General features: G+C 65.3%; 53 protein-coding genes (1 of these 53 only partly in view). 20 read left to right on the plus strand and 33 right to left on the minus strand.

Features of this window, described 5'->3' with window-relative positions; translation table 11 throughout:
- The 9 genes from L6Q96_09400 to L6Q96_09440 form a co-directional block, all read right to left on the minus strand.
- On the minus strand, nt 1–90 hold the start of the coding sequence (locus tag L6Q96_09400; protein ID MCK6554779.1) for a GNAT family N-acetyltransferase. Its footprint begins 888 nt before the window's first position; the window shows 90 of its 978 coding nt (coding positions 1–90); it begins with the start codon at nt 88–90; its stop codon lies off the left edge, out of view.
- 145 nt (nt 91–235) lie between these two features.
- Entirely contained in the window at nt 236–1,378 is a 1,143-nt protein-coding gene (gene wecB, locus L6Q96_09405; GenBank protein ID MCK6554780.1) for a UDP-N-acetylglucosamine 2-epimerase (non-hydrolyzing), read from the minus strand.
- 64 nt (nt 1,379–1,442) lie between these two features.
- Nucleotides 1,443–2,687 (minus strand): hypothetical protein, encoded by a 1,245-nt coding sequence (locus L6Q96_09410; GenBank protein MCK6554781.1) that lies wholly within the window; start codon nt 2,685–2,687, stop codon nt 1,443–1,445.
- Nucleotides 2,687–3,589, minus strand: a complete 903-nt coding sequence (locus tag L6Q96_09415) for a DUF3473 domain-containing protein (GenBank protein ID MCK6554782.1) — start codon at nt 3,587–3,589, stop codon at nt 2,687–2,689. Before L6Q96_09415 ends, L6Q96_09410 begins: the two co-directional genes overlap by 1 nt.
- 162 nt (nt 3,590–3,751) lie before the next feature.
- Nucleotides 3,752–4,435 (minus strand): polysaccharide biosynthesis tyrosine autokinase, encoded by a 684-nt coding sequence (locus L6Q96_09420; GenBank protein ID MCK6554783.1) that lies wholly within the window; start codon nt 4,433–4,435, stop codon nt 3,752–3,754.
- A gap of 402 nt (nt 4,436–4,837) precedes the next feature.
- Nucleotides 4,838–6,349, minus strand: a complete 1,512-nt coding sequence (locus tag L6Q96_09425; GenBank protein ID MCK6554784.1) for a hypothetical protein — start codon at nt 6,347–6,349, stop codon at nt 4,838–4,840.
- 12 nt (nt 6,350–6,361) lie between these two features.
- Nucleotides 6,362–6,916, minus strand: coding sequence for a polysaccharide biosynthesis/export family protein (locus L6Q96_09430; GenBank protein ID MCK6554785.1), 555 nt, complete (start codon nt 6,914–6,916; stop codon nt 6,362–6,364).
- Nucleotides 6,917–7,133: 217 nt separating this feature from the next.
- Nucleotides 7,134–8,531 carry a TIGR03013 family PEP-CTERM/XrtA system glycosyltransferase gene (locus L6Q96_09435; GenBank protein MCK6554786.1) on the minus strand — a complete coding sequence of 466 codons (1,398 nt, stop codon included), beginning with the start codon at nt 8,529–8,531 and terminating at the stop codon, nt 7,134–7,136.
- The gene (locus L6Q96_09440; GenBank protein ID MCK6554787.1) at nt 8,528–9,442 is read right to left on the minus strand and encodes an AAA family ATPase; all 915 of its coding nucleotides are present in this window, start codon (nt 9,440–9,442) and stop codon (nt 8,528–8,530) included. The genes L6Q96_09435 and L6Q96_09440 overlap by 4 nt, the downstream gene beginning before the upstream one ends.
- A gap of 299 nt (nt 9,443–9,741) precedes the next feature.
- Here L6Q96_09440 and L6Q96_09445 point away from each other — a divergent pair, with 299 nt between their 5' ends.
- Together L6Q96_09445 and L6Q96_09450 are read left to right on the plus strand one after the other, a co-directional pair.
- Nucleotides 9,742–11,832 carry an ATP-binding protein gene (locus L6Q96_09445; GenBank protein ID MCK6554788.1) on the plus strand — a complete coding sequence of 697 codons (2,091 nt, stop codon included), beginning with the start codon at nt 9,742–9,744 and terminating at the stop codon, nt 11,830–11,832.
- Complete coding sequence (locus L6Q96_09450) at nt 11,801–13,171, plus strand: sigma-54 dependent transcriptional regulator (protein ID MCK6554789.1); 1,371 nt, start codon at nt 11,801–11,803, stop codon at nt 13,169–13,171. The genes L6Q96_09445 and L6Q96_09450 overlap by 32 nt, the downstream gene beginning before the upstream one ends.
- A 124-nt stretch (nt 13,172–13,295) precedes the next feature.
- Here L6Q96_09450 and L6Q96_09455 read toward each other — a convergent pair whose 3' ends face one another.
- Nucleotides 13,296–13,961 (minus strand): PEP-CTERM sorting domain-containing protein, encoded by a 666-nt coding sequence (locus L6Q96_09455; protein MCK6554790.1) that lies wholly within the window; start codon nt 13,959–13,961, stop codon nt 13,296–13,298.
- A 488-nt stretch (nt 13,962–14,449) separates the two neighbouring features.
- On the opposite strand from L6Q96_09455, the gene L6Q96_09460 reads away from it, so the two are divergent.
- Nucleotides 14,450–15,085 carry a hypothetical protein gene (locus L6Q96_09460; protein ID MCK6554791.1) on the plus strand — a complete coding sequence of 212 codons (636 nt, stop codon included), beginning with the start codon at nt 14,450–14,452 and terminating at the stop codon, nt 15,083–15,085.
- A 591-nt stretch (nt 15,086–15,676) separates the two neighbouring features.
- On the opposite strand, the gene L6Q96_09465 is transcribed toward L6Q96_09460, so the two are convergent.
- Genes L6Q96_09465 through nuoB form a run of 6 tightly spaced genes read right to left on the minus strand, consistent with a single transcriptional unit; the run spans nt 15,677 to nt 22,309 of the window.
- Complete coding sequence (locus tag L6Q96_09465; protein MCK6554792.1) at nt 15,677–15,955, minus strand: hypothetical protein; 279 nt, start codon at nt 15,953–15,955, stop codon at nt 15,677–15,679.
- A 25-nt stretch (nt 15,956–15,980) separates the two neighbouring features.
- The gene (nuoF, locus tag L6Q96_09470) at nt 15,981–17,831 is read right to left on the minus strand and encodes an NADH-quinone oxidoreductase subunit NuoF (GenBank protein ID MCK6554793.1); all 1,851 of its coding nucleotides are present in this window, start codon (nt 17,829–17,831) and stop codon (nt 15,981–15,983) included.
- On the minus strand, nt 17,821–19,533 hold the full coding sequence (locus tag L6Q96_09475) for an NADH-quinone oxidoreductase subunit D (protein ID MCK6554794.1): 1,713 nt from the start codon (nt 19,531–19,533) through the stop codon (nt 17,821–17,823). The genes nuoF and L6Q96_09475 overlap by 11 nt, the downstream gene beginning before the upstream one ends.
- A gap of 30 nt (nt 19,534–19,563) precedes the next feature.
- Nucleotides 19,564–20,109: an NADH-quinone oxidoreductase subunit I gene (locus tag L6Q96_09480; GenBank protein MCK6554795.1), complete on the minus strand. Its 546-nt coding sequence runs from the start codon at nt 20,107–20,109 to the stop codon at nt 19,564–19,566.
- Nucleotides 20,109–21,716 carry a molybdopterin-dependent oxidoreductase gene (locus L6Q96_09485; protein MCK6554796.1) on the minus strand — a complete coding sequence of 536 codons (1,608 nt, stop codon included), beginning with the start codon at nt 21,714–21,716 and terminating at the stop codon, nt 20,109–20,111. The genes L6Q96_09480 and L6Q96_09485 overlap by 1 nt, the downstream gene beginning before the upstream one ends.
- Nucleotides 21,716–22,309 carry an NADH-quinone oxidoreductase subunit NuoB gene (gene nuoB, locus L6Q96_09490; protein MCK6554797.1) on the minus strand — a complete coding sequence of 198 codons (594 nt, stop codon included), beginning with the start codon at nt 22,307–22,309 and terminating at the stop codon, nt 21,716–21,718. The genes L6Q96_09485 and nuoB overlap by 1 nt, the downstream gene beginning before the upstream one ends.
- A 241-nt stretch (nt 22,310–22,550) precedes the next feature.
- Between nuoB and L6Q96_09495 the strand changes: the two genes are divergently transcribed.
- From L6Q96_09495 to L6Q96_09520, 6 genes are all read left to right on the plus strand, one after another.
- Nucleotides 22,551–22,955, plus strand: a complete 405-nt coding sequence (locus tag L6Q96_09495) for an Hsp20/alpha crystallin family protein (protein ID MCK6554798.1) — start codon at nt 22,551–22,553, stop codon at nt 22,953–22,955.
- Nucleotides 22,922–25,366, plus strand: coding sequence for an AAA family ATPase (locus L6Q96_09500; protein MCK6554799.1), 2,445 nt, complete (start codon nt 22,922–22,924; stop codon nt 25,364–25,366). The genes L6Q96_09495 and L6Q96_09500 overlap by 34 nt, the downstream gene beginning before the upstream one ends.
- A gap of 289 nt (nt 25,367–25,655) precedes the next feature.
- A complete protein-coding gene (gene rpoD / locus L6Q96_09505) occupies nt 25,656–27,434 on the plus strand; it encodes an RNA polymerase sigma factor RpoD (GenBank protein MCK6554800.1) in 1,779 nt (592 codons plus the stop codon).
- Between the two features lie 28 nt (nt 27,435–27,462).
- On the plus strand, nt 27,463–27,621 hold the full coding sequence (locus L6Q96_09510; GenBank protein MCK6554801.1) for a hypothetical protein: 159 nt from the start codon (nt 27,463–27,465) through the stop codon (nt 27,619–27,621).
- A 315-nt stretch (nt 27,622–27,936) separates the two neighbouring features.
- Complete coding sequence (locus L6Q96_09515) at nt 27,937–29,298, plus strand: GTPase (GenBank protein ID MCK6554802.1); 1,362 nt, start codon at nt 27,937–27,939, stop codon at nt 29,296–29,298.
- Nucleotides 29,291–30,205, plus strand: a complete 915-nt coding sequence (locus L6Q96_09520) for a carbamate kinase (protein MCK6554803.1) — start codon at nt 29,291–29,293, stop codon at nt 30,203–30,205. The genes L6Q96_09515 and L6Q96_09520 overlap by 8 nt, the downstream gene beginning before the upstream one ends.
- Nucleotides 30,206–30,252: 47 nt before the next feature.
- Here the strand turns inward: L6Q96_09520 and L6Q96_09525 are convergent, their stop codons facing one another.
- Nucleotides 30,253–31,194: a hypothetical protein gene (locus L6Q96_09525; GenBank protein MCK6554804.1), complete on the minus strand. Its 942-nt coding sequence runs from the start codon at nt 31,192–31,194 to the stop codon at nt 30,253–30,255.
- A 96-nt stretch (nt 31,195–31,290) separates the two neighbouring features.
- On the opposite strand from L6Q96_09525, the gene L6Q96_09530 reads away from it, so the two are divergent.
- Complete coding sequence (locus L6Q96_09530) at nt 31,291–31,860, plus strand: VTT domain-containing protein (GenBank protein ID MCK6554805.1); 570 nt, start codon at nt 31,291–31,293, stop codon at nt 31,858–31,860.
- A gap of 163 nt (nt 31,861–32,023) precedes the next feature.
- On the opposite strand, the gene L6Q96_09535 is transcribed toward L6Q96_09530, so the two are convergent.
- The gene (locus L6Q96_09535) at nt 32,024–32,596 is read right to left on the minus strand and encodes a hypothetical protein (GenBank protein ID MCK6554806.1); all 573 of its coding nucleotides are present in this window, start codon (nt 32,594–32,596) and stop codon (nt 32,024–32,026) included.
- Between the two features lie 241 nt (nt 32,597–32,837).
- Here L6Q96_09535 and L6Q96_09540 point away from each other — a divergent pair, with 241 nt between their 5' ends.
- On the plus strand, nt 32,838–33,620 hold the full coding sequence (locus L6Q96_09540) for a nucleotidyltransferase domain-containing protein (GenBank protein MCK6554807.1): 783 nt from the start codon (nt 32,838–32,840) through the stop codon (nt 33,618–33,620).
- A gap of 192 nt (nt 33,621–33,812) precedes the next feature.
- Here the strand turns inward: L6Q96_09540 and L6Q96_09545 are convergent, their stop codons facing one another.
- The 12 genes from L6Q96_09545 to L6Q96_09600 form a co-directional block, all read right to left on the minus strand.
- Nucleotides 33,813–34,010: a hypothetical protein gene (locus tag L6Q96_09545; GenBank protein ID MCK6554808.1), complete on the minus strand. Its 198-nt coding sequence runs from the start codon at nt 34,008–34,010 to the stop codon at nt 33,813–33,815.
- 75 nt (nt 34,011–34,085) lie between these two features.
- On the minus strand, nt 34,086–34,754 hold the full coding sequence (locus tag L6Q96_09550; GenBank protein ID MCK6554809.1) for a nucleotidyl transferase AbiEii/AbiGii toxin family protein: 669 nt from the start codon (nt 34,752–34,754) through the stop codon (nt 34,086–34,088).
- Complete coding sequence (locus tag L6Q96_09555) at nt 34,744–35,040, minus strand: hypothetical protein (protein ID MCK6554810.1); 297 nt, start codon at nt 35,038–35,040, stop codon at nt 34,744–34,746. Before L6Q96_09555 ends, L6Q96_09550 begins: the two co-directional genes overlap by 11 nt.
- A gap of 529 nt (nt 35,041–35,569) precedes the next feature.
- On the minus strand, nt 35,570–37,018 hold the full coding sequence (locus L6Q96_09560; GenBank protein ID MCK6554811.1) for a trypsin-like serine protease: 1,449 nt from the start codon (nt 37,016–37,018) through the stop codon (nt 35,570–35,572).
- 56 nt (nt 37,019–37,074) lie between these two features.
- Nucleotides 37,075–37,551 carry a periplasmic heavy metal sensor gene (locus L6Q96_09565; protein MCK6554812.1) on the minus strand — a complete coding sequence of 159 codons (477 nt, stop codon included), beginning with the start codon at nt 37,549–37,551 and terminating at the stop codon, nt 37,075–37,077.
- A complete protein-coding gene (locus L6Q96_09570) occupies nt 37,548–38,165 on the minus strand; it encodes a hypothetical protein (protein MCK6554813.1) in 618 nt (205 codons plus the stop codon). Before L6Q96_09570 ends, L6Q96_09565 begins: the two co-directional genes overlap by 4 nt.
- 14 nt (nt 38,166–38,179) lie before the next feature.
- Nucleotides 38,180–38,707 (minus strand): RNA polymerase sigma factor, encoded by a 528-nt coding sequence (locus L6Q96_09575; GenBank protein MCK6554814.1) that lies wholly within the window; start codon nt 38,705–38,707, stop codon nt 38,180–38,182.
- 151 nt (nt 38,708–38,858) lie between these two features.
- Nucleotides 38,859–39,182, minus strand: coding sequence for a hypothetical protein (locus L6Q96_09580; GenBank protein MCK6554815.1), 324 nt, complete (start codon nt 39,180–39,182; stop codon nt 38,859–38,861).
- A 190-nt stretch (nt 39,183–39,372) separates the two neighbouring features.
- Nucleotides 39,373–40,431, minus strand: a complete 1,059-nt coding sequence (locus L6Q96_09585) for an aminopeptidase (protein MCK6554816.1) — start codon at nt 40,429–40,431, stop codon at nt 39,373–39,375.
- Between the two features lie 244 nt (nt 40,432–40,675).
- Nucleotides 40,676–42,532, minus strand: a complete 1,857-nt coding sequence (locus L6Q96_09590) for an ABC transporter ATP-binding protein/permease (GenBank protein ID MCK6554817.1) — start codon at nt 42,530–42,532, stop codon at nt 40,676–40,678.
- Nucleotides 42,529–44,268 (minus strand): ABC transporter ATP-binding protein/permease, encoded by a 1,740-nt coding sequence (locus tag L6Q96_09595; GenBank protein ID MCK6554818.1) that lies wholly within the window; start codon nt 44,266–44,268, stop codon nt 42,529–42,531. Before L6Q96_09595 ends, L6Q96_09590 begins: the two co-directional genes overlap by 4 nt.
- Before the next feature lie 112 nt (nt 44,269–44,380).
- The gene (locus L6Q96_09600; GenBank protein ID MCK6554819.1) at nt 44,381–45,676 is read right to left on the minus strand and encodes a VCBS repeat-containing protein; all 1,296 of its coding nucleotides are present in this window, start codon (nt 45,674–45,676) and stop codon (nt 44,381–44,383) included.
- A gap of 341 nt (nt 45,677–46,017) precedes the next feature.
- Here L6Q96_09600 and L6Q96_09605 point away from each other — a divergent pair, with 341 nt between their 5' ends.
- The 3 genes from L6Q96_09605 to L6Q96_09615 all read left to right on the plus strand — a co-directional run bounded on the left by L6Q96_09605 (nt 46,018) and on the right by L6Q96_09615 (nt 49,670).
- A complete protein-coding gene (locus L6Q96_09605) occupies nt 46,018–47,238 on the plus strand; it encodes a hypothetical protein (protein MCK6554820.1) in 1,221 nt (406 codons plus the stop codon).
- A gap of 45 nt (nt 47,239–47,283) precedes the next feature.
- A complete protein-coding gene (locus L6Q96_09610) occupies nt 47,284–48,552 on the plus strand; it encodes a hypothetical protein (GenBank protein ID MCK6554821.1) in 1,269 nt (422 codons plus the stop codon).
- A gap of 356 nt (nt 48,553–48,908) precedes the next feature.
- Nucleotides 48,909–49,670, plus strand: a complete 762-nt coding sequence (locus L6Q96_09615; GenBank protein MCK6554822.1) for a hypothetical protein — start codon at nt 48,909–48,911, stop codon at nt 49,668–49,670.
- A 45-nt stretch (nt 49,671–49,715) separates the two neighbouring features.
- On the opposite strand, the gene L6Q96_09620 is transcribed toward L6Q96_09615, so the two are convergent.
- Nucleotides 49,716–49,997, minus strand: coding sequence for a YciI family protein (locus L6Q96_09620; protein ID MCK6554823.1), 282 nt, complete (start codon nt 49,995–49,997; stop codon nt 49,716–49,718).
- Nucleotides 49,998–50,050: 53 nt separating this feature from the next.
- On the opposite strand from L6Q96_09620, the gene L6Q96_09625 reads away from it, so the two are divergent.
- Entirely contained in the window at nt 50,051–50,419 is a 369-nt protein-coding gene (locus L6Q96_09625; protein MCK6554824.1) for a hypothetical protein, read from the plus strand.
- Between the two features lie 18 nt (nt 50,420–50,437).
- Nucleotides 50,438–51,454, plus strand: a complete 1,017-nt coding sequence (locus L6Q96_09630; protein ID MCK6554825.1) for a DUF3187 family protein — start codon at nt 50,438–50,440, stop codon at nt 51,452–51,454.
- A gap of 240 nt (nt 51,455–51,694) precedes the next feature.
- On the opposite strand, the gene L6Q96_09635 is transcribed toward L6Q96_09630, so the two are convergent.
- Nucleotides 51,695–52,552 carry a class I SAM-dependent methyltransferase family protein gene (locus L6Q96_09635; GenBank protein MCK6554826.1) on the minus strand — a complete coding sequence of 286 codons (858 nt, stop codon included), beginning with the start codon at nt 52,550–52,552 and terminating at the stop codon, nt 51,695–51,697.
- 236 nt (nt 52,553–52,788) lie between these two features.
- Here L6Q96_09635 and L6Q96_09640 point away from each other — a divergent pair, with 236 nt between their 5' ends.
- Entirely contained in the window at nt 52,789–53,751 is a 963-nt protein-coding gene (locus tag L6Q96_09640) for a creatininase family protein (GenBank protein ID MCK6554827.1), read from the plus strand.
- Between the two features lie 87 nt (nt 53,752–53,838).
- Here L6Q96_09640 and L6Q96_09645 read toward each other — a convergent pair whose 3' ends face one another.
- Nucleotides 53,839–54,678: a universal stress protein gene (locus tag L6Q96_09645; GenBank protein MCK6554828.1), complete on the minus strand. Its 840-nt coding sequence runs from the start codon at nt 54,676–54,678 to the stop codon at nt 53,839–53,841.
- Nucleotides 54,679–54,774: 96 nt separating this feature from the next.
- On the opposite strand from L6Q96_09645, the gene L6Q96_09650 reads away from it, so the two are divergent.
- From L6Q96_09650 to L6Q96_09660, 3 genes are all read left to right on the plus strand, one after another.
- On the plus strand, nt 54,775–55,131 hold the full coding sequence (locus L6Q96_09650) for a hypothetical protein (GenBank protein MCK6554829.1): 357 nt from the start codon (nt 54,775–54,777) through the stop codon (nt 55,129–55,131).
- A gap of 37 nt (nt 55,132–55,168) precedes the next feature.
- Complete coding sequence (locus L6Q96_09655; protein ID MCK6554830.1) at nt 55,169–55,648, plus strand: transcriptional repressor; 480 nt, start codon at nt 55,169–55,171, stop codon at nt 55,646–55,648.
- A 178-nt stretch (nt 55,649–55,826) separates the two neighbouring features.
- Nucleotides 55,827–56,252: hypothetical protein (locus L6Q96_09660; protein ID MCK6554831.1), on the plus strand; the 426-nt coding region annotated here is incomplete at its 3' end.

Genomic DNA, 56,252 nt, shown 5'->3' on the forward strand with positions numbered 1-56,252 from the left:
ATGAAAGAACGTGCCGCCGGGCGTGCCGCGGACGAACGCATCCCACTCGCCGGCGGGGATGCGTTCGTATGGGACGATGGTGGTTTGCATGGAGGGGGCTGAAGACTGAAAAGACTGAAGACTACTGAAGGCCGGGGAGGAGTTGAGAGTGGCGCGTAAGCAGCGGACAGTAGCTCCCAACGAGCGGCGAACGACGAAGGCCGGGCGTTCCAAGCTCTGCGGCAGCCCCCAGCCCTTAGCCTCTTTCCACCAGTACGGCTGCGATCCGTTCGGCGGCGTGGCCGTCCCAGAGCGGCGGGGCGTGTGCGGGCGGCATCGGCGCGGCCAGCGCGGCGCGGGCGCTGGACAGAATTCGTTCCGCATCGTTACCGACCAGGGTGCTGGTGCCGGCGGTCAGGGTCACGGGCCGTTCGGTATTGTCGCGCATCGTCAGGCACGGAATCCCGAGACATGTCGTCTCTTCCTGGATCCCTCCGGAATCGGTAAGGACGAGGCGCGCCGCCTCCATGAGGCGGAAGAAGTCCACGTAACCGACCGGCGACAGCAGCGTGAGACGGCCGTTGGCTTGCGGGCCCGCGGCCGGATCGAATTCCGCAACGTAACGGTTCAGGCCGAACTCGGCGATACGCGCCCGCGTCCGCGGATGGGCCGGGAACACGACGGGCACCTCGCGGGCCACTTGGCCGAGTGCATCGAGTACGCGCGCAAGCGTCTGCGGGGTATCCACGTTGCTCGGCCGGTGCAGGGTGACCAGGGCGTATCCTCCGGCCTCGCGTGACGGTAGACGCAGCCGCTCGAGGATCGTGGAGCGCGCCGCCAGGTCACGGCACCAGTGCAGAGAATCGACCATGACGTTGCCGACGAAGTGGATGTGCTCGGGCGGATGCCCCTCGCGGCGCAAATTGACGTTACCGCTTTCCTCGGTCGTAAACAGCAGTTCGGAGAGCGCATCGGTCACGATCCGGTTGATCTCTTCCGGCATCGTCCTATCGAAGCTGCGCAGACCCGCCTCGACGTGCGCTACGGGGATGCAGAGTTTCGCCGCCGTCAGCGCGCAGGCGGCTGTCGAGTTGACGTCGCCGACGACCAGGATGAGGTCGGGACGTTCTTCGAAGAGCACAGGCTCGAAGCGGCGCATGATCTCGCCGGTCTGGGTTGCGTGCGTTCCCGATCCGACGCCGAGAGTATGGTTTGGCGTGGGGATGCGCAGATCCTGGAAGAACGCCGCCGACATCTCGTCGTCGTAGTGCTGCTCGGTATGGACGAGGAGTGACATCAGAGGCTTCGAGAGATTTGGACGGATCCTGTCGAGCGCACGCAAGATCGGTGCGATCTTCACGAAATTGGGGCGGGCCCCGACAACCGAGAGGATCTTCATAATCCACGGCGCAGTGGAGTCTGGACCCCGGCGTTCGCCGGGACGACGGTGCTTGCCGCGTCCTTCATATGTCGAAGCGGAACGGCCACGTTGTACTGACCTGGAGGCGGACGCTGTTGCCGTTAATAGTCTCCCCCGACGTCTGATCGATGCCGGGTTCGGAGTCGCGCTGGCGGAAGCCGTATATGAATCCGGCGAACACGTCGCGCCACAGGGGATAGAAGAGTCCGATCTGGGTGTTCAACAGGTAGAAATCGGCACCGGTCGCGTCGAAGTTGGAATACGACAGATAAAACGTTCCGGTTAAACGATCGCCCAATTCGGCCCACGACGCGAGGTAGGTGTTCAGGGTGACCGAAGCGCCGGCGACGCCGACGCTCGGCGTAACGTTCTGCGACACGCCGGCGGTGACTTGCCAGCCCTCTTGCAGCAATCGGGTAATCGCCAGGTTGTAGACTGCATTGATGCGTTGGGGAGCGCCGCCTGTCTCGATCGAGTTGTTCAACGAGGCTCCGGCGGAGGCGACGCCGCTCCACATCTCGGAGTATTGGTAAGATGCTCCAATGTAGATCGCGTTGCTCTGGCTGTCGGGTGCGTTGGTGTTGTTGAAGCGGGAGTAAGCGTAGGAACCGTTGAAGGTTAACGACGGGCTCCACTGCCGGCCGAGGGTGACCAAGCCCCTTTGCACCAGGTTCTCGGCGTCCGGATCGGAGAACCAGCCGTAGCCGTTAGTGTACGCCAGGGTGGTTGTCCACAGGGGTGCAAACGCGTACGCGCCGCTGATCCCGAAGGAGTTGTTGATTGCGCTACCGCGCGGCAGGAAGACGGAGGCATTACCGGGATTGTTGTCCGAGGGATCGGAAACCGGAGGTGGAGTGGAGATCCCGCCGGGGCTGAGGATGAAGTTGAGGTCGCGAGTGTCCTTAGTGCGAACGAATCCGTCGTTGATCCCGAGCGAGAAACGTGGCGTCACCTGGTACGTCGTCGTCAGGAAGAACTGCTGGGCGTCGGCAATGTTGATCTGGCTCTGATCGGTCTGCCTCGCCAGATATACGCCGCTCGTGCCGGTGGCCAGCGTTGTGCGCGAGCGCGGGGTTTCGTAAGTCAATCCGAGCCCCAGTCTCACGCGGGTGAGGAAATCCCACTGCGGGTCCTCCCGGAAGAAGACGTTGTCGGTATACTCCTCGCTAAGGGTGACGCTGGGTATCAGGGTTAGCGGGTCGGCACGCGCCCCACCGAGTGGCCAGAGGCTGGCCCCAACGAGCAGCCAGAGCCAGGTCGCGGCCTGAAAGCTCGCCGCCACCCTCATCACGGCCGTCCCACCACGCCGACCACCGTACCCGCGAGGGCGGGCGTTCGCATATCCAGTTCGGTGGCGCAGCCTTTGCGAAAAACGTCTCGCAACGGGGCAAAACGGTGATCGCGCAGCAGCCGCCGCAAGCGGCGCTCTGTTTGTGCGAGATTGGCATACTGACGCAATCGCGCGGAGGCGCGAGCCGCAAGCCGGGGTTGGTCGACGTCGAACTCCCAGGGGTGCACGTAAACCATCGCCGCTGCCCCGTCGACCCGATTGATGCGGCGGATTGCCCAGCGTGTGACGGCATAGGGAAGCAAGCGAAAGTACCCTCCTCCCGCGACCGGCAGGGTCATGCCAGCGAAGCGCACCGTCGATGGCGGGATCTCGAGCAACGTTCCCGCCGTGCAGCGGATGCGCACTGGGAATCGGCTGAATCCCGGGATCCCGTAAATGTCGTGCCGCACCGGGAAGACGCTGGAGTCCCACTCGAACCCTTCCTCGACCAGAATGTCGAAGGCCCACGGCGTTCCGGCGACAATCGACCAGCTCGCGGCCCGAAAGCCGGTAACGCGATCCCCGAGGGCCTCCTCGAGGATGCGCTTGCCGCGAACCACATCGGCGCGAAAACCGTCCGCCCCGAGTTTGTAGACCAGGCGGTGCGCGTAGCCATGCGATGCCACCTCGTGCCCGCGTCGCGCGATGTCGCGCACCAACCCCGGCCAGCGCTCCGCCACCCAGCCGAGGACGAAGAAGGTCGCGCGCGTATCGAGTTCGTCCAGAAGGTCCAGCACTTTGAACGTGTTGCCCTCGACCCGGTGCGGCAACCCGTCCCACTGCCCCGGATCGACCGCGTCGTCCATCGCATTGGGATGGAAGTACTCCTCGACGTCGACGGTGAGAGCGTTGACGGTCATGGCGCGGCAACCTCGGTCGCCGTTCCGGTGCGATCGGGCGGCGGGACCCGATGTCGCATGCCGCGGACACCCGATCCCAACCCCCGGCTTTCGCCGGGTTCGGTCTCGCCGCCCTGAGGGCAGGGGGATCCCGGCCAGCGTCGGAACGGCGCAGGTCGTCCGTCAATCGGGTGCGGTTGGACGATCATACCCGTAGCGGCCGTATCGATACTGGTAGTAATCGGACAGGTTACCCTCGGTGCCGTTGAGGACGATGCCGAGAAAACGCTCCGACCCGAGCATCTCGATCGCTTTTTGCACGGCGGCGCGAGGCGTTATGCCGGCGCGGACGACAAGGAGGACATGGTCTACGTGACGGGCAAGGACGAGTGGGTCGGCGGTAAGGAGCAGCGGCGGCGCATCCACGATGACGTAGTGTCGCGGGTTGGCCGCCTTGATCTCGGTCAGCAACGTTGCCATGCGATCGGAGGCGAGCAATTCGGTCGACAGGCCAGACTCGCGCCCTGCCGGCAGCAGTCGTAGATGTTGGTGTTCGGTTGCTCGCAAGCATTCGCTCCAGCGTGCATCGCCAAGCAGGCAGTCGGCAAGTCCGTTGCCGCCGCGGATACCAAACCACGAGCCGACGTTAGGACGCCGCAGGTCGGCGTCTACCAGGATAACTCCCGCTCCGAGACTGGTCGACAGCGCGAAGGCGAGATTGGTCGCGCACAGGGTCTTGCCCTCCTGGTCGAGGGCGCTGGTGACCATGAACGTACCGAACCCAACTGTTTCGATACGGCTGCGCAGGACACGGAACCGCTCGCCAACAGCGGTGCCCCGACCGGCCTTGAACAACGGGGTCGGCACGCTTTCCCGTGCCCCCGGGACACCCCTGAGGAGCCACTGGCGGAGACCGGAGCGAAGGCGTTTCCAACGGCCCGAAGCCGGTGGTCGCGTTGGCGGTACGGGGGCGGGCGACGTCGGGACAGGAAACGGCGAAACCGGGGTCGGTGCCCCCTGGGGCGCCGTGAGGTCGCCGAGATGGCGGGCATCGGCTTCACGCTGGGCCTTGCGGAGCGCTTCGAAGATTTCACTCATGAGTCACTAGAGACGGAATCCGTCACCCCGGTGAAAGCCGGGATCCAGACTCCACAGTGCCACGTTCCATCCGACTCTGGGTGGCGGCTTTCGCCGGGATGACGGGCGAAAGCCGCATGGCCTGACCAGCCGGCCCGGCGGGAGCCTCGCCCTCCCCATCTTGACGACGGCTCAGTACAAGAACTTCGCATATAGGATCTGGGTCGCCAGGCCGATCACCAGCGCAGCGACGCTTGCCGCGACGACGGTCAGCCGGTATACGCGTCGGCGTTGCCTGACTTCGGGAGTCTCCACCTGCGGGATCGCCGCGAGAACCGTAATGCCGGTGCCGACGAGCTCCTCGGCCGATCGGTATGACGAGTCAAGTTGCCAGAGCAGGATCGGGATAGCGATTGCCAGGGCAAGGCTCAGGGCGGAGCCGGCCGCCAACAGCACCGGGCGATTCGGCTTCAGCGGCGCCTGCGGGCGACTGGCCGGGTCGAGCACCCGAAATCGTTCTGCCTTCTGCCGGCGTTCGAGGCTTTGCGAGAGTTGCGCCTCCAGTTTCTTGTCGAGTAGTCGCTGGTACTTGTCGCGGGTCACGTCGTAATCGCGGGTGATTTCTTTGAGCTCCTGCTCGCGTACGAAGGCGTTCTCGACCCGCTGTTGATAGGCCTCGATCGCCTGCTTCAACCTTGCCTCTTCTTCTTGCAGCCGTCTCACCTCGCCTGCCGTTTGCGCAACCGCCTGGGCAAGCTCCGGCGCCACGGGTCCCGCGGTGACCCCGTCGCCCCGGCCGGTGCGGAGCTCCGCACGCAGGCGATTGATCTGGTTCAACGTCTGCGTGACGTCGGGGTGGTTGTCCGTATAGCGGCTGCGAAGATCGCTCAGCTCGGTTTCGAGTTGGCGCAGGCGAGCGGCCGGGCTCAGTGCCGCCCCCGGCGCTCCACCGGGCCCGGGGAGCGGTGGACGAAAGGCCTGGGCGTCGGCCACCTGCCTGTCCAGTATGAGCTTACGTTCCATTGTTGCCGACAGTGCCGAGCTGGTAGTTTGCAATTGCTGTCGGTACCCCTCCAGGGCGTGCATGTTCGCATCGCGCTGCTCGGGGAGTTCGCCCATGTAACGCTGCTTGAACGTCTGTATTTTGGTTTCCTGTTCGCCGAGCTGCTTGCGGACCTTCTCCAGCTCGGCCTCGAGGAATTCCGTCGTTCCGCTGGCGTGCTCCTCGCGAATGCGCAGGTTCTCGTCGATGTAAAGGGCGGCGAGCCGTGCGGTTACCTGCTGCACCACGGGAGGGGCCATACCCTCGTAAGAGATGCGGAAGGCGTTGTCCGACGGGTACACCTGCACTTTGACCTTACGCCGCATAGTATCGACGATCGATTCCATCGGCATGCCGGAGACGCGGAGCTCCTTGTACAGATCGAGGTCCTTGATAATTCCTTCGAGCCGGGTGCGACTGAGGACTTCCTGGTTCATCGCCTGCAGCCGCTTCTCCAGCAATTGCGTCACCGTGGCCTTCACGTATGCCTCCGGGACGTTCTGCGGTTCCACCATGATGAGAGTGGTCGACTGATACATGTTGGGGAGCGAGTACACGACCGTACCCGTGAGCAGCAGGCCAACAAGCAGTGTGCACACCGCTACGAGGCGGTAGCGAAAGACCGCATTGGTGTACTCGAGGATGGGCAACGTGGTGGGCATGGAGGAGTGGAATCAGGGGACTACTACAGTGTCGTCCGGTTGCAGCACGAGGTCAGGTTCTCGGCCGGAGACGATGGCGTCATAGTTGACGTCGAGCGGTGCTGCCGCACCGGCGCGGACGACGCGGATGTCGTTCCGGTCGGCGAAGTCGCTAAAACCCCCCGCCACGGCAATCGCCTGAACGAGGGTCTGATTGGGCCGCAGGTCGTACGTGCCCGGGGCTCGGACGTTGCCGCTAATGAAAAAGCGCCGGCTGGTTGTATTGAGCCGCACAACGACGTTTGGGCTGTCGATGTACTTCACCAGTCCCTGACGAATGGTTTCGCTGAGCTGCTCGGGGGTCAATCCGGCGGCCTGAACGTCTCCGAGTAAGGCTACCGTGATCTTCCCGTCCGGTCGCACCTGCACGGGACCGGAAAGCTGCTGCTCGCGCCAGACGATCAGTTCGAGTTGGTCCCCGGGGAGGATTTCGTATGGATTGCCTGCCGGGGCTTCGGGTGGCCTGGGCGCACGCGAAGCCGCGCAGCCGATTCCCAGCGCTAGGATGGCGCCCATAGCTCCGCCCATGACCATCCACCGGCATCGCATTCTCCGGCGTGGTTGCTCCATCGTTTCTCCCTCGCAGCCGGCGCATGCTCCAACGATCGCCGACGGTCTGACGACGCAGCCCGGGAGCGAGCCCGGCCTGTCCACGATTCACACACTAGCGGACTTTTGCGGCCCTCGCACTCGCAAAGGCGCGATTCCGCAACGGGGTTGTATTACTCCGGAGAGTAAACGGGAATCAGCGGCTTCCCCATCCGAACAGGATGATCTTCACCGTCCGCAGCAGGATGAAGAAGTCCATCAGGGTCGACAGGTTCTTTACGTAGTAGAGATCGTACTCGAGCTTGCGCCGGGCGTCCTCCACCGTCGCTCCGTAAGGGTAGTTGACCTGGGCCCAGCCGGTGATGCCGGGTCGAACCGCGTGGCGGTAATCGTAATAGGGGATCACTGACTGCAGCATGCCGACAAACTCCGGCCGTTCGGGCCGTGGCCCGACGAATGACATTTCTCCACGGATCACGTTCCACGCCTGCGGGATCTCGTCGATGCGCAGCGACCGCAACCACCGTCCCAACCACGTCACGCGCGGGTCGTCGACCTCCGCCCACTTCGGTCCGGAGTCCCTCTCTGCATCGATGCGCATGGAGCGAAACTTGTACAAACTGAAAAGGGTGCCGTTGATGCCAACGCGGGTTTGGCGGAAGAGAACGGGGCCGCCGTCGCCGAGCTTTATCGCGGCGGCGACCAGCGCCGCTACGGGCGCAGTGACCACCAGCACGCCTCCGGCGACGATCAGATCGATCAGCCGCTTCAGAAAACGGCTGCCGCGCGAGCGTACGAATCCTTCGGAGAAGATCAACCACCGGGGGCTGAGGTCGGCCAGGAAGATCCGCCCGAGCAACCGCTCGTAAAAGGTGTGTCCGTCGAGCACCTCGAAGCCCTGCGCCTTGCACGTCAGGAGGTCGTCTACCGGCAGCATATCGCCGACGTCCGCCGTCGCCACCAGGATGCGGCTGATGCGGCGCGTGGCGGCGAAGTCGGCTAATTCCCTCGACGCAATTACCGGCAGCGGGGTCAGAGTACCGCCACGCCGCGATCCTAGAGGAATCGTGCCGATCTCCTCGGGGCCTACGAAACAGCATACCTCCTGAGCCAATTCCGAGCGCCGGGTGATCTCCTGAGCGAGTCGCCGGCCCTCCGGTCCGGTGCCGACGATGGCAACGCGGCTCGTCAGGCCAAGCCGCACCAACACGCCGTCGATATGGGTACGCACGCCCAGAACGAACCCCGTCGTTGCCGCCAGGTGCAGCAAAATCAGGTCGGAGCTGAACTCCAGCCAGTGGGTGAACAGGAGAAGCGCGGCGAACACGATTGCCAGCACACTGAAGGTGCGGATCGACGCCGAGATCAGCTCGCGCCGGACCTGCATATGCTCGAAGTTGTAAAGATCGCAATAGTAGAAGCTGGCCAGGTATAGGACCGCGGCGAAACCGACCTGCTGCGCCAGTTGAGCGAGGTTCAAAGAGGACTGCTGAAGGGTGCGCTCCAGTGCGAACAGGACCGCCAGGCTGAGCAGTATCCAGGCCGTCTCGACCAGGACGATCGTTACGCTGCGGGGCGACAGATGGCGGATCATTCGACGCCCCCGAGGGCGTGTCCCGGCACCGCTATCAAGGGGCCGGACTCGCCCGGCCGTCGGTGCGGTCCGCGCAGCAATTGCCACAGCCCCACCCGCGCCACCGCAACCAGACCGAGGTCGCTCACGACGCCGGCGACGTGTTCGGGGCCGATTTGGCGGCGGTCCCGCACGAAACCCGCGAGCAGAGCATGATCGCAGATGACATTGATGAGTCGCGGTGTGCCGCCGCTGAACCGGTAGACCGCCACGAAGGTTGCTGGCAGGAAGAGGTCCGGCTTTCCGCCGGCCGCCTGCACCCGTGACCGCATGTACGCCACCGTCTCCGCGAAAGTCAGAGGGCCAAGCTGAAACCGCAGCGCGATGCGTTGGCGCAATTGGCGCAGGTCGCGGGCCTCCAGGCGAGCGATCAGCTCGGGTTGCCCCACCAGCACGACCTGGAGGAGCTTCGCCTGCGAGGTCTCGAAATTCGACAGCAGGCGCACCTCTTCCAGCACCTCGGCAGGAAGGGCGTGGGCCTCGTCAAGCACCACGACGACACGGGTGTCCGCGGCGAACTGTTCCAGAAGGAACGTATTGAGGGCCCGAATGGCGCCCAGTACCGTCGCCTGCTCGGGCAGCCGGAACTCGCTCAGCAGGTGCGCATAGAGTTCGGCTCGCGACAACCCGGGGTTGAAGAGGATCGCCGTACGCACCCGGGAACCCAGTTCCGCGAGGATGGCGTGGACCAGAGTCGTCTTACCGGTGCCGACCTCGCCCGCCAGAACCGAGAATCCCTTGCGCTCGTCGATGCTGTGCACGAGGCCCGCCAGGGCCTCCCGGTGGCGCCGACTGAGGAAGAGGAAACGCGGGTCCGGATTCAGTGTGAACGGCGCGGCGCGGAAGCCGTAAAAGTGGTCGTACAATGCCATGTTGGCAACGAATGGTTGACGTGCCTGCCGGGGCTTTCTTTCCTGGAGGCTCGAATAGCCAGGGGTACCGGTTTCCCCACCGATAGCTCGCCGCGTCTGCCCACGCGAATTGCTTTCCAGCACATAGGTGCCCCCCGGGCATCGGATTTGGGCCTCATGTTTCGTTGTCGGCGATGCGAAGTCAAGCGCCTAATACGCTGCTACGGGCAGATAAGCGCTGATTCCGAGTGCGTGGTGGCAAGAAGGCGTCTATGATGGGTTGGTCGCGTTTCCGCGCGGAAAGGCGGAGGAATCCTTTGGTGACTGACGTCAGCGCCGCGCTCGCGGTGGCGGCCGCCGTATTCGCCGTGGTCACGGTGTGGCGTGAGCCGGCGGGGCGGCGGATCGAGCGTAGCTTCGTGCTCGGTCTGACCCTGGTGGCGTGGTGGACGGTGGCGACCGCGATCGTTGTTCGCGTTCCTTTCTGGACCGCGGCCGAACGTATGTTCCTCGGCTTGCACTGCGCGGCGTCGGCCCCGTGGTGGTATCTCGCCGCGCGGTTGAGCGCCGGCGGCGCAGCGGGTGTCGTCGGCCCGTGGCGTACGGCGATCCTTTTGCAGGCGGCCGTCTCGTTGTTGGCGGCGGTCGCGGCTGGCGCGGCGGGGATCGACTGGGTGACCGGCATCGGCAGCGAGCCAACGGTAGTACTAAGTCGGCTCGGGACCGCGGCGGTCGGTGTCGGTGCCGTCCCCGCCGTAGTCGGGCTGGTTCTCGTTGGTCGAATGCTTGCCGGCGGGAGCGTCGGCCTGCCGGTACTGGCAGTCGGCGTAACCGCGGCCATGGCGGGGGTCCTGTGGGCATCCGTCGGCATGCTCTGGCGCGGGTACTTCACGATCGGGTGGCTGATCTCGCCGGCGGTGGTGGTCAGCCTCGCGGCGGTGCTCTGGGCCGTCGGCCTCGTCTGGCCCGCCGCCCCGCGGCGGCCGGCGCCGTCGCGCCGCTTCGTGTTCGAGACGATTGCCGTCGCCGTGGTGCTCGTTTACCTGCTGGCGGCGCAATCGATAGTCGCGCTGGTCGCCCGGATCGCCGCCGGGGTTGCACCGGTGTTGCCGGTGATCGTTGCTGCCCTCGCGGTGGCCGCGTTCTTGTTGGCGGCAGGCTCGCAGCGCGTGCGCCATTATTTCCGGGGGGCCATCGGACGATACCTGTTCCGCAGCAAGCACGATTACGGCGAGGTGTGGATTCATCTGACCGAAATGATCGCCAGAGCGAAGGGGCCGGGCGACCTCCTCCAGCGTGCCGCCCTGTTCTGCCGCGATCTGCTCTACGTCTCGGAGGCGAGTGTGTGGCTGGTCGGGCCTTCGGGCGCCGTCGCCCGGGCGACGACGACCCGGCCCGAATCCGGCCCCCCGGCGGAGATTGAGCCCAGACCCGTCGACGACGCCACCGCCGACGACCATGCCGTCGCGTTCGCGTGGGCCGCCGGGTGCGCCCTGGCGTCACCGCTCCGGCTCAACGGGCAAGTGCTGGGCTTTCTTGCCGTCGGGGTGCCCGGCGAAACCCGGCGCTTCGACGACGAAGATCGTCGGGTCCTACAATACATCGCTGCCCAGGTGGCCAGTGCCGTCGCCCTGTATCGTTCCGGCGAGGAGGTGGCCGAAGCGCGCGAGGTGGCCTCGTTTCACCGCCTCTCTGCCTTCATCATTCACGATCTCAAGAACCTGGTCGCGCAGCAGTCCTTCGTCTTGCAGAACGCGTCGACGTATCGCCACGATCCCGCCTTTATGGCCGATGCCCTGGAGGCTTTCGACGACTCGACGAACCGCATGCGTGCCCTGATCGAGCGACTGCGCGCCCGCGGCGAGGCCGGTGCGGCGGTTCCCGCTGTGGTGGCACCGTGGGATCTCCTCGATCTGCTCGGAGAATTGCTGACCATGCCGCGCGTTGGGCGGCGTCCTGGTTGCCGGATCAGTCTGCTTCGACCCGAGCAGGGAGGACCGTGTCTGGTTACCGCCGATCGCAACAGCCTGGGACAGGTGTTCGAAAACCTGCTAATCAACGCCGTCGAGAGCCTGCCGGCGGAGGGGGGCGATCTTATCGTACGCATCGCGAGAGACGGACCGCAGTGGCGCATCGCCGTCAGCGACACCGGCTGTGGCATTCCGGAAGCGTTTCGGCGCGAGCACATGTTCCGGCCGTTTCGCACCACCAAGCCCGGAGGTCTCGGGATCGGCCTTTACCAGTGCCGATCGCTGGTCGACGCTGCCGGCGGCTCGATTACGGTGCGCAGCCGCGAAGGTTATGGTACCGAGGTAACAGTGTGTTTACCGGCGGCTCCGGGGCCAGCGACCGAATCCAACCCACATCAGAAGGACCAAGATGCCGAAACCCCGTCTGCTGATCGTCGATGACCACGAACACATCCTGAAGCAGCTCGCCTGGGCGCTGAAGGAGGACTTCGATGTGCACACCGCCCTCAGTAAAGCCGAGGCGCTGGACAAATTGCGCGAGGTGCGCCCGAGTCTGCTGACAGTCGATCTGACGTTGTCTCCGTACGGAGGCCCGCGACGCGAGGGGTTCGACGTCCTGGCGGCGGCGTTACGCCTCGATGCGGCGATCAAGGCTATCGTGATCACCAGCGATCAGGATGAAGCGACGGCCATGGAAGCGGTCCGGCTCGGAGCGTTCGACTACTTTACCAAGCCACTGCCGCTGGAGGAGCTGCAGGCCGCCCTGAAGCGCGCCGCCTATCGTTCCGATCTCGAACGCCGCGCACAGCGGGCAGCGGACGTGCCCGCGACGGTGGCGGGAATCGTGGGAGAGTCGGCGGCCATGGTGGAACTGTGTGGTCTGGTGCGGCGGGTGGCGCAAACCGACCTGACCGTGCTGATCCTCGGGGAAAGCGGGGTGGGTAAGGAACTCATCGCGCGCGCGGTGTGGTCGCTCGGCGGGCGCGGCGACAAGCCGTATGTGGTAGTGAACTGCGCGGCAATCCCCGAGACATTGCTCGAGAGCGAGCTCTTCGGGCACGAGAAAGGCTCGTTCACAGGGGCGCACGCGCAGAAGAAGGGCAAGCTGGAAGTCGCCGACACCGGCACGGTGTTCCTCGACGAGATCGGCGATCTGAGCCCCGGCCTGCAGGCGAAGTTGCTGCGCTTTCTGCAAGAGCGAACCGTCGAGCGGGTGGGGTCGACGCGGCCGATCAAGCTCGATGTGAGAGTGGTTGCGGCGACGAATCGCGACTTGCAGAGCGACGTGCAGGCGAAGGTGTTCCGCGAGGACCTGTACTACAGGCTCAAGGTCCTGCCGGTGCGCGTGCCGCCCCTGAGGGAGCGCGGCGACGATGTCATTCTGCTCGCCAACTACTTCCTCGACCGGGCCGCGGCCGATACCGGCGCCCCGCGCCGGCGGTTGAGTCGCGATGCCGAGACCGCGCTCATGCGCCACCACTGGCCGGGGAACGTGCGCGAGTTGGAGAACGTCATCCGTGCCGCGGCGGTAACGTGCACGCGCGAATCGATCGCCGCCCGGGACCTCGATCTCGGTCCCGAGGCCGCCGGGCCGACAGGTCTACGCGACGCGCGCGACCAGGTCGAACGTGCGATGATCGAACGCGCCCTGCAGCGCAACCAGGGCGTTGTCAGTCACGCCGCCAAGGAACTCGAGATCAGCCGGGTGACGCTGTACGACCTGATGCAAAAGCACGGCATCCGCGTGGGCGACGGTGGTCAGGGCAACGGAGAGAACTGAATCCAACGATTGACGCGCGCCGCTCGCAAAGCAGAGATGACCAAGGGCCGCTTCTGCAAGAAGCGGCCCTTCGTCGTTGAGCGCAAGCTGACCGTTGATCGGGCGACGGCCTCTCGGTGCGGATCTATCTCTTAATCCGGCGCTTCAGATACAGAGCGGAAAGGCCAATGCCAAGCAACGACAACGTCGCCGGCTCGGGGATCGCAGCCGACTGTGTCGCGCTCCAGTTAAACGCCGCACCTGTTTGGTTCGCCGTGAAATCCCACTGGCCCGGGGTGTCATCGCGGCCCGTCATCTTCGCGAAGCCGAACCCCTGCAGCACGATCGAATTCGCCGTCTGGGACACCAGGGTGACAGTCGTAAGATCCAGACTCCAGGTTGTCGCTCCACTCGTCAGCGTCCAGAAGGTCGCGATTGGCGCGAGTGGAAAACTTGCGGAGCCGGGCCCAGCAAACGCGAAGTCCTTGATCGTGCCGGCCGCGAAGTCGGGCATGCCCGTATAATCGCCCACCTGGGAACCGGCGCTGACGAAGAACGATCCCGTACCCCCCAGGAAGGGCGGTCGAAAGTCGATGGCGGTGGCCGTCGATGTGGTGGCCGGCAACGCGGTTGCGCCGTCATACGGACGCCACAGTCCGGTCATACCGAAGGCCCCGTTGATGAAGGGCAATGCCTGGGCGGCCGGAGCCCATAACACAAAGCCAAGCACGACCAGCATGGATACCGCGCCCGTTAGAAAACCGGATTTGCCACGCTCGCTTCTCATCATCTCAGTCCCCTCCTCGGTCATATCCGACCGATCACGACTATATTATGGGTCCGTCCGAGACGGCCTACGTGTTTGGGGAAAAGCAAAGGACGTGCCTACAGCGGATTGCGACGCGCCGGCAGGACTAGTGAGGTGCAACCGGGTGCACGCCCCGGTGGATCGTAAGGGAGCGCGACACGACGGGCCGATACAGGCCGATTACGGTCAATTGATTCAGCCTTGTTTCCAATGGGTTGCACTTGGTGATTCCGCCGCGTTCCGGGTGTAAGGAAATCCGACACGGGGCGCGGGCCGAAGGGCCCGAATTCATGAGTCCGGGGACGTTTACAGACTCGGAATGGCCGGGTTCCCAGCGCCCGACTCCGTTTCAGGAACTGAGGATCCCGGGGGCTTGAGGTTTACAGCGGGCCGGCATATGTGGCGCGCATCGCTGCTGGGTGGGCCGGGTGACGCTGCCCCTCAACCGGCACCCTGGCCCGCACACCGGCCTGCCCCGACGGAGAACGCTCATGCCGACCGAATCCGCCTCCCGCGCCCTGCAGATGCTTCGCGACGGCAGTCAGTTCGAATGGCACGTCATTCCGCTCCTGCTCCTCGTCCTGTACGTCTATGCCAACGAAATCGAGCACCGGAACTGGAACGTCGTCTTTGCCGGCCTCGCGCTCTGGGGCATGGACTGGTTCAACGAGATCTGGAACGGCCTGGTCTTCTACTTCACCGGCTACGCCCCGGCCTGGGGCGCGCCGGCCGGTACGGCTTACCTCATCCTCGTCGGGCTGAACATCGAGATCTCGTTGATGTTCGCCATCATGGGCGTCGTGGTTGCGAAGACGCTGCCGAAGGACAGGGCGGTGAGGATTCTCGGCGTGCCGAACCGCTGGTTCGTGGCGGTTGCCGCCTCCGTATTCTGCGTCCTCATCGAGGTTCTGCTGAACGCCATCAACGCGCTGACCTGGGACTACTGGTGGTGGAACGTCCGCATGCCGTGGCTGATCTTCCTGTTCGGATATCTGACGTTCTTCATCGTCGCGTTCTGGGTCCACGATCTGCCGACGATCCGGCAGAAAGCGCTGGCGGTCGGTGCGATCTACGCCTTCGACCTGGCGTGCTTGATTCTCTTCATGGGCGTGCTGGGGTGGATTTGAGGTCTGCTACCCGCTGCCTCATCCAATGACCTCGCCCCGGGCGAGCCGCTGCAGGAACTGCCGCAGCGGCAGGACCTCGATCTGTCCATCCTGGAGCGCCTCGCGGCCCAGGTAGACGCCGAACGCCCGCCGTATTTGCCTGGCCTGCCGTAGTGGTTGGGGAGCGCCACAGGGCTGCGGCAAAGTCGTTGACGGAGGGTGTACACCAAGCGTGCCCCTCGATACACGGCCCAAGAAGACGGGCCGTTACTCGGGGCGAACGGTTATGTGGTCTCGCTGAAGCCGAAAGACCCGTTTCGGGGCGAACGGTTATGTGGTCTCGCTGAAGCCGAAAGACCCGTTTCGGGGCGAACGGTTATGTGGTCTTGCTGAAGCCGAAAGACCCGTTTCGGGGCGAACGGTTATGTGGTCTTGCTGAAGCCGAAAGACCCGTTCGAGCCGAGTAGCCGCCCTCTTCTGGCGGCGTATCGAGGCTCTGTCGGCGACCCTGGGAAGCGTCAGCTCGCGTGTATACATCGCCAGCAGAATAGCGGTAAAAATGCTGGCGGTCTATGCACGAGTGACGGGCGGTGCGCCCGCGGGCGCGGCCCTTCACTCGGTCGAAGCCAGCTTTTCGGGTAACTGTTCGTCCAGCGCGAGCTCGCCGTCCGATTGCCGGCGGATCATCGACGCCACGTAATCGTACCGGCGCCAGTAGACCACTCGTTCGACGGCGTCGGCGGGGTCGCGCAACGGGTGTTTGTAGACCCATTTCTCGTTGAAGCGGTACCCGTGCTCTTCGCGTTCCCGCGGTTCGTTGACACTGCCTTCGGTGACGTCGGGCGTCCCGAAGTGCTTGACGACGCGATTACGATGGATCGAACCCGGCATGGTCGTACCTTCCGCGCGTCCCGGTTCAGATCGCGAAGCTGTCGGGCCACGGGCAGCGGCCTTCGTGAACATGTCGCTCGAAGTCGGCGCGGAAACGGCGCATGAAATTGCCGGCCGCCCACGCCGCCGCGTCGGACAGGGCGCAGATCGTGTGCCCCTCCATGTACCCGCACACGCGGTCGATCGAGGCGAGGTCTTCCATGCGTCCGTCGCCGTGATCGATGCGCTTCAGCAGCTTATAGATGAAGGCCGTTCCCTCGCGGCACTGCGTGCACTGGCCGCAGGTCTCGTGGCGAAAGAATCGTGCGATGACGATGGCGGCGCGCACTACACAGACCGAATCGTCGAGGACCACGATGCCGCCGGTACCGAGCAGAGAGCCGGCCTTCTGCAGCGAGTCGTGATCCATGCGAACGTCGATCTTGTCTGCCGTCAGCACGGGCATCGACACGCCGCCGGGAACGATTGCCTTGATCGGCCGCCCGGTCGATACGCCGCCGGCGTGCTTTTCGATAATGTCTCGTAACGGCGTACCGAGCGGGAGCTCGTAAACTCCCGGTCGCTTCACATGGCCGCTGATGCCGAACAGGGTGTTGCCGGTGCTCTTGTCTGTCCCGATGCGTTTGAACCAGTCGGCGCCGCGGGCGAGGATGACCGGGACGTGGGTCATCGTCTCGACGTTGTTGACCGTCGTGGGCGAGCCCCACAGTCCAGAGCCGGCCGGATACGGCGGGCGCTTGCGCGGCTGGCCCTTCTTCCCCTCGATGGATTCGAGCATGCCGGTCTCTTCGCCGCAGATGTAGGCGCCGGCACCGCGTTGCACGTACACGTGGAAGCTGTGGCCGCTGCCGAACACGTCGGTGCCGAAGTAGCCCCGGGCGTACGCGGCCGTGATCGCCTCCATTAGTGATTCGTACGGCTGCGTGTATTCGCCCCGCAGGTACACGTAGGCGGCGCTGCCGCGAATGGCGCGGCCGGCGATCAGCACACCTTCGAGGAACTGATGCGGGTTGCGCTGCAGGATCTGCCGGTCCTTAAACGTTGCCGGCTCGCTTTCGTCGCCGTTGACGGCCAGGTAACAAGGCTTGGCCGACTCCTTCGGCATGAAAGTCCACTTCAACCCGGTGACGAAGCCGGCGCCGCCCCGGCCGCGCAGGCCCGACAGCTTGACCTCCTCCGCGATCTCTTCCGGGGTCAGGTCGCGCCACGCGCGTTCCGCCTGTTTGTAGCCTCCTGCGGCCACGTACGCGGCAAGGTCGCGGCGGGCGACGCCGTTCGGAGGCAGCAGGTAGCCCTCGACACCCTCGGGAATCATCGATACTTCCGGCGCCGGCCGTCCGATCGGCTTTCCGGCGAGCAGCGCGTCGATGTCGGCGCCGGTCGCACGTTCGACGAACGGTTCGTTGTTGACCTGAACCACCGGTGCGGTGCCGCACGACCCGAGGCACTCCACCTCCTGGAGCGAGAATTTGCCGTCCGCGGTGGTCTCGCCGGCCTGGATGTTCAGCGCCGATTCGATCTGCCGGACCAGCTTACGCGAGCCGCCCATGGCGCAGGCGATATTGGTGCAGACCTGAATGTGGGACCGGCCCCGGGGGCGGTCGTGGTACATCGGGTAGAAGGACACCACCTCCTGCACGTGTACCGGCAGCAGGTCGAGCAGCTCGGCGATTTCCTCGACGGCGGCGCTCGGCACGTGTCCCAGTTCCGCCTGCGCGAGGTGCAGGGCGGCGAGCAGGGCGGCGCGCGGTTGCGGGTAGTTCTGCCGCTCCATGAGGATGCGGGCCCGGGTGTCGGCCGAGAGGACGTAGGTCTTCCCGCCGGTTGACCCGTCGTCGACCGCGACCGGCTTTGCGGCGGGGTGCTTAACGATCACATTCGCCTCCGATCATGTTGATCATGTCGAACGTCGGCACCATGTCGGCGAGGAGGCGCCCGCGGATCATGCGGGCCAGCGGCTGGGTATTCGAGAAGCTCGGCGTGCGGGCCCGGCATTTGTAGGGCTTGCCGGTACCGTCGCTGACGAGGAAGAAGCCGATTTCTCCGTTGGCCGATTCGGTCCCGACGTAGACCTCACCCGGCGGCGGCTTCGGACCTTCGGTAACCAGCTTGAATTGGTTTATCAGTTCTTCCATGCGTCCGTAGACGCGGCCCTTGGGCGGGAAGCGGAAGGCCGGATTGTGCAGATCGACCGGACCGTCGGGGATCATCGCCAGTGCCTGCTCGACGATACGCATGCTCTGGCGCACCTCTTCGAGGCGGACCAGGAACCGATCCATGTTGTCGCCGGTGGCGCCGAGCGGCACGTCGAAGTCGATCTCGTCGTAGACGAGGTACGGTGTGGCGCGGCGCAGGTCGAGATCGACCCCGGCGGCGCGCAACAGCGGTCCGGTGACGCCGAAGGCGACGAGTTCCTCCGCCGGCAGTTGGCCGACGCCTTCCATGCGCAGGCGAAAGATGGGGTTGTCGAGGAGCAGGTTCCTGGCATCATCGAACAGGGCGCCGATGTGCGGGAAGTTGTTTCGCGCCAGGTCGGCAAACCCCGGTGGCAGGTCCGCACTGACACCGCCGATTCTAATGTAGTTGCTGGTCACCCGGCCGCCGCAGATGGCGTTGATGAGGTCCCACACCAGCTCGCGCGCTTGCAGCAGGTACAGGAACGGCGTGAAGGCGTTCATCTCGAGGGCCGTGGCGCCCAGACAGAGGCAATGGTCGCTGAGGCGGGCGAGTTCGCCGGCAATGACGCGGACGAACTGACAGCGCCGTGGCACCTCGACGCCGAAGAGCTTCTCGACCGCCATGCAGTAGCCGACGTTGCAGAGGATCGCCGAGCTGTAGTTCAGGCGGTCCGTGTACGGGATAGCCTGGTAGTACAGTCCGCTTTCGCACTCCTTCTCGAAGCCGCGGTGCAGGAAGCCTACCTGTACGTCGGCGTTGACGATCGTCTCGCCGTCGAGGTCGAGGAGAATGCGCACCGTGCCGTGCGTGGCGGGGTGCGAGGGTCCGAGCTGGACGCGCAGCAGCTCGGCGCCGAGCGTGCCTTCGTGTTCGACGGCGTCGGGGATCTCTCCCATTTGCGGCAGGTAATCGCCCCTGGCGCCGGGTCCGATCAACGGCTGGCGGTGTTCTTTGGGGTAGTCCTTGCGCAGGGGGTGCCCCTCGAATTCGTCGTAGAGGTAGATGCGCCGCAGGTCGGGGTGACCGTCGAAGCGGATGCCGTACATGTCGTAGGTCTCGCGCTCCAACCAGTTGGCGCCGACCCATACGCGGATCAGGCTGGGAACCGACAGGGTTTCCTCCGGGACCCGTACCTTCAGACGTAGGCGATGGTGGTGGCGGGTAGAGAACAGGTGGTAGACGACCTCGAACCTTGGTCGCTGGCCGATGTAGTCGACGGCGGTGGCGTCGAGCAGCAGGTCGAAGCGCAGTGCCGTGTCGTCTCGCAGAAAGGCTGCAATCTCGACGAGGCGCCCCGGGTGGATCGTGGCACTCGCGTCGCCGCGATAAGTATCGACGGCGAGCAGGTCGGCGGCGAAGCGCGTGCGCAGGTGTTCGAGGAGTGCGGCAGGGTCGGCCATTGTCGTCAGCTCCTCACGGTCCCGAACGGGTCACTGGTCATAACTGCGTCTGATGTGCCCGAAGCGCGTCTCGCGCAATCGGTCGGCCGGCACGAGGAGGTCGCGCTTGTGCCAGAGGGTGCCCCGGCGCGAGTAAGCGCCGATCTCGACATTCTGACTCATGACGATCGCTTCCTCGGGACAGGCCTCTTCGCACAGACCGCAGAACATGCAGCGCGACATGTCGATATCGAACACGCGCGGATGGCGCTCGATCTCGTCCTCGGTTTCGGCGGGGTAGATGGTGATGCAGTCGGTCGGGCAGGCCCACTCGCACAGCCCGCAGGCGACACAACGTTCCTTGCCGTTGTCCATCTCCACGAGCACTGGCATACCGCGGAACGCGTGCGGGTGGATCAGCCTTTGCTCCGGGAATTGCACCGTGAAGACGGTCGGCCGGCGGCGGATGAAGCCCCACAGATTCCTCAGGAAGTGCCGATGTACGACGATCAGGCCCGCGAAGATGGCCCAGAAGCTGCGGATGACGGTCTGCCGCAGCGGGCGCGGACGGGTAACGGTGACGGTGCGGGTTGCCATCAGCGCGGCGCCTCCGGTTGCGGCGCCGCCGCGTCTGCGAGCGGCCAGCCCAGCGCCCCGATTTTGTCGAGCGAAATGCCGGCATACGCCGGCACGGATGTGGCGATCTCTTCGAGGGTTTGCGCGGGGTCGAAAACCCGGTTGGCGCCGGTGACCAGGTTGAGTAGACGCGTGAATATCTCGCCATCGGCCGGCTGGTCGTCCGCCGGCGCAAACGCCCGGTGCAGTCGCTGGACGCGGCCGGCGTGATTGGTGAACGTGCCGTTCTTTTCGGCGAAGGTCAGGCTCGGCAGAACCACCTGAGCGCGTTCGGCGAGGGGGCCGCCGGCAACGTCCTGCACGATCAGGTACTCGACGCGGTCGAGGGCGCGGGCCAACCGTTCCGGATCGGCCGTTTCCGTCAGATCCGGGCCGCACACGTAGAGCACGCCGACGGTGCCGGCGGTGGTATCGTCGAGAAGTGCGGGGAGGCCGTGACCGCCGGCGGCGGGCCGTAGGCCCATGTCGCGGGCGCCGCGGGCGTTGGCGGCCTTGTCGGCCCTGATGAGAAAACCGTCGGCCGCACCGGTGCGGACGGCCACGTCGACGTGGACGACGTTGAGCGCACGCAGGAGTTGGGCGAAGCGGAAGAGCTCTTCGTTGGTCAGGTGCGGCGAGGCGACGGCTCCGACGGAGCTCGCTCCCCCCGCGGTTGCGGCGCTGCGGAGACGATCCGCCACGGCGGCGAGGGCCTCGTCCCAGGTCGCCGGTGCGAGGCGGCCGTCGCGCCGGAGCAGGGGGGTCCGCAAGCGCGTGTCGCTCTGTACGTATCCGTAATTGAGCCGACCGTGATCGCACATCCAGGTGTCGTTCACGGCGTCGTTGCGGCGCGGCATCAGTCGCCAGATGCGTCCTTTGTGGTGCTGGACCGTGATGTTGCAGCCATTAGAGCAGCTCGGGCAGACGCTCGGCGTCTTCTTGAGAAACCAGACCCGCAGGCGGTGATGGAAGTCCTTGCTTTCGAGGGCACCGACCGGGCAGACGTCAGCCGTGCAGATGGAGTAATCGTTGGCCAGGGGCCGGTCGGGGAGGATGTCCAGGACGGTGCGGTCTCCCATGTTGAAAGTGCCGAGCTCGTTGGTCCGGGCGATTTCGCGGCAGAAGCGCACGCAGCGGCGGCAGAGGATGCAGCGTTCCTGGTCGAGGATCATGCGCGGGCCGATGCTCTTGCGTTTTTCGAGCTTGCGGCGGGGTTCGCGCGTATGGGTTTCGCGGCTGCCGTAAGCGTAAGAATAGTCCTGCAAGAGGCACTCGCCGGCCTTGTCGCAGATCGGGCAGTCGAGCGGATGGTTGACGAGGAGCAGTTCCATGACCCCGCGGCGGGCTTCCTGCACTGCCGGGGTGTCGGTGCGGACGACCATGCCGTCGCGCACCGGGGTGTTGCAGGCGATGACGAGCTTGGGGCTGCCCTCGACCTCGACCTGACACATGCGGCAGCTCCCGTCGACGGAGAGCTTCGGGTGCCAGCAGTAGTGCGGAATGTGGATGCCGTGTTCGAGCGCCACCGGGAGCAGGAGACTGCCGGCGGCGACTTCGATCGGCCGTCCGTCGATGGTGATCGTCGGCATCAGCGTGCCGCCTCCAGCGTACGCCCGCTGCCGTGGATCTCGGGCATCGGGGCATCGGCGCGTTCTCGCTGAACGCGCTCTTGCAGTTTGATGAGGCCGTCGAGGACGGCTTCGGGCCGTGGCGGGCAGCCGGGGATGTAGAGGTGAACCGGGAGGATGGTGTCGATGCCCTGGACGACGGCGTAGTTGTTGTAGGGGCCGCCGGATGACGTGCAGGCGCCGAAGGAGACGACCCACTTCGGTTCGGCCATCTGGTCGAAGACGCGGCGCAGAATCGGCGCGAGGCGATGGGTGATCGTGCCGACGACCATGAGCAGGTCGGACTGGCGGGGTGTGAAGCGCGGCAGTGCGGCACCGAAGCGGTCGATGTCAAAACGCGGCCCGGCGGTCGAGAAATACTCCATGCCGCAGCACGCGGTCACGAACGGGTACGGGAAGAATGAGTACTTGCGGCCCCACTGGATGGCATCCGCGAGGCGAGTGAGAACGAAGCTTTCCTCGAACGCGTGACCTGCCGGCAGGGGTTGTCCGCTGGCGGCGCGCAGGCGAGCCAGAAAGCCTTCGGTGGGAGAGCCGTTCGTCGGCGTGGCCATCTCAGTTCCTTCGTTCGCTGGACGCGCAAGCGAGTCGGGGCGCAACTCGGTCTTCGTTACAAGTCATTACATACCAATTGCTCCCGGCGACGCGATAGCCCCGGGGAGCGGCCAAACCGCCGCACGATGCCATGCGTTCCGGTCCGAGGCAACGGCTTGCCGATGCCACTTTGGAAGAGAAAAGCGCCCGTGGCCAAGGTCGCGTTTGCCTGTGCGGCGGCTGCGTGTTACGCAACGAATTATGGCCCTTCCCTCCCTTGTCGAGGAGATCGATCGTCTCTTCGACGAGTTGGTGCGGCGACCATGGAGTCGGCTGCGTCAGGTGGCGCCCATGGCCGTCAAGGCGGTGGAGGACGGGTGGTTGATCGAGGTGCCGGTGAGCGGTCTGCAGGCGTCGGATATCGAGGTCGAGTTGCACGGGCGGCGTCTGACGATCGCGGGTGGGCGGCGCACGGAGCACCGGGAACGGCAGGGTGGGCGGACCACCGCTCGTGCACGCCACGCCGTCTCGTTGTTGCGCACGATCACGCTGCCCGTCGAGGTCGATCCGGAAGGCATCGAGGCGCGGGTCGAAGGTTCGACCCTGATCATTCACATACGTAAGCGTGGGCCGTGGCGGAAACTGATCAAGCCGACGAGCGCCTGACGGCGGCGTCGCCGCCGCGCGAGCTGACGGCGGACGAGGCCGCGTATCGCGTTCCGGCAGCCACTCTAGGCTTTCGGACGACCGCCGAGGCCGGTCCGGCGGCCGACTGGCTGGGTCAGGAGCGGGCGCTCGCCGCCCTCGATCTCGGTCTGAGCATCCGCCATCCCGGCTATCATATATATGTTGTCGGTCTGGCGGGGACGCGGCGCGAGCACACCATCGCCGCGTTGTTGGGCGAACTGACGAAGAGCTTCCCGCGGCCCGGAGACCGGGTGCTCGTCCAGAACTTCCAGAATCGAGACCGGCCGCATGCTTTCTATCTGCTCGCCGGGCAGGGCCGCGAGTTGCGGCGCGACATGCAGGATCTGGTCGAGGATCTGCAGCGCCTGCTGCCCGAGACTTTCCGCAAGGAAACCTTCGAGGATGAAAAGGAAGCGCTGGCCGAGCGCTACGGTCACGAGGGCGAGGAGATCGCCCGCGAAATGCAGCAGCGAGCCGCCGACAAGGGGTTCATGCTGCAGGCACATCCGCAAGGTGGGGTGCTTTTCATCCCGCTCAAGGATGGCCGGCCGATCGAGCCGAAGGATCTGGAAGCGTTGAGCGAGGAGCAACAGGCCGACCTGCGCCGGCGCGAGCGCGAGCTGTCGCGCGAAATGAAATCGATGCTGCGGCGACAGCAAGCCCTCGGCCGCCGGCTGGCGCGCGAGGTGAAGGCGGCCGAGCGGCGCGTTGCCGCCGACGTTGTCGGGCCGCTGATCGACGAGATCGCGCAGCGCTACGAGAACGACGAAGTACAGCATTACCTGGGCGAAGTGCGGGAACACATCCTCGACAACCTCGACGCCTTCCGCGAACAGCAGCCGCAGCAGGTGGCCTTCCCGTTTCCCATCTTCGTGCAACCGGAGAACACTTTCGTCGATTACGAGGTCAACGTCCTGGTCGACAACGGCGGTACCGAGGCGGCACCGATCATCGTCGAAGCGTCGCCGACCTACAAGAATCTCTTCGGAGCCGTGGAGCGGATGGTCGACCCTTCCGGCAAGCTGGTAACCAATTTCACGCGCATACGCGCGGGTTCGCTGTTGCGCGGGCACGGGGGCTGCGTGCTGGTCGATGCCCTCGACGCACTTGCGGAGCCGTTTGTGTGGCGAGCGCTCAAGCGGGCTCTGAAGAGCCAGCAATTGGAGATCGAGGCGTACGATCCCTTCGCGTTGTTTGCGACCTCGACGCTGAAGCCGGAACCGATGCAGATCTCGACGCGAGTCGTGCTCACCGGACCGCCGGAGCTTTTTCAACTCCTGTACTTCTACGACGAGGAGTTCCGGGAGATTTTCAAGGTCCGGGCGGAGTTCGGTGTCGAGGTGGAGGCCGAACGTTCACGCGACAGCTTCGTTGCCCAGGTGGCGCGCATGACCCGTGACGAGCAGTTGCCGCCGTTCACGGCCGCGGCCGTGGCGCGGTTGCTCGAATACGGCGCGCGCACGGTCGGCGACCGGCGCAAGCTGCCGAGTCAGTGGGACGAGATTGCCGATCTCATGCGCGAGTCCGCCTTGTGGGGCGGGCGTGAGGGCGCGAACGAGGTGGATCGACAGCACGTCGACAGCGCTCTGGCGCAGCGGATCTTCCGGCTCAATCGCGTCGAAGAGAAGATCCGCGAGCTGATCCGCGATGGCGTCCTGCTGGTGAGCGTGGACGGTACCCGCGTGGGGCAGGTCAACGGCCTCGCGGTCGCGAACATCGGCGGCTACGAGTTCGGCCGCCCGACACGGGTTACCGCGGCCGTCGCTATGGGGGCGGCCGGCCTGATCAACATCGAACGCGAGGCCAAACTCAGCGGCCAGACCCACGACAAGGGGGTGCTCATCATCGCCGGATACCTGCGCCAGACCTATGCTCAGGATTTCCCGCTGACGCTCTCGGCCAGCCTTTGCTTCGAGCAGTCGTACGCCGGTATCGACGGGGACAGTGCCTCGTCCACCGAACTGTTCGCCCTGTTGTCCAGCCTGAGCGGGGTGCCGCTTCGCCAGGACCTGGCAGTGACCGGCAGCGTCAATCAGTGGGGCGAGATCCAGCCGATCGGGGGGATCAACGAGAAGGTCGAGGGGTTCTTCGCCACCTGCCGCGCCGTCGGCCTCACCGGACGTCAGGGCGTCGTTATGCCGATTCAGAACGTCGACGGCCTCGTGCTGCGTCCCGAAGTGGTGGAGGCCATAGGAGCCGGCCAATTTCATCTCTATCCGATTCGCACCATCGACGAGGGTCTAGAAGTGCTGACGGGCGTGTCTGCGGGCGCACCCGAGGCGCCGGGGACAATCCACGGCCGTGCCGCGCGGCGTTTGCGGCAGCTCGCCGAGGGATTGCGGGAGTTTGCCGCCCGTGGCCGCAACGGACCGGAGGGCGCGCCGACATGAACGCGCACCACCGGGCTGAGGGGCGGAAAAGCCGCGGCCTCCCTTGACTGACTGAAATGGCGCGTCTAGAGTCCGCCGCACTGAGATCTCAGTGTGTCAGTTCCTTCCTGCGAACACGCGGCCGAGCGTTGCCGGCGCAAGCGATATATGTGGGTGGTGTGAAGAACCACGTGATTCCCTACGCGAGCCGTGCGCTCGACGGGGACCGATGTAACTTCCGACGACGCTGGTTTCCCGCCCGACGGCGGGCGCTGCGAACATCGACCAGCGAGACGGAGTGGTTGCCGTGATGGACCGACGCGTGGAACGTAAGCGGGAGTCCCGTCCGAAGAAGCCGGGGAAACCGGCTCCGAATGCGGCGGGTACGCCATTCGAAGATCTGGCTGACGCGCTGCCGCACGACGCGGCCCCGAGCGACGAGCTCGAGGGGGCCATGTCGATGCTGGGAGAGATCGACGTCGAGGCGGTCGACCCGATGGCAGAGCCGACGCTGCCGAAAGACGAAGACAAGGAAGAATGGGTCGAAGAGGAACGTGAGGAGCGGACATTTGCCGAGGATACATCCGATCCGGTCCGGATGTATCTCCAGGAAATGGGTGCGGTATCCCTTCTGACACGCGAGCAGGAGGTCGAGATCGCCAAACAGATAGAGTCGGGGGAACGTGACGTCCATCGCGAGGTCCTCGCCTCCCCCTTCACGATCACTTACCTGCTCGACCTTGCCGAGCGCATTAAGGCCGGCGAAATGTCCGAGCGCGAACTGGTCGACGACGAGGCCGAGGAAGAAGAGACCGAGGAGGGCGAAGGCGAAGAGCCGACGGTGCGCCGGGAGCAGGAGGGGCTCATCCTCAAGCAACTCGAGAAGCTGCGGCGTATGGTGGAGGAACGTTCGACGGTCGAAGATGCCGCGCGCCAGCGCAAGTCGCACCCGCGTACCGCAGCCCAGGCCGAGCGGCGCAGCCTCCAACTGGAGAAACGCATCACGAAGGCGATCGACGATCTGCAACCCAGCCGCCGCCATCTGAACACCATCGTCGACAAGCTCAAACGTGCGGACCGGTACATTCAGCAACAGCATGAAGCCATTGTGCGGTGCGAGCACCGATCTGGCCGCGCTTACGCCGAACTCGTGAAGATCGTAACGAAGGGCAAGGCGGACGACGGCCGGCCCGGCGGGAGCGGCAGCCGGAGGACGAGGTTGTCGGTCGAACAAGCCCGTATTCTCGTTGACGAGATTCGCGCGGCAAAAAAGAAGATAGCCGAAGCCGAACGTGACGTAGGATTGCAGGCCGACGCGTTGGCGCGGTCGTTGCAAGTCATCCGGGCAGGGGAAGAAAAAGCTCAAGACGGAAAGAAGCGGCTGATCGAGGCTAATCTGCGTCTCGTCGTCAGTATCGCCAAACGGTACACGAACCGCGGTCTCGGGTTCCTCGATCTGGTGCAGGAAGGCAACATCGGGCTCATGCGTGCGGTCGAGAAATTCGAATACCAGCGGGGCTACAAGTTCTCGACGTATGCCACCTGGTGGATTCGCCAATCCGTAAGCCGTGCGATCGCCGATCAGGCAAGGACCATCCGCATCCCGGTTCACATGATCGAGACCATCAACAAGGTCGTGCGGTCGTCGCGGTATCTGGTTCAGCAACTTGGCCGCGAGCCTACCCCCGAAGAGATCGCGGGCAAGATGGAGATGCCGCTCGACAAGGTCCGTAAGGTGCTCCGCATCGTCAAAGAGCCGGTGTCGCTGGAGACGCCGATCGGCGACGAAGAGGAGAGTTCGCTTGGGGACTTCGTCGAGGACCGGCAGACGGTCTCGCCTGCGGACGCGGCGGTGTACACGAGTTTGGAGGAGCAGACGCGCAAGGTGCTCGCCACGCTGACGCCTCGCGAGGAGCAGATCCTGCGGATGCGGTTCGGGATCGGCGAAAAATCGGATTACACCCTGGAAGAAGTCGGCCAGCGTTTCGCGGTGACTCGCGAACGCATCCGGCAAATCGAAGCCAAGGCGCTTCGTAAGCTCCGGCACCCAAGCCGGGCGAAGTCGATCGAAGCGTTCGTTGGGAACTGAGCGGCCCGGCGACGCAGTAGGAGGCAGTATGCTCGAGAAGTACGATCCGGAGAAGGAGCTGCGTAAGTGGCGCGAGGCCCGCGCCCAGAAGCGCGGCACGCGGCAGACGCCGAGTGATCGGCGCACGGTGCGGGTGAATGGGCAGGAGGTGGTGGTGATCACGAAGCCAAAGCGCGCGCTCGCCTGAGCGCCGGCGCACTCGGCCGCAGCGCGGTCGATTCCTTCTCAGATTCGGATTATCGGTTGGGTAGTCGGCAGCGCCGCTGCCGTTCAAGGGGAGTGCCGCCTCGGGATCGGGGCGATTTCTGGGGTGCGAAGCCGATAGGCGGTTGCGTTGTTAAGCTGAAAGAGTGGTACGCTCTGGGCTGCTTATGCTGTCAGGCGTTCAAGCCGCTGGAGTCTGCTCGACCCGTGCCGCTGCCGAATCCCGGTTTCGCGACCGGGGGCAGCTCGCAAACTGGGAGCTGACCACAGGCGTAACCCCCTGACCGTCTACCGCCCCATGTCCCGCATCCTGATCCTTGGCGCTGCCGGTCGCGACTTTCACAACTTCAACGTTGTCTATCGCGACGACCCGAGAGTCACCGTCGTCGCCTTCACGGCGGCGCAGATCCCCGGTATTGGCCGGCGCCGCTATCCGGCATCGTTGGCGGGCGGGCGCTATCCGGCGGGCATTCCCATCGCGGACGAAGCCGATCTGGAGCGGCTGTGCCGGGAAGGGAATGTCGACGAGGTGGTGTTCGCCTACAGCGATGTGGCGCACGCCAGTGTGATGCACCTCGCCTCGCGGGTTCTGGCGGTTGGCGCCGATTTCACGCTGCTCGGTCCGTCGCGCACCATGTTGCCGGCGAGCGTTCCGGTAGTGGCCGTGTCCGCGGTGCGCACGGGCTGCGGTAAGTCGCAGACGGCGCGCTGGTTGAGCGGCTGGCTGCGGGGCCGCGGCCGGCAGGTCGCCGTGCTGCGTCACCCGATGCCGTATGGGGATCTCGAGCGGCAACGCGTGCAGCGCTTCGCTACTCGCGCCGACCTCGACGCCGCACAGTGCACGGCCGAGGAACGCGAAGAGTACGAGCCGCACCTGGCCGCCGGTAACGTCGTTTTTGCCGGCGTCGATTACGCAGCGATCGTCGCAGCGGCCGAGTCCGCCGCGGATATCATCGTCTGGGACGGCGGGAACAACGACTTCCCGCTGCTGCGGCCCTCGCTTCACGTCGTGGTTGCCGACGCCCTGCGTCCCGGCCAGGCCACGCTGTTCCATCCCGGCGAAGCCGTTCTGCGCATGGCGGACGTGGTGGTGGTGAACAAGGTCGACGCCGCCGTCGCCGCCGACGTACAGCAGGTGGTCGACGAGGTTCGTAGCGTCAACCCACGGGCGACGGTGGTGCGCGCCGCATCGCCGGTGCGTCTTGACGATGCGGCCGCCGTGTGCGGCCGGCGCGTGCTGGTGGTCGAGGACGCCCCGACCGTCACCCACGGCGGCATGGCGTACGGGGCGGGGTACGTTGCGGCCATGGCGGTGGGGGCGGCGGCGATAGTGGACCCCCGGGCGAGCGCGGCGCCGGCAATCGCGGCCGTTTATGCACAGTATCCGCACATCGGTCATGTGTTGCCCGCGCTCGGTTATGGTGCGGAACAACTCGCCGCGCTGCGCGAAACGATCCTCGCATCGGATGCTGAAGTGGTCGTCAGCGCCACGCCGATCGATCTGGCGGCGTTGATCGCACTCGATCGTCCCGTGGTACGGGCACGGTACGACTACGCCGACGCGGGCGATCCAACCCTGGCGAGCGTTGTCGAGGAGTTTCTCGCGCGGTCTGCCGAGAGGGTCGGGGGGCGCACTCGCGAGGCTGGTACGGATGCGTGACCGCGCCCACCCGCTGGTCGTTGTCGCGCTTGGCGGCAACGCCATCAGCCCGCCGCGCGGCGAGCTGTCCTTCGGCGTGGAACGGCGGGTGATCGCGGCTGCGGTGGCGGAACTGGCTGAGCTGGCGCGGGCCGGCAACCGGTTGCTCGTCGTTCATGGCAACGGCCCGCAGGTCGGCCGTCTGCTGGCGGCGCCGGATCTCGGCGATCCCGAGAGCATCGACGTGCACGTTGCGCAGACCCAGGGGGAACTCGGCTACCTGGTCAGCGAGGGACTCGACGAGGCTTTGGGCGGCGATGCGGCGGTGGCGGTGATCACGCGCGTGCTCGTCGATCCGTGGGACCCGGCGTTCGCGCTGCCGACCAAGCCGGTTGGGGCGGTGCTGGCCGCGCCGCCCGACGGCGTACCGTCGATGCGAATGCCCGACGGTCGCGGCTGGCGGCGCGTGGTGGCGTCGCCACGGCCGCGGGCGGTGGTCGAGTCGGCGGCGGTGGAAACGCTGCTGCGCCGCTATCACGTCGTCGCCGGCGGTGGCGGCGGAGTTGCCCTTGGCGCCGCGGATGGAGGTGCGCGGCGCCCGCAGGCGGCCGTGGTCGACAAGGATTACACGGCGGCGTTGCTGGCCGTAACGCTGGGTGCGGCGCGGTTGGTGTTTGTCACCGACGTCACCCACGCGTTCGATCGTTTCGGTGGGGATGCGGAGCCGCGGGCGATCGACGCGATGGACATCGTGGAGGCGCAGGCGCGCCTCGAGGCGGGCACCTTCGCACCGGGTTCGATGCGTCCAAAGGTCGAGAGCGCCGTGCAATTCGTCGCAGCGACAGGAAGGCCGGCCGTGATTGCCACGGTGGGTCATCTCGCAGCCGCCCTGCGAGGCGAGGCCGGGACGACGATCGGGTGCGGGTGAGGGGCTGCCGGGTTTCCGGCCAGCCTGCGGTCCCCGGGGGACTCTCTCTAGAACTCCGCGCTGACTCCTTCCTCCTCCTCCGTCTCCACGTCAAGTACGGTGAGTCGCACGCGCTGGTAGGCAGCGGCGGGCAGGAAAAGGTAGCCGGAGTGGGTAGCTCCGGGATCGAGTTCGCCGTCGCTGAGGGCCTGATCTCGCACGCGTTGGGCGGCGGTTTGCGCCGCCGGGGTACTGCCGAGGCGACTGACGACCTCGACCGGGGTGAGGGGAGCCTGGCGGGTTCCTTCGACGGTGACCAGGGCCACGTCGGCGGTGCGGAATCTGTACCGGCGCGGGGTGCGGTTGGCGAGACGGATGAGCACGGGCGTGACGCCCAGAGCGGGCAGGTCGATGCCGAACGCACTGGTGGCATCGCGGCCGCGTTGCGGTTCGACGGTCACCACGAGGCCCTCCTGTTCCTTGTCGTGCAAGCGCGGTGCGACCGCCTTGGTGTCTAGTTTGTAGCGCAGGGCGGCGGTGAAGCGATTGGGAAAGTCGAGTTGGGAGAAGCCGATCTCGTCGCTGACGGCGGCGAACTCGGCGCCGGCGTCGGTGCAGGTCACGGTGACCGTCGCCGTGTAGCGAGTCCCCGCGTCCGAAGAGGCGTCCGTGCCGGGGTCGCCTTCTACAATCACGCCACCCCCCGGTCCGGGTTGTGTCTCCTGTCCGCGCACCGCCTTGTAGCCGTATCGCAGGAGGGTGGCCGGGCTCACCTCGCTTTCGCGTTGGCCCACAACCGTTCCGGGTTGCCCCGGTTGCGCCGGTTCGAGCCGAACGATCGTGTATCCCAGCCGCAACAGCGCGGCACGCGCGGTGTCGGTGGCCTGCGCGCACGTTAGTGCAGGTTCGCGCAAACGTGCCGTGCGGGCCATGCAGCCGCCAACTGTGGCCACCAGCGACGCAAGCGCCAGGGTCGATACCAGTTGGCGTTTCAAGAAAGGTCCGTCCACGTTGTTGCGGCTCCTATTGCAGGGCGGATGCCTTTGCAAGTCAGGGGAGCCGGCGTAGCGTGCAAGCGGGCGTCCTGTCCGGCATGGTAACGGTATATGGAGCAGTTTCTGGAGCGTTACGGGCTCTTTGCCGTGTTTCTCGGTGCGGCGACCGAGGGCGACGGCACGGCGACGCTCGCCGGTGCGCTTGCGCATCTCGGCTACTTCCCATTTGTGGCGGCATTTGCGGCGGGTTGGGGCGGCGCGGTGAGTCTCGACTGGTTCCTGTTTGCGGTCGGCCGCCGCTTTGCGGCGTCGATTCGCAGCTCGTTGCCGTACCGTCACGCGGGCCCGACGGTGGAACGCCTTGCCGCCCGTGTCGGCATGGGTGAGATTCTCGTGGCTCGTTTCATACTCGGGGCACGCATGCCGAGCATGGTGTTCTGGGGAAGCCAGGGAGTGCCGTTCTGGCGCTTCGCTGCATACGACACGGTCGGCTGCGCCGCGTGGGCGGGTGCGCTGGTCGGTTTCGGTTACGCCGGCAGCGCCGGCATCGGCCGCTTGCTGAATGAAGCGGGTCGATCCGAGCGGCATCTGCTCGGGGTATTCGGCGTCGCGGCGCTTACGGCGATCATCCTCCTGATGATCGGCCGCAGGGTGCGTCGGGGCGTAAACCATGAGTCTTGAGATGCTCGTCGATGGTCGTCGACGCGTGCCGCCCGGAGACAGCCGAGCTTGCCGATTTCCGCCTGCGGGTGCGGTTCAGTGCTGCTGGCGGCACTGAACGCCGTACTGGTGCGGGCGGCCTCGTATCGGCATTGGCCGCCAGACGGTCACGAGCACTCCGGAATCAGTCGGCGTTCTCCGGTGGAATGGGCGCACTGCAGACCCCGTCGCACACCGATTCGATGTTGCCGTCGGGGTACCAGAACTGGTCTTTCAATCGGCGGACGGCGGGAATGTTGGGCGTGTCGTCGTGCGGATCATGTCCCTCGCGGGGCGGTGTGTTGGCCATAGGAGACGCGGGCGACCCGGTGTCCCACGGAAAGTACGCCGACCCCCGGTGCGGGTAGACGATCGGTTCGAACAACCAGCCGGGGTCTACCTCGACAACGTGGCGCGACCCGGCGATCGGGAAATGCGCGGCGACGCCCATGGTGGCAGCCTCCACCCGGAGACTGTACTCCGAGACCTGGTGGTCGCCGACGGCGCCGAGCAGCAGTACCTCGTGTGGCGGCGTGCCCGGAAGCGGGTCGCGCGTGACGTGGTTGGCGTAGCCGTTGGTCTCGCCCCGATCCCACAGCAACTGCGCCACGGTCATGCCGACGATCCGGTCGTAGCGTCTGGGGTAAGCGGGTCTCATGGTGAAGTTGAGGTATTCGTCGAAGTCGACGCTGCGATCGAGGAGGACCGAGTAGTTCATCCCGGCTTCGCCGAGAACCGCACGGGTGCAAGCGGGTACGGAGCCACGCAATTCGTCCGGCGCGTCGCGAGGGGTTCGACCTGTGTGGTCGGGCGGTGGACCGGCACAGGTCCTGCGTTATGCCCCCGGGAGTTAGGCCGTTATTCCTGGTCATCTTGCAGCGGCCCCACCCGCCACCCGGTTTGGACGACGCTCGCCTCGCGGTTGCATGGTTCTCGCGAGTGTGAGCGAAGGTCGTCTCATGTACGAGCATCATCGCGAATCGGCCGCCCGCGTGGCGGCGCATTTTGCGGCGGACGAGAGCGTTCGGGCGCTGCTTCTGGGAGGTTCCGTGGCGCACGGTTTCGCCGCCGAGGATTCCGACCTCGACGTGCTCATAGTTGTAGGCGACGCCGAGTACGCCGAACGTCGGCGCGACGGACGTCTGCAGTTCGTCGACACCGACTTGTGCACCTATCCGAACGGCTACGTCGACGGGAAGTACCTCGGCGAATCGCTCCTGCGCAGCGTCGCCGAGCGCGGCAGCGAGCCGGCGCGCTTTGCCTTCAAGGACGCTCGTGTGCTGCTCTCGCGCATCGATGACCTCGATGACGTCGTCGGTCGCATCGTGCGCTATCCGGTCGAGGGCAGGGCGGAGCGCCTGCAGCGTTTTTATGCCCAGTTCGAGGCCTGGCACTGGTACGCGCACGAGGGCCTGAAGCTCCGCAATCGCAACCTCCTCGGCACGGCAATCAGCAAGCTCGTCCTCTTCGGTGGCCGCCTGATACTGACGCACAACGAGATCCTTTACCCCTTCCACAAGTGGTTCCTCGACGTGCTCGCCGGCGCGCCGGACAAGCCGGCGGACATGATCGAGCGGATTGGGGCGCTCTACGACGACCCCGGCGAGGACAACCTGCGCGCCTTCTACGGGTGCGTCGCCTTCCACCGCCCCTGGCCCGCCGACACCGCCTGGCCAGTGCGCTTCGTGCTCGACACCGAACTCGCCTGGGAAGACGAGCGCACACCGGTCGACGAACTTTAGCGCGGCGCGTCCAGTCTCATATCGGGGCTCGCCGTGCTCCCCCGGAGCGCTTACCGTGCGGGGCCCCGGCGCCTGACCATGCTTCGGCCGCGCCGGCACTGGCGAAGTCACGTACGGTAGGCATCGCGAGCGGGTCTCCTGTCAACACTCTGTAGCCCAGGTCCATGTTCGGAGCGTCGGATGCGTGGGTGTTCACGGCGCCGTGCCGCCGTCGATCGCGAGGGCGACCGCGTGCAGCACCTCGTCGACGGTCACGCGTCCGCTTAACTTAATGACATTGGCCTCGCCCTCCCAATCCGATTTCTTCGCACGGTGCGCGCAGACACGGAATTCGCAAATCAGGGTAAAGCCGTGCGAGGTCGGCGCACATGGGTGGAGAACGCGGGGCATTACAAAGCCAGCGCGTCACTGGGGAGTGCCTTTTGATCGGCACGTTTCGGCGTCGCGATCGGGCCAGGGACACGATCATGCCGGCGGCGGCCGCGCGGTCGAAGTCAGATGGTCGATCAGCCACTGTCGGAACCGTTCGATTTCCTCGATTTCCTCGATCTGCCACCCCGCTGCCGTGGCCAGGGGTCGGATGTTCAGGTCCCGTAAGACCCACGCCAACGTGAGGCGCGAGAACCCGCCGTCTTTCGTCGGCGCATCGGTGAGAGCTCGATCGAGATCGGCGCCAGCATCCGTGAGTGCCTTCACGTCCTGGAGATCGCGGAGTTCGCAGCGACCGAGCAGGGCGCACAGCTTGTTGACCAGGATCTCGTGCGTCGTGTCGATCGAGATACGGGTCCCTTCGATGGTCGCCGCGGACGGCGCCTCCAGGCCAAGGGTCGTATCGGCCACCAGATCGACGATGCAGGTGCCGATTCCGTCGGTTACCCGAAGACGATGGAACGACGGTGTGGTCTGTATCGATACGACATCGAGGCCGCCGGCGCGTAATGCGTCGCGAACGATGTGCGGCACCTCGTCAAGAGAAGATCGCCCGCGCCAGTACAGATCGAGATCGCGCGTCCGTCGGTGCATGAGGTGAAAACCCGCCAGCGCCCCGCCGCCGGTCAACACCCACCCGGGCGCCGCGCTCGCGAGCGTGCGGAGGATACGCTCCTGCAGGGGATCGAGGTGGCTAGCGGGCACGCTGGTTGTCCCAGACCTCCAGCAACCATCGCCAGAAGTCGCGCTGCTGGCCGAGGTGGCGCTCCAGGCGCGGCCACAGGTCTCGGATGGTGCGCTCGCTCACGAATGTAAAGACATCGTCCGGCTTCGCTTGGCGCATGAGCTTGCCCACGAAGAAAGCGCGGACAATGGGGTCGGGATCGGCGAGACGCGCGCGGAAATCGTCAAGCGTGAGGTCGAGGTCCCACAGAAAGTAGGGACGGTTCTGGCGGTCGACCAACCGCTCCGGCGAAGTCGGGTCCAACATGATCGGAAGGTATCAAGACGACTCGGCCCCCGCCAGCAGCTTTCGGAGGGCGCCGGCCTCCGTGGCCCTGATTTACGATTTCCGAGTGTGCGCGCACGGCGCGAAGAAATCTTCAGGCCATGGAGCGGCAGTGCCTTCCCGTTCGTCCCGAGTAGCGCCTTCTCGATGACCCGATCGCCCTGAGTAGCCGATGTCTTCTCAATCGGCGTATCGAAGGGCTCTGGCGCGTATCGAGGGACAGGCTCGGCAGGGGCGCGCCCCTCGATACGGAGCCCAGGGGAAGGGCTCCTACTCGGGGCGAACGGGCTGGTTGTTCGCTTTGGGTTGCGGGCGAAGCCCGCGCTACGGCTGCGCCGTCCGTAGCGGGAGAACTCTGGTGGGTTGGTGAGCCGGTGGCGCGCTGCCGGCGTGCCGGGGTACGGGAGAGCGGCGGAGTGGGAGCCCCAAATGGATCGGCGCTAACACCTACTGGTTTCCGGCCAATTCCCTGTTGCTCATCTCCATGTTCGGGGCGTCGGATAGGGGGCGTTCACGGCGCCGTGCAGCCGTCGATCGCGAGGCCGACCGCGTGCAGCACCTCGTCGACGGTCACGAGCTGGTCGCGGTCGGAATCGAAGGACGGACACAACGCCAGGTCGTCTTCTCCCAGGGCGATGCGGACCCCCTCCAGGAGCTCGTCGACCGTGACGCTCCCGTCGGCGTTGCAATCGCCGGCGCATCCCGGCGTGCCGGTTCCGAAGGTGGTCGCCGTCAGTTGCGCGAGGCCATCGCCTTGCTCGCGGCGAACCATCGCGTGCCAGGTGCCGGCAGGTGGCATCCGGATCTCGCAAAACGCAAGAGGAGCGGGCGTCGTGTCGGCACAATCGTAGGCTGTCGTCGTGGGTACCTGGTCGCGTCCGACATACAGGTCGAAGTCGTTGGAGACCGATGTCACCGTGCTGCTTCCGAGCTGCCCGTTGAGGGCGACGCGGAGGACGGCAGTGCCGGGAGCAACCTTTATGGCCAACGTGGATTCGGGCACCGTGCCCGTGAGTTGAAAAGCGGCGGTAACGACCGCCGTGGACACACTCCCGACGGCCGGCAGGCCGCAGCTCGTGTTTTCCGACAGGGGCCCGGCAGTACTTTGGATCCACGTTCGGTTGACGTACACGTCGGTGTCGAAGGCAAGGTCCGGCGCCAGGCAGTCGAAGCTGTTGCCGCCGGACGTTATGCCGGCCAGCACCGAGCCCGCGCCGAGGTCGGCAAACATTGGCCCCCCGGAGTCACCTTCGCACGTGTTCGCGCCGCTGCCCGTGAACGAGTAGCAGATGTGTTGCGTGCCGGGTACGTCGCTGGGGCACTCGCCGGTGCGCACGGTTCCTACCCGTTTGATCCCGGCGTAATCCGGCGTGCCCCGCCCGGCTACCGTGGTGCCGAATCCGACGATGGTGGCGGAAGTCCCGAGCGCCAGCCGTCCGGTGGTGTTGATCCCGGCCGGCACAATTCCGGTGACTTCGTCGGCCAGGGTAACGACCGCGACGTCGCCGCCAGCGGCAAATTGGTAGGTTGGCGAGACACTGATGTTGGCGACGGCGAACGTCCCCCCATGGGGCAGGAAGACGCGCAACGTGGCCGGGTCGATAGGACCCCGGCGCGCGCACGCCGCGGCGTCCCACGCGCGGTTCGGGCAGACGCAGTGGGCGGCGGTGAGAAACGTGTGACAACCCACCAGAGTCCCGGAGCACAGGCCGTTCATGACTGCGCCGGATGCGTCCTCGTAGAACAGGAGGGCGCCGGTTTCCGGATAGGCAAAGGTCGGCTCTCCGTTGACGATGCGCGGGCTGACCTCGTTCATGCCGGCCACTTCTGCCGCCCACGTTGCCGAGCGGTCGTGGTAAGCCACTACCGTGAGGCCAAGCAGGCAGAGGATGAAATCACGGCATCCAGTGCGCGGTGTAAAGCGGGCGCGGAGGCAGTTCTTGGCATTGACGCCCTTCATTGGTGAGGTTCCGTTTCGAGCGTAAGGCTCCGTTTCGAGGCTGCCTTCGCGGCCGATCAACTCGGTGGCGGTGGGCCGCCGCCCCTTGCCGGCCGAAGCTGCCGCAGCTTTTCCTGTTGCGCGGCGGTCAGCTCGTTCTTGATGCGAATCAGCAACGTGAGGTGCGCCTTCTTGAGCTGTTGCTCGGCCGCCATGACCCGATCGACCTGCTCCAGGGCGGCGGCCTCGTCGACGCGCGCCGGCTCGAGTATCTTGTCGAGCTTCTGCGATTCGCGTTCGATAGCCCACTGCAGAGAGACGAGCGTCTTTTGTGCGTCCTCGATCTGCGTAGCGATGACCTCCCGCTGTTTGTCGCTAAGTCCAAGGTCGCTGTCGTGGCGCATGATGAGGTTGGGTGGGAAAAGGTTGGCGAAAAATGGCGGACCTCCCATTGGGGGCCCGCCATGATGACCCATCGGCTGGGCGCTCAGAGGGCTTCCCAGGGCCGCAAAGGCAAGAAGGAAGATAGCTGTGGCGTAACGAAACGAAGTCATACGTAAGCCTCCAGGGTCAGGGCGGACTGGTGGTTTGCGGGCGCAGGGTCGAGGCACCCCAGCCCCGAACCTTCGCATCCGAAAGCAGGTACTTCGTCCAGCAAATCGAGACCGGCCCCCGTCAGCAGGACGTCCGTCGGTAGATCGTAGACACCGATCTCGGCGACGGTGACGGGGCGAGGCGCTTGACTCGGACCGGTGCCGGTGAAGGACCACAGGACGAGGGCGATGCCGGCGGCGGCAAGCACCGCCGGGACAACCCGCCGCAGGATCGTGTTGCGCGCGCCGGTATGGTGTCGCCTGGCAGTCGCCGGACGGACGGCTGAGTGGGGGGCATGGCGCCGTGGGAGCGGCGCGTCGTCGTTGCTCGCTCGCGATGCGGTGGTGGCCAGTATGCGGTCGCGTAGCGCTGCCGATGGCTCAGGTTCGCAGGCGAGGTCGAGGAGGGCATCGAGGCCCGCGGCCGCGTCCCGGTAGCGTTGTGCTTCCGGCGACGTGCGAAGGAGTTGCTCGGCGGCGGCGCGCTCTGCCGCGGGCCATCGTTCCGGGTTAGCGCCGTACGCGTCTACCAGGGCGCGCAGGCGGGCCAGAGGCATGGGCGAGGTTTCGTTCATCGTCGCCTCCTTCGTTACTCGGCAAGGAGTTCCGGCAAGAGGTTTCGCAGGCGCGCGCGCAGTGTGCGGCGGCCGCGCGCGAGCAGGGATTCGAGTGCTTCCACGCTAATGGCCATCATTGCGGCGGCCTCGATGTTCCCCAAACCCTCGTAGTGACAGAGCGTAATCGCGATGCGTTGCTGGACGGGCAGCGCTGCCACCGCGGCACCGACTCGGCGGCCGATGTCGTGGGCCTGTAACTGCGCCGCGGCGGATGGCTGAGGGTCCGGCGGTTCCGGGATGTCATCGAGCGAGGTTGTCGGGGTACGGCGCAAGCGGTCGAGGCAGAGGTTGACGGCAACGCGGTGAAGCCAGGTGGATAGCCGTGCGGTGGGCTGCCAACGAGGGGCATTGGTCCACAAGCGCAAGAACGTTTCCTGAGCGACGTCCTCGGCGGCGGCTGAGTCACCGAGCATCCGGCGCGCACAGGCGACGACGGACCCGAGGTGACGGTCCAACGCGGCCCGAAAGGCGTCACGGTCGCCCTCTTTGATGCGCAGCATGAAGCTTTCATCCGTGTCGTCCAACGGCCGTCCATCCCGGTTGTTCGGCGTCCCATGCGCCAGCAGGGGGGCTGACCTGACGCATGGGACACCGAGTGTCTCGACCCACGATAGCGGTCGGGTCGAGGCGTTGCGGAGAACCTGTCGCGTGTCAGAGCGGTGGAGGGCCGCCCGGGCCACGGCAGCCGCCCGGTCCCGCCGCCTGCAACTCCTCCAGGGTCACAGTTCCGTCACCATCGTCGTCAACGCGCGTGAAGTGTCGTCTGGTCATATTCTGGCGCATGATCGTGTCGAAGGTCGCGAACTCCCCCGTGTTGAGAGTTCCGCTGCCGTCGGTGTCAGCCTGCGCGAATACGGCACTTAACTCCTCCTCCATCTCCGCTCGCGACGGCGGTTCGGCGAGAGCTGCCGCCGGCGCGCACAGCAGAGCGCCCATCACGCCAGCGAGGAGCCTGCGATTTAGTTTCATGCTCATGTGGTCTCCTTTCGATATGCTGAGGGTTTCTGCCGGCCGGCACTCGTTAAACGCAGAGCCCTGCCAATTCCGTCGCTCGGTCGTGAGTTCTGTGGCAGGGGGCGATCCGTTCGGACACGAGATCCGTCCGCAGGTCGCCGTCTGGGGGGCGAGGTGATGGTTGGGTTCCGGGAGGTGCCGTCGGGCGGCGTTATGGCGCGGGTGCGCACCGGGCCACGGTGCTGTACGGGTCGGCGTCGTCAGCGTTGACCGCCGCGACGATGGCGGCGATGGCGTTCGGCAGGTCGTTGTGTTGTGCCGCGTACGCGTTTTCGAAGACGGAGAGGCGGTCGTTGTAGAGCACGTCGTGCAGGATGACGGCGTTGTTCAACGGTCGCGTGATGAAGGTCTGGTAGCGGCCGTTAAAGGGCAGGCCGAGGAATTCGGCTTGTGCGGCGGTCAGTAGTCGCTCGCACTCCGCGGGCGTGATGCCGGCAGCGTATGCCAACTGCAGGCGCCCGGTCAGGTCGGCGAGAAACCCGGAAAACATTAGCGCGGCGGCCCAATCCGCCGCCGCCTCCCGCCGGCGTTCGTCGTCGCCGTGACGGGCAAAAAAGTCGATGGCGCCGCGATGGCCGACGAAGTTGGCGAAGGACTCGTTGAAGGCTGCGGAGCTACCCAGATAGACGGTGTTGTGCAGCAATTCGTGGATGACGGTGTTTGCCAGTGTCGCATCGTCGTATCGCAGCAGCGTCGACAGGACCGGATCGTCGAACCAGCCGAGGGTGCTGAAGGCAACCGACGGGCGCACCATGGTATCGAGGCCTTTCGAATCGAGATCTGCGGCCTCGCGTACGGCCTCGGCGCGGTTGAAGTAGCCCTTGTACGGGACGCGGCCGACGATCGGGAACCACCACGTGTAAGGAGTCAGGCGGTCGCGATATGCCGCCGTAACCACGTGCACGACCTGCGAACTATCGACCGCGGCGAAGCTGGCATAGCTGCCGCCGACGCGCAGACCGAGGATGTCGCGGGCATAAGTGCGAACGGCGAGGACGAGGGTGAGCTTGGCGCGTGTGTCGGCAGGCAGATCCGGCTCCTGCAGCATCTCCTCGATCGGCACACGACGCCAGAGTATCTTGGCCTCCTCGTAGCCGGCCCGCAGGACGTACGTCGGTGAGCAGCCCGCGAGCAAGGGGGCGAGGGCCAGCCCGCAGAAGTAGATTAGGCTAATGGCGCCCGTGCGAAGGTGCGTCCAATGTCGCGTCATTCCATCGAGTGTTCGGCGGTGCAAGGGTGGGACGTGATTCCTATCTGCGGTGGCGGAGCGGCGGGGGGAAGATCGGGATGACGTTGCGAACTGCGGCGCTCTGGCCACCGCCCCGGGGCTGCCCAGCCGTCGGTTCGCCGGCGCTGCTCCGCGGCGCGCTGGCCTCACGAACCGAAATGTGCTCGCCAGGCGATTGTGCACTACCTTGGTAAATCAGTGGCGTCTCCTTCGGGGGAAGTGTGCGTCAGTCGGCGGTGCGGTCGGCGCCGGCGAAGCGCGCCGCCGGTGGTTGTGGCGGGTGCGCGCTGCGCGTTTGCAGTGCATGGAGGCGCGCATAGAGGCCGCCGAGCGCCAGCAGTTCGCGATGCGAGCCGATTTCGCGGACCTGCCCGTGATGCATCACAATGATGCGGTCGGAGTGCTCGATCGTCGACAGGCGGTGCGCGATGACTACGGCGGTGCGGTCGGCCAGCAGTTTGGCAAGGGCATCCTGAATCAGCGACTCGGTTTCGGTGTCGACGCTGGAGGTGGCTTCGTCGAGTACGAGGATGGCCGGGTTGTAGGCGAGAGCGCGCGCGAAGGAGAGCAGTTGTCGCTGGCCGGTTGAGAGGTTGCTGCCGCGTTCGCGCAGCGATTCGTCGAGATTGCCGGGAAGCTGCCGGATGAAGCGGTGGGCGTTTGCGGTGACTGCGGCGGCCTCGACGGCGGCGCGGTCGATGTCGCGGCGGCGCAGGCTGATGTTGTCGGCGATGCTGCCGGAGAACAGGAAGACATCCTGAGCCACGGCGCCGACGCTGCGTCGCAGGGCGTGCAGGTCCCAATCGCGCACATCGATGCCGTCGACGAGGACGCGGCCGCGCTGCACGTCGTAGGATCGGTTGAGTAGTTTGATGATGGTGGTCTTGCCGGCGCCGGTGGCGCCGACGATAGCGATCTTCTCCCCCGGGGAGATCTCGAAGCTGACGTCGCGCAGGACCCAGTCATCGCCTTTGTACGCGAACCAGACATGCTCGAAGGCGATGCGTCCGGGGCAGGTCCGAGTGGCAGCCGGGAGGCGGGGGTTTGCGGGTGCCGCGATGGCCGGGCGAGTGTCGAGGAGCTCGAACACGCGCTCGGCCGCCGACATTGCCGACTGCATGACCGCATACTTGGACGAGAAGTCGCGGACAGGGACAAAGAACTTCTGCACGTATTCTATGAAGGCAACCAGCGTGCCGAAGGCGAGAGTTGCGTCGAGGATGCGAATGCCGCCGTACCAGACGATGAGCGCGAAGGATATGCTGCTGATCGCTTCGACGATCGAGAACAGCGAGGCCTCGTATATGTTCGACCAGTGATTGGCTTGACGGTGGGCGTCGTTGAATTCGTCGAACTCCTCGTAGGTGCGAGTTTCGCGGGTGAACAGCTGTATGACCATCATGCCCGAGATGGCTTCCTGGAGGTGGGCGTTGAGGCGAGCGATGCGCTCTCGGATGAGGCGGTAGCTGTGGCGGGCGCGGAGGCGGAAGAAGTTGATGGCGAGCAGGAGAAACGGCAGGAGGGCGAGGCTGACCAGGGCGAGCTTGACATCGATGGCCAGCATGATGGCGACGATGCCCAGCAGCGTGACGACATCCATGCCGATGGTGAGGGCACCGGCGGCGAACATTTCGTTAATGACATCGATGTCGGTGGTCATGCGGGTGACGAGGCGGCCGACCGGGTGGCGGTCGAAGTACGCGGCTTCGAGGCGCTGCACGTGGGCGAAGACGGCGATGCGGAGGTCGGCGAGGCTCTTCTGGGCAACTACCATGGTCAGGTAGTACTGCAGGTACATGAAGGCGAGTTCGGCGACGATGGTGGCGCCGAATATGACTCCCATGACTGCGACGCCGTGCGGATTGTTTTGCGCCACGTAGCGGTCGATGGTGACTTTGAGCAGGTAAGGTTGGGCAAGGACGAAGGCCGAGGTTACGGGCAGGCAGGCGACCGACAGCCAGAACTCGCGCTGATAAGGGCGGATGAACTGCCAGAGGCGGTAGGCGAGGCGAGCGTCGTACGCGCGCCCGAGGAGCGTTTCCGAGTCGGCGGCGCTGACGGTTGGGGCGGCGGGGGCGCTCATAAGGCAGCGATCTCCTCCTCGAGTCGCTGCTGGCGGGCGAGGTCGGCGTACAGACCGCCACGGGCCATGAGAGTGGCGTGGTTGCCGATTTCGACGACTTGCCCTTCGTCAATCACGGCGATGACGTCGGCGTTCTGGACGGTGGAGATGCGGTGGGAGACGACGATACGGGTGCGTTGGCGAACGACGCTTTCGAGGGCGGTAAGGATGGTGCGTTCGGTACGGGTGTCGACGCTGGACAGGGCATCGTCGAGGACGAGCACGGGAGCGTCGCGGAGCAGGGCGCGAGCGATGGTGAGGCGTTGTTTCTGGCCGCCGGAGAGAGTGATGCCGCGTTCGCCGACGACGGTATCGTAGCCGCGGGGGAAGCTCTCGATGTCGGTGGCGACACCGGCGACGGTGGCGGCGGTGCGCACGGCGGCGTCGTCTGCGTGGTCGGCACCGAAGCGGATGTTGTCGCGCACGGTTGCGGAGAAGAGGAAGGGGTCCTGCGGCACGTAGGCGATCGCGCGGCGGAGCTGGGCGAGTGGCATGGTGCGGACGTCGCGGCCGTCGAGGAGTACGGTGCCGTTATGCGCATCGAACAGGCGCGGTAGCAGCATGGCGAGGGTGCTCTTGCCGGCTCCGGTTCGGCCGATCAGGGCGAGCTGCCGGCCGGGGGCGACGGCGAGGGTGACATTGCGCAGAGCGGTGCGGCCGGTGCCGGCGGTGGGGTATGCGAAGGTTACGTCACGGTATGCGATGGCGCCGTGGATGACCGGGAGGGGCGTGGCGCCGGGTCGGTCGGAAATAGTGGCGGGGGCGTCGAGGATCTCCTCGAGTCGGCGCATGGCGGCGCGGCCGCGCTGCAGGACGGAGAGGATCCAGCCGAGAGCGAGGGTCGGCCAGGCGAGGAGGTTGAGATAACCGATGAAGGCGACCATGTCGCCGAGGCTCAGCCGGCCGGCGATCGCCTGGAGGCTGCCGTACCAGAGCACGACCAGAGTGCCGACGCTGGAAGCGGCGCGCATGAGTGGAAACAACTGGCCGCGCGAGCGGGCGAGTTTGAGGCTGGCCGCCTTGAAACGCTCGTTGGCGGCGGCAAAGATTCTGGCCTGAATCTCTTCGGCGGCGTAGGCGCGAACCACGTGCATGCCGCTGAGGTTTTCCTGCACGTCGCTGCTGAGGGCAGCCAGGCCTTCCTGTACCCGCAACGTGTCCTCGAGGATGCGGCGGCTGTAGAATTTCACAACGATGAGAAGCAGCGGGTAGGGAATGAGGGCGGCGAGGGTGAGGCGGGCGTCGAGGGCGAGCATGATGGCGACGCCGTAAGCGTAGTAGATGGGAGTGTTGATCAGGTTGAGAACGCCGACGCCGAGGAGCATGCGCACGGCAGTGACGTCGTTGACCAGACGGGACATCAGGTCGCCGGTCTGGTGACGCTGGTAAAAGGCGAGGGGAAGTCGTTCGAGGTGGCGGAAGAGGTCGTTTCGCAGGTCGTACTCGACGTCGCGTCCGACGTTGAAGATCAGGCTGCGTGACAGGGTGCGCACGACGGCCTGGGCGAGGGCGATGGCGACGATCGTCAGGGCGAACGTGGCAACGCGGCTGGCGGGGGCACCGGCGCCGACGGCGTCGACCGCGCGTTTGAGCAGGTAAGGGATGGCCATGGCCAGGGAGGCCGTGGCGAGCAGGCACAGGCAGCCGACGGCGTATCTCCGGCGGTATCGCCGTACGTAGCCCCACAAACGATGCATTTCGCGCATACTCCCACAACGACATTTCCATGCAATCGCGGTTGGCCGGGCAAAAAAAGAGGCGGCGGAACAAGTCCGCCGCCTCGGTGCGAGTGTGGGGTGCCGTTGCGGGTCACTTGTCGATGGAGCCGTCCCACACCTCGATGGCGCCGTACATGCCGCGCTCGGGGCCCTTGGCCTTCTTATCGTCCTTGCCCTTCTCCTTGGTGGGGTCGGCCTTACCCGAGCGCCAGGTTGGGGAGAGGACGTCGCCGAAGGCGACGCCGATGTCGAGTACGCCATCGCGGTTGACATCGGCAACGGCGGTGCCCCAGGTGCGTTCACGGCCGTCGGTGGGAAGACCGTTGTTCTTTTGAAGCTGCCAGTTTCCGGTGCCGTCGCCATGGAAGACGAAGACGCCGTAGACGCCTCCGATCTCTTCGAGGTTGGACTTGCCGACCACGACTAGATCTGTCTTCTGGTCGTTGTTGAGGTCGCCGAGGGCAACGCCCAGGGCATTCATCGGGATTATGCCTTCGTTCGCCTTGCGCCAGCGGATGCCTGCGGGGCCGGATTCCTGGATGAACACCTCGGCGCCCGGGATAGCGGCGCCGGAGGCCACGTCGAGCTTGCCATCGCCGTTGACGTCGCCGACGGCGATGCCCCAGTATAAGCCGTGGATCTCGGGGGCAGGCATCCCTTCTGATGCTTCCGTCCAGCTGCCTTTGCCGTTGCCGCGCCATACTCGGGGGCCGGCCGAGTAGGCGGCGACGACGTCGAGGTTGCCGTCGCCGTCGACATCGTCGATTTCCACTGCATTGCCCCATTCGGTTTGCGAAAGACCTTTAGAGCTTTCACGCCAGACCCCTTTGCAGTCGCCGGTGAAGGCGCGCACGCCCTCCTCGGAAGCGGCGACGATCGCAAGGTCGAGGCAGCCGTCTTTATTGAAGTCGCCGACGGCGACGTCTTCGGAGCCCACGGTGGGGAGTCCTGCGGAGGCGTTGCGCCAGTTGCCGGTGCCGTCGCCAAGATACACGAAGACGCCCTTGCAGTGGTCGGCGATGGCAACGTCCATCTTGCCGTCGTTGTTGGCGTCGCCAAAGTCCATGCCGCCACCGCAGTAGGCCTCGCGGGGTAGCCCGTTGGATGCATCGGTCCAGTTGCCCTTGCCGTCGCCCACGAAGATATAGGGCCCATCGGCGAGGCGCGAAACGACGCCGATGTCAGGGTTGCCGTCGCCGTTGATGTCGCCGAAGGCGAACTGAGACTTCCATATTCTCGATTTTGGCAGCCCCTGACTGGTGCTCGTATACTGAACCGGGGCTCTGGGGCCGGCGGCGGAGGGCTTGCCGGAACCAAACAGTCCACAACCGGGGACGGCCACCAGCCCGACGGTCGCCACAGCCAGGGAATTCCACGGAAACCTCATCAAACCTCCTCTCCCCCTTGCTTTTGGTCTTATTTCGGTGCAAGTGAGCACGCGGGCATGGAAAGCGTGGCGGGGTCATTACCAGAGGCGAATAGCCGGCGTCAAGAGAATCGCGCCGGCAGTGGGCGGCCCGGCGAGGCGGGCGGGTTTGGGGGTGGGTCGCGGCTGACGCGGTCCTTTTCCGCTTGACAACTTTCAACGCTTCGAGTAATTGGATGCAGCTTTCTGGCCCGGCTCTTGTGTGCCGGATCGGGGAAGTCTCGGTATGAGGGAAGTGGAGCAAATCGCTCCGTTGGACGTGCAGCAGAGGTGATTTCTCCGGCAGGGAAAGGAGAAAGCGAATGCGTAAGATGAAGTGGGTAGGAGGCCTGTGGGCGCTCAGTGGGGCGGCAGCTGGCGTGCTGATGCTCGTCGGAGTCGCATCGGCCCAGCCGCGGTACATCTCGACCGAACAGAGTGGTTCGGTTGTGGTGTGGCCGAATGTGGTTTGGGACGGCGTGCGCGACACCGTGATTCAGCTCACGAACACGCACAGTGGGACGATGGTGCACGCGCACTGTTTCTATGTGAATGCGGCGCCGGTAAATCCGCTGCTGCCCCCGTCGATCACGAATCCACCGCAATGGATCGAGACCGACTTCTGGGTGTGGATGACGCGTCAGCAGCCGACGCACTGGGTGGCCAGCCTCGGACGACGGGTCGACTACACCGATCCGTTCGGCTCGGATGGAGCCGGCATGGACGTCGGCTTGGTGCCGCCTGTGCCGCTGGGCTTCACGGGCGAGCTGAAGTGCGTGCAGGTGGACGACGGGGGAAACCCGTTGCGCAGAAACAGCTTGAAGGGTGAGGCGACGTTGTTGTGGGACGACGGTGATGTCACCCAGTACAACGCGATCGCGATCGCCGGTGATCCGGAAGAGTCGGTCGGTGCAGGCGATCAGACGCTAACCTTGGATCGGACGCCGGAGAATTTGGGTGGCGAGTACAACTCCTGTCCGAACGTTCTCATCCTGAACCACTTCGCCGACGGGGCGCCCGACCTGGTCTTGGAGCAGGAGGGGCGCTGTGAGCCGGTGTGTATCGGCGGGAACCGAGAAGGGGCGCCGTGCTTGATCGACTCCGAATGTACCGGTGCTGGCCGCTGCCTCGCGTGCCCGGTGCAGACGTCGGTGACGCTGGTGCCGTGCCAGGAGGATTTCGAGAATCAGATCCCCGGCCGGGTTACCGTACAATTCCAGATCTTCAACGAGTACGAACAGCCGTTTAGCACCAGCACGACGGTGGACTGCTGGCTCGACTCTCCCATCAGCCTTCTGGGGACGCCGGGAGCGGCCAACCCCTTTACGTATCGAGTGCTTGGGACTATCGGGGCGCACACGCGCATTTCGCCGGTCCCGGGTAACGGCGGCGTGATCGGGGTGGCTCAGGAAACGCGGCGAGATACATCCGCGTTAAACACAGTCGGACCGGCGGCGCGGGCGGCGTTCAACCTCCATATCGAGGGAACCCGCTTTAGTGACGCGGGCGTGACCGACCGCATCATCCTCCCCTCGTTGGATTAGGGTATGACGAGCCACCAGAGGGCGGTGAGGAAAGGAGAACACGCGATGAGCACCATCACGGGCAATAAGCGGCGGACGATTCTCATGGGGCTCCTCGGAGCCGTGGCGGCGGCTGGTGTCGCTCGTGCGGATGTCGCGTCGGACAAGCCGGGCGCGATCCTCATGTACCCGAAGATTGTCGTCGATACGGCAGGCGTCTTCGGGGCCATCACGGACACCGAGATACAGGTGACCAACACCTCGAACTCGGTAATCGCGGCACGTTGCTGGATCGTCAACGCGACGAGTTTCTGCAGCAATGCGCCGAACGTGCCGTGCCTCGACAACACGGGATGTCCCGCTGGCGGCGTTTGTTTGCCGCAATGGACCGAGAACGACTTCCGCATGACTCTGACGAAGCGGCAGCCTGTCACCTGGAAGGCCAGCGATGGGCGCGCGGAATTCCCCTGCCCCGGCATCCTGGGTGACAACTGCCCGGCCGGCCAGTCGAATCGGGGCTCCGATGGCACGCCGTCCTTCGTGCCGCCGGTTCAGACGGACCCGTTCTTCGGGTACATGAAGTGCGTTGAGGTTGACCCCAACGACTTCCGTCCGACGCGAGGGTTCGATCCCGCAAACGACTTCGAAGGCGATCTGAAGGGTGAAGTCACGATCGTTCGTACCGAAGTTTTAGAGGAAGGGCCCAACACGGTCGACGCGCTCAAGTACAACGCCATCGGGGTTCAGGCGCTGGCGGCGGCGAGTTCGAATAGGGACGACGTGCTGTGCTTGGGTGGCGGCACGACTTCGCAGTGCCCGAATGGAGCGGAGTACAACGCCTGTCCGAACATCGTCATCGTCGACAACTACTTCGACGACGCGAGAGTTGCATCCCACGGGAATACGCAGGTCCAGACCGTGGTTTCAGATCTGACCGTGATTCCCTGCGGGGACGACTTCTACACGCAGCAGCCACTGTCGTCGGTGCTGCAGTTCCTGGTTTACAACGAATACGAGCAGCGCTTCTCGACGTCCACGAGCGTGAACTGCTTCCGTGAGACGCAGCTCTCGGATATCGATACGCGACCGGGACCATTCGGTAATCCGCAGTCGATATTCAATGTCGGCGTGCAGGGTACACTGACGGGCCAGTTCCGCATGCGGCCGGTACCGGGCCCGACCTACGCGAACAAGGTGGTCGCGACTCTGTTCTCCTTCTGGGAGTGTGATCCGGAACGGCATCCGGATGGAGTCTGCAGCGGTGCTGTAAACACGAACTTCACTGGTACTCCGGAGCTGGGTGACGTAATGTTGCTGAGCCCCGAGGTTCCGTAAGTAGTGTCGGGACGAGGGGCAGGGGCCTTAGAAAGCCCCTGCCCCTTTTTTCTTTTTCTAGGCCCGGCTTTATCTCCGGGAACAATGCATAACCTCATATGAGAACGCGGTCGGTCGCACGCTGGATCCGCGCGGTATCGGTAGCGGCCGCAGTATTGGGTGCGGGTGCCGGGGCCCCGGCAGCCGAGGTGAGTACTGAACTCCCGGGTGCAATTCTGGTGTTTCCAAAAATCACCAGCGGACTCGACCACGATACGATCGTGCAGATTAGCAACGCTACGGGCGAGCGAGTCAGGGCGCGGTGCTTTTACGTGGACGGTCGGCCCGGTCCCGACAGTGGGTCCCCGACGTGGTTAGTGACGGACTTTGAGATCCAGTTGACCATGCAGCAGCCGGCTGTATGGGTGGCTGGGGAAGGCTTGCCCGCGTCCCCACCGGATGGGCGCGACCGCAGCCTGTACCCTGGAGCCGTGCCGCCGGTTGCCGAGGGCTTCGTCGGCGAGCTGCGCTGCGTGGTTGTCGACGATAGCGAGAGCCCGGTCTCACGGAACGCTCTGACGGGGGACGCCACCATAGTGGAGCGGACCGCACAAACGACCCGTAAGTACGAAGCGATAGGGATACCGGGCCTGGCTGGTAACGACGGCGACAATACGCTCCTGCTGAACGATGTGGAGTACGGGAGCTGCCCGCGGGTGGTGCTCCTGAACGCCTTCTTCAGCGGTGCCCTGGATCCCGTGCTGAGTGTGCCTGTCTATACGCGTTTGACGGTGGTGCCGTGCAGCATGAATATCGAGGATGCGATACCGGGTACCGCGACGCTGCAGTTCGAGGTCTTCAACGAGTTCGAGCAACCGGCTTCGTTTAGCGTTGCAGTGACGTGCTTCGGGGATCTCGACCTGAGGGAGATCCCGATTTTCGGTGTTGCGCTCCAGGGCACACTGGTTGGGCAAGCCCGAATTCGACCGGTGGTGGATGCGGGAGTCGATCGGGGGCACGGCGTGCTGGCGATTGGGGAAGAAGTCCGCGTCGGCACGGGTGCGGTTACGGCGGCGAATGTACATTTCATCGGCGGACAGCTGCAGGGGGACGTCATCACGCTGCCGGACACGTTCTGAGGTGGACGGAGCGGTCCGTGCCATAAGCGCCCGGGCCGGGTGGCGTCAAGCGTCGGCGCGCGGGAACACCTGCAGGAAGGGCCGCACCTCGACGCGGTTGAAAACGCCGTTAGTTACGTAAGGATCGCGGCTCAGGAGGTCCCATACGGCGGCGGCGGACTCAGCGTCGATGACGATGAGGCTGCCGCCCCCATCCGTAAAGGGCCCGGCGAGCAACAGCTTGCCGGAGGCGGTCAGTGGTTCGAGGTGCGCGAGATGAGCTGGCCGGTGCCGCGGCCGCTTGTCGCGGGCGTCAGGGGCGTCGTGACCGATAATTACGAACAACATTGGCAGCGGCCTCGCTTTCGGCATTCATGCCGAGGTTGTAACCTACGGGCGTTATGGTGGACAAGCAATTCGAAGTGGCGCCAGAGGCGATAGAAGCCGTAGTCTGTCGGCTGGGCGATCTCGAAGCCGCTCTCGGTCCTTCGGTTCGGCCCATTCTCGGTGCGGTCCGGACGCGGTTGATTACGGCCATGGCGGCTCGGGATCGCGGTGAGATGCTAGAGGCGATTTCGGACGTCGCTATGGCCATGGAGGAGCTGGCGGCGTGCGCGGACGATCTGGACCCGGCCGAGGCGGCGGCGATGCGGATGGCCTCGCGTTCTCTGCGCGTGGCCTTGCTGCGAGGGGATGAGCCCGGTGCAAGAGGAAGCGCCGCGGCGATGTTGGAGCGGTCGGGGGCGAGGGAACGGCAGCGGACCCGTTAAGCCGGCGATTACCCTCAAGTGCTCTCCCTCACTCGAGCGCTGTCAGCCCTGGCCTGTTTGCTGCCGGCAGCGGCGTTCAGCGCTACTGGGGTCGGGTACGGCCCTCTGCCGGTCCGGAATTTCCAGCCGATTCAGTTGATCTTTCTGAACTTGCCCTTCGAACGCGCCGCGGTGCTGTCGCCCGGCGCGTTCAGCGTCCGCCTCGAATCAGCCGAAAGTAACGAGATCGCCACCGAGCAGGGGGATGTTGCGGCGCTCCTGAAATTCGAAAGCAACCGCACGGTTCTCGGTGGTTCAGTCGGGGTTTGGCCCCGCCTCGAAGTCGGGGTCGACATCCCGATGATCTCACGTTTTGGGGGATTCATGGACCCCTTCATCAACGGCGTCGAGGATCTCTTCGGCCAGGTGAACCCTGAGCGGAAGCTCTTTCCAGACAACGTCTTCGGCGGTTTCTCCGTCGATCGCCGAGGTGTTGCGCTGTTTCACGGCCCCAAACAACAGTTCGCCCTTGGCGACCTCTGGTTCAGCGCGAAATACGAACTCTGGCGGCCGGAGAAACTTCCCATGCTGTCGCTGCGCGGAGCGGTCAAGGTCCCAACAGGTCGAGCCGGGGCGGTCTTCGGTAGTGGGCAGCCCGATGTCGGCGTTGGCTTCGCCATGGAGTACGGGCCGCTTTCGTGGCTGATGCTGTACCAGAATCTCAACCTGATCTTTCCGGTGGGACGGATAACGCCGGGTAACCTGAGCCTCGATCCATTCGTGACGGAGGGGTTCGCACTCGAGCTTTGCCTGGCTCGCTGGGTGTCGCTGGTTGTGCAACAGGAGGCGTACACGAGTCCGATGCACGGTACGGGAACCCCGATTTTGGACGGGACGGCGGTCGAGTTGGCGGCGGGCTTCAACGTGGCGTGGGAGGGGTGGCTACTCCAGGTTGGCGGCATCAACAACGTGAGCGGCGTTGCTACTGCCGCGGACTTCACCTTTTACCTGCGCCTCAGCTACGCCGGCGAACTGCCGGGAAGACGAAGCGGTTGAATCGCGTCCGGAGCCCGATCGTGACGCGCGTCGCGATCAGGCTCTTCGCCCTCCGGAGGGGGACCGGGCCGCCTGGCGGGCCGCTTGTCGGGAGAATGCTCTGGCAGGTCCCGAGAAGGCATTTGAGCCCTTCGACACGCCGGTTAAGAAGTTGAGAAGAGATCGGCTGTTCGGTGCTTCTTGACTGGGCCTCACGAGCGCGGGTTGGCGCCCGCAAGCCGAGAATAATCGATAGGACCCTCACCCTGGCGAAAGCCGGGGTTCCGCCTCGGATGAGGCGGCTGCCTTCCGGCTCTTGCCGGGGTCGCCGACGAACTTCTGGACCGCGTGCTTTTCCCCAAGCAGCGCCATGTGCCCGTCGCCGATGGCCACGGAGGAAATCGCGGTGAAGCCGGCCGCGGCCATCCAGCTCTCGATGGCGGCGGTCTTGCGCATGAGGGGAGCAAGCTGAAAGCCGCTGCCTCCCCAGTGCTCGGAGCCGCGGACCGTTGTGTCTGGCCCGGCACCGGTGCAGACGAACAAACCCTTCGGCGCAAGGTGGGAGAATGAGTGTGCCATTACCGTCCGCACGGCCATGTCGTCGTGCAGGTAGGGGAACAGGTCGATCGCGAGGATGATGTCAGGATCGTCTCGCATCAGGTAACTGGCGTCATCGGTCGCGTCGCCGACCTCGAAGTCGAAGTCCGAGAGGCCTTCACGATTGACTAGCTGGCGGCCGAGCATGACCTCGTGCGGGTTGCGGTCCAAGCACCGAATTACCAGGTCGCCCCGCTTGCGGGATCGTGCAAGCTCCCGTAAGTACCTCCCCGTTCCTGCGGCGACATCGAGAATTACGGTCCGGCGTCCGTTGGTACGGCGATCGGCTATCAACCCGGCGACCATCTCTCGCGTCAGGTCGACCCGTCTTCGCAGTGCATCGCAGCGCCGAAGCTGAAGGAAGGTGCGATCGATCCAGCGGCCCAGCGCACCCGACCCCTGAGGGACGTTTTCGTACGCATACTCGAGCACGATTCCGGATTCCGACCCGTGACAGGCGGCGAGCCGCAGGCCCTCCGAATACCGAGCCAGCACATGCATTACGTTCGCCGTTACAGACATGACCAACCACTCTTGAATAGGTCAGCGCATTTTGCCAAGCAAGCCACGCACCAGCGTCTGTCCTTCAAGCTGGCTTCACGTGTAGAGGATGTCGGTTGGTCCGGGGCGTCACCTGGTGACGACACCTGTCTCGGACACATTACGGTTGTTTGCGCGGCTGGAGCCGGGCAGTGGGGATTCGCATGAACCTTGTCGACGGTACTAAGCTTACGTATTCGCAGCTGCGGAGCCTCGATATGTCGCGCGCGGTTTGTTTCTGGCCGGTGAGCGCTCTTGAGGTGCACGGACCGCATTTACCATTGGGAATGGATCTCTTCATGGCACGCTGGATGGCGGCGGAGGCCGGCAGGCGGTTCGCCGCTGCGCATCGCGACTGGACGGTGGTTCAGCTCCCCCCCCTGCCACTGGGCACCGACGAGTTGCCTCTGGCGGGGTCGATGGAGGTAACGCAGCGGAACCTCTACGCCGCCCTGCTGGCCCACGCTCGTTCGCTGGTGCGTGCGGGGTTTCGGTATATCGTGGTGACTAACGGCCACGGTGGTCCTCGCCACGCCGCGGCATTAGAGGCGGCTTGTCGTCGCATCAGCAAACGCCACCGAGTGCAGATGTTCTCGCCTTCCGTGCTCGTGCTTCATCGTCTGATAACCGGCCAAAGGACGCAGGAGGTTGAGCGGCGACTCGGCCGGGCACTGACCGAACCCGAGACGACCGGCTTGCGTGGGGGCGAGCACGCTGGGACTCTGGAAACCTCGTTCATGCTTGCGGAGGAACCTGAACTTGTGGACGCCAAATACCGGGTGTTGGGCCCCGTCCGTCCGCCGATCTTTGCGCCATTGGAACGTATGGGTGCTTTCCTGGCGTCCTGGTGGGAAGGGTTGGGTCGTGATGCCGCGAGGTTGCGGTTGACCACGGAGGGTCTTGCCGGTGGGGTGGGTTGGCTATTGAACGCGCGCTACGGTTACGGCGGTCCGGTGGTGAGTTATCAGGGCGACCCGTCCGTCGCTTCGGCGGAACTCGGGGCGGCGTTCCGTGACGTCATGGCGGCGGACTGCTTGGAGATCGTCGAGGCCGTTACTTCCGGAACCGTGCGGGCTCAGGATGTTCGAAGCATCGCTTCCGATCCGGTCGTGATCCAACCGGGCTTCTGGGCAAAGATCGGCCTTGGCGTAGCGGCGTTGCTGGTCTTGCTGATGTTGTAAGAAGGGCCGAACGCTTACGAATGTGCAAGTTCGCGCCGTCGCGCGTGGTGACTCTCACGTAACATCCTAACGGCCCCCATCAGACCATCATCGGTCCAAGAACACCGGGCATCCGACGTTGCGCAAGACGTATTCCGTCGTGCTGCCCAGCACCATTTCGATTATGCGGCTATGGCCGTAAGCGCCAATGAACAGCAGATCGTGCCCGCGTTCTTCGATGAAAGCCGTGATGCGCTCCGGAGCGTTGCCACTGGCGATCAACTCAAGGGTGGTCGGCAGTTCGTACGGGCGCAGATACGCGGCGGCTTCGTCCAACACGCGACGACCGTCCACCTCGTCCTTGTTCACGGTTACCACCGTCAGTGGCAACCCCAGGGTTGCGCACAACTCGGCCGCGGACTGCATGACCGCTGCCGCACGCTGCCTGCCGTCGTAAGCAAGCAGAGGGCGACAGCAGGCCCGAAACTCCGCCCCGCTGACGAAAAGCGGCTTTGGGGAGCGACGCGTGACGCTCTCCGCGGTACTTCCCAGTAGCCCCGTGGAGAAGCGCTCGTTGACGCCGCGGTGGCCGATGACGACGAGATCCGAGGTCTTTGCCTGCTCCGACAGTTCGTTGGCAACGATGCCCATGGTGAGCACCGTTTCCGCTCTAACCCCGGCCGCGACGGCGCTCTCGGAAAACTCCTGCAAGAATATCTTTCCGCGTTCGTGCAATGCCTCGCGCATCTTAGATGAGAAGTCGAGATACGGTTCGAAGCCCAGCGAGCCCGAGATGTCGTGCATCACCGAACCCTCGATCGAGACGATGTCGACCACGTGCATGCCGACGACGGTGGCTTGCAGCTTCGCGCCCAGCCAGAGCGCGTACCGAACGGCCGACCCGGCATGCGCCGAGCCATCGAGGCCCACGAGAATGCTCTTGATCATTGCAGCCCGTCTACACTGCGACTCGAGTAGCGGCAAGCGCCTGCAACCCGACAGCCGGGTTTGCATGACCCCCCGGGTTGGGACAGAATCCGTTTCGTGACGCAACGAAACGACATACGGGCGGAGCGGGCAACGCGCCAGTTGGCGGTGCTCGATGAGTTGAAGGAGGCGGCGGCACGCCTCGGGTTTGCGGTGCGCGAGGAGCGACTGCTGCGCGAGGTTGGCTATCACGTGCGCGGTGGGAGGTGCCGCGTGGGGGAGCAGGAGATGATCCTGCTCGACCGTGGCCTGCCGCCGCAGGTGCACATCGAAATTCTCCTCGAGGAGTTGTCTTCCTGCCGCCTGGACGAGGTGTACCTGTCTCCCGCCGCGCGTGAGCTGCTGGAGCGGACAGGCGGCGGTATACGAACTGCGGCGCCGTCCGATTCGGCTGGCGTCGAGGTGACGTCCTGACCTGTCAGATCGTGAGATCAGGCGCTTCGAGGACGCGGTGACCCGCCGCCCGCTCAAGACTTCGTCGTTAGCCAAGGTGCCGACCGACCGTTTCGCCATCTTCAAGGACCACCTGCGCCGGCAGGGCCTGAAGTCGACGGCACAGCGCGACGACATCGCGCGCGTGTTCTTTGCCAGTCAGCGACACATCAGCGTCGAGGAACTCTACCACGCGGTCAAGCGCGTCAACCCCGGGATCGGCTATGCGACCGTGTATCGTACGGTGAAGCTCCTCACCGAGTGCGGACTTGCTGTCGAACGCCACTTCCGCGACGGCGAGGCGCGGTACGAAACGGCCGGAGAGGGTGGTCAGCACGACCACCTGCTCTGTGAGCGCTGCGGTACCATCGTCGAGTTCGATCAGCCCGAAATTGACGCCCTGCAGGCAGAAGTAGCCCGTCGTTTCGGCTTTCGCTTCACGGGCCGAAAGATGGAACTCTACGGCGTCTGCCGGGCGTGTCAGAAGAGTGAGAAGTGAGACCACACACTTCGCGCAGCCGCGGTGCCTGAGCACCGCCACTTCTGGCGAGGGGATTCCGCGGCGATCTGAACGCGCTGCGTGAGGGAACGCGGCGAAGCGCCCCTCGGGGAGCTTGACTCAAGCTCCCCGAGAGGGTTCGCCTCTCCTTGGTCTTCCGGGACGAAGGAGAGCTCCCTTGTGCCACGCTCTACTGGCGGATGCCAGGTTCTTGTCGTTGCTCACCCAGTTCGATGCGGACATCGCGGTGCAGGTGCGCGCCGCGGGCTGCCACTGCGGTGGGCGGTTGCATAGCGCCCGCTACCGACGTAAGCCGCGCGGCGCCGCGATCGATGTCGGCGCCGACTACCAATGGCGCCAGAGTTTCTGCTGCGCGGCTGACGGCTGCCGGCGCCGGGTGACGCCGCCGTCGGTGCGCTATCTGGGCCGGCGCGTCTATCTCGGGGTGGCCGTCATCGTGCTGAGCGCGATGACGCATGGGCTGAGTCCTCGCCGCGTCGCGTATCTGCACGAGCATCTGGGCGTGAGCGTGCGCACGCTGCGGCGCTGGCGGCAGTGGTGGCGCGAGGGGTTTGTCACGACGGCGGTGTGGCGACACACCCGC

The organism is Candidatus Binatia bacterium (assembly GCA_023150935.1).
Classification (GTDB): domain Bacteria; phylum Desulfobacterota; class Binatia; order HRBIN30; family HRBIN30; genus JAKLJW01.

Coding starts and splice junctions, on each gene's coding strand:
- wecB (MCK6554780.1), bottom strand. CDS start 1,378: ATGAAGATCCTCTCGGTTGTCGGGGCCCGCCCCAATTTCGTGAAGATC.
- L6Q96_09410 (MCK6554781.1), bottom strand. CDS start 2,687: ATGAGGGTGGCGGCGAGCTTTCAGGCCGCGACCTGGCTCTGGCTGCTC.
- L6Q96_09415 (MCK6554782.1), bottom strand. CDS start 3,589: ATGACCGTCAACGCTCTCACCGTCGACGTCGAGGAGTACTTCCATCCC.
- L6Q96_09425 (MCK6554784.1), bottom strand. CDS start 6,349: ATGCCCACCACGTTGCCCATCCTCGAGTACACCAATGCGGTCTTTCGC.
- L6Q96_09430 (MCK6554785.1), bottom strand. CDS start 6,916: ATGGGCGGAGCTATGGGCGCCATCCTAGCGCTGGGAATCGGCTGCGCG.
- L6Q96_09435 (MCK6554786.1), bottom strand. CDS start 8,531: ATGATCCGCCATCTGTCGCCCCGCAGCGTAACGATCGTCCTGGTCGAG.
- L6Q96_09440 (MCK6554787.1), bottom strand. CDS start 9,442: ATGGCATTGTACGACCACTTTTACGGCTTCCGCGCCGCGCCGTTCACA.
- L6Q96_09450 (MCK6554789.1), top strand. CDS start 11,801: ATGCCGAAACCCCGTCTGCTGATCGTCGATGACCACGAACACATCCTG.
- L6Q96_09455 (MCK6554790.1), bottom strand. CDS start 13,961: ATGACCGAGGAGGGGACTGAGATGATGAGAAGCGAGCGTGGCAAATCC.
- L6Q96_09460 (MCK6554791.1), top strand. CDS start 14,450: ATGCCGACCGAATCCGCCTCCCGCGCCCTGCAGATGCTTCGCGACGGC.
- L6Q96_09465 (MCK6554792.1), bottom strand. CDS start 15,955: ATGCCGGGTTCGATCCATCGTAATCGCGTCGTCAAGCACTTCGGGACG.
- L6Q96_09475 (MCK6554794.1), bottom strand. CDS start 19,533: ATGGCCGACCCTGCCGCACTCCTCGAACACCTGCGCACGCGCTTCGCC.
- L6Q96_09480 (MCK6554795.1), bottom strand. CDS start 20,109: ATGGCAACCCGCACCGTCACCGTTACCCGTCCGCGCCCGCTGCGGCAG.
- L6Q96_09485 (MCK6554796.1), bottom strand. CDS start 21,716: ATGCCGACGATCACCATCGACGGACGGCCGATCGAAGTCGCCGCCGGC.
- nuoB (MCK6554797.1), bottom strand. CDS start 22,309: ATGGCCACGCCGACGAACGGCTCTCCCACCGAAGGCTTTCTGGCTCGC.
- L6Q96_09495 (MCK6554798.1), top strand. CDS start 22,551: ATGGCCCTTCCCTCCCTTGTCGAGGAGATCGATCGTCTCTTCGACGAG.
- rpoD (MCK6554800.1), top strand. CDS start 25,656: ATGGACCGACGCGTGGAACGTAAGCGGGAGTCCCGTCCGAAGAAGCCG.
- L6Q96_09510 (MCK6554801.1), top strand. CDS start 27,463: ATGCTCGAGAAGTACGATCCGGAGAAGGAGCTGCGTAAGTGGCGCGAG.
- L6Q96_09515 (MCK6554802.1), top strand. CDS start 27,937: ATGTCCCGCATCCTGATCCTTGGCGCTGCCGGTCGCGACTTTCACAAC.
- L6Q96_09520 (MCK6554803.1), top strand. CDS start 29,291: ATGCGTGACCGCGCCCACCCGCTGGTCGTTGTCGCGCTTGGCGGCAAC.
- L6Q96_09530 (MCK6554805.1), top strand. CDS start 31,291: ATGGAGCAGTTTCTGGAGCGTTACGGGCTCTTTGCCGTGTTTCTCGGT.
- L6Q96_09535 (MCK6554806.1), bottom strand. CDS start 32,596: ATGAACTACTCGGTCCTCCTCGATCGCAGCGTCGACTTCGACGAATAC.
- L6Q96_09540 (MCK6554807.1), top strand. CDS start 32,838: ATGTACGAGCATCATCGCGAATCGGCCGCCCGCGTGGCGGCGCATTTT.
- L6Q96_09545 (MCK6554808.1), bottom strand. CDS start 34,010: ATGCCCCGCGTTCTCCACCCATGTGCGCCGACCTCGCACGGCTTTACC.
- L6Q96_09555 (MCK6554810.1), bottom strand. CDS start 35,040: ATGTTGGACCCGACTTCGCCGGAGCGGTTGGTCGACCGCCAGAACCGT.
- L6Q96_09560 (MCK6554811.1), bottom strand. CDS start 37,018: ATGAAGGGCGTCAATGCCAAGAACTGCCTCCGCGCCCGCTTTACACCG.
- L6Q96_09565 (MCK6554812.1), bottom strand. CDS start 37,551: ATGACTTCGTTTCGTTACGCCACAGCTATCTTCCTTCTTGCCTTTGCG.
- L6Q96_09570 (MCK6554813.1), bottom strand. CDS start 38,165: ATGAACGAAACCTCGCCCATGCCTCTGGCCCGCCTGCGCGCCCTGGTA.
- L6Q96_09575 (MCK6554814.1), bottom strand. CDS start 38,707: ATGCTGCGCATCAAAGAGGGCGACCGTGACGCCTTTCGGGCCGCGTTG.
- L6Q96_09580 (MCK6554815.1), bottom strand. CDS start 39,182: ATGAGCATGAAACTAAATCGCAGGCTCCTCGCTGGCGTGATGGGCGCT.
- L6Q96_09585 (MCK6554816.1), bottom strand. CDS start 40,431: ATGACGCGACATTGGACGCACCTTCGCACGGGCGCCATTAGCCTAATC.
- L6Q96_09590 (MCK6554817.1), bottom strand. CDS start 42,532: ATGAGCGCCCCCGCCGCCCCAACCGTCAGCGCCGCCGACTCGGAAACG.
- L6Q96_09595 (MCK6554818.1), bottom strand. CDS start 44,268: ATGCATCGTTTGTGGGGCTACGTACGGCGATACCGCCGGAGATACGCC.
- L6Q96_09600 (MCK6554819.1), bottom strand. CDS start 45,676: ATGAGGTTTCCGTGGAATTCCCTGGCTGTGGCGACCGTCGGGCTGGTG.
- L6Q96_09605 (MCK6554820.1), top strand. CDS start 46,018: ATGCGTAAGATGAAGTGGGTAGGAGGCCTGTGGGCGCTCAGTGGGGCG.
- L6Q96_09610 (MCK6554821.1), top strand. CDS start 47,284: ATGAGCACCATCACGGGCAATAAGCGGCGGACGATTCTCATGGGGCTC.
- L6Q96_09620 (MCK6554823.1), bottom strand. CDS start 49,997: ATGTTGTTCGTAATTATCGGTCACGACGCCCCTGACGCCCGCGACAAG.
- L6Q96_09625 (MCK6554824.1), top strand. CDS start 50,051: ATGGTGGACAAGCAATTCGAAGTGGCGCCAGAGGCGATAGAAGCCGTA.
- L6Q96_09635 (MCK6554826.1), bottom strand. CDS start 52,552: ATGTCTGTAACGGCGAACGTAATGCATGTGCTGGCTCGGTATTCGGAG.
- L6Q96_09640 (MCK6554827.1), top strand. CDS start 52,789: ATGTCGCGCGCGGTTTGTTTCTGGCCGGTGAGCGCTCTTGAGGTGCAC.
- L6Q96_09645 (MCK6554828.1), bottom strand. CDS start 54,678: ATGATCAAGAGCATTCTCGTGGGCCTCGATGGCTCGGCGCATGCCGGG.